General features: G+C 73.2%; 50 protein-coding genes and 2 tRNA genes (1 of these 52 only partly in view). 33 read left to right on the forward strand and 19 right to left on the reverse strand.

Annotated features, from left to right (window positions below; genetic code table 11):
- The 4 genes from ABLM29_RS13640 to ABLM29_RS13655 form a co-directional block, all read left to right on the forward strand.
- Positions 1–397 (forward strand): DUF3566 domain-containing protein (locus ABLM29_RS13640; RefSeq protein WP_349714668.1); only part of this gene is annotated, 397 nt, incomplete at its 5' end.
- A 290-nt stretch (positions 398–687) separates the two neighbouring features.
- Positions 688–761 (forward strand) — tRNA-Ile (locus ABLM29_RS13645).
- A gap of 48 nt (positions 762–809) precedes the next feature.
- Positions 810–935, forward strand: a complete 126-nt coding sequence (locus ABLM29_RS13650; protein ID WP_349714669.1) for a DLW-39 family protein — start codon at positions 810–812, stop codon at positions 933–935.
- A gap of 35 nt (positions 936–970) precedes the next feature.
- A tRNA-Ala gene (locus ABLM29_RS13655) sits at positions 971–1046 on the forward strand.
- A 53-nt stretch (positions 1047–1099) separates the two neighbouring features.
- On the opposite strand, the gene ABLM29_RS13660 is transcribed toward ABLM29_RS13655, so the two are convergent.
- Entirely contained in the window at positions 1100–1495 is a 396-nt protein-coding gene (locus tag ABLM29_RS13660) for a hypothetical protein (RefSeq protein WP_349714670.1), read from the reverse strand.
- A 154-nt stretch (positions 1496–1649) separates the two neighbouring features.
- Here ABLM29_RS13660 and ABLM29_RS13665 point away from each other — a divergent pair, with 154 nt between their 5' ends.
- The 3 genes from ABLM29_RS13665 to ABLM29_RS13675 all read left to right on the forward strand — a co-directional run bounded on the left by ABLM29_RS13665 (position 1650) and on the right by ABLM29_RS13675 (position 4535).
- Entirely contained in the window at positions 1650–2090 is a 441-nt protein-coding gene (locus ABLM29_RS13665; RefSeq protein WP_349714671.1) for a nitroreductase family deazaflavin-dependent oxidoreductase, read from the forward strand.
- A gap of 109 nt (positions 2091–2199) precedes the next feature.
- On the forward strand, positions 2200–3690 hold the full coding sequence (locus ABLM29_RS13670) for an amidohydrolase family protein (RefSeq protein ID WP_349714672.1): 1491 nt from the start codon (positions 2200–2202) through the stop codon (positions 3688–3690).
- 38 nt (positions 3691–3728) lie between these two features.
- Positions 3729–4535, forward strand: a complete 807-nt coding sequence (locus tag ABLM29_RS13675) for a uracil-DNA glycosylase family protein (protein WP_349714673.1) — start codon at positions 3729–3731, stop codon at positions 4533–4535.
- A gap of 7 nt (positions 4536–4542) precedes the next feature.
- On the opposite strand, the gene ABLM29_RS13680 is transcribed toward ABLM29_RS13675, so the two are convergent.
- Positions 4543–5172 (reverse strand): TetR/AcrR family transcriptional regulator, encoded by a 630-nt coding sequence (locus ABLM29_RS13680; RefSeq protein WP_349714674.1) that lies wholly within the window; start codon positions 5170–5172, stop codon positions 4543–4545.
- Between the two features lie 94 nt (positions 5173–5266).
- Between ABLM29_RS13680 and ABLM29_RS13685 the strand changes: the two genes are divergently transcribed.
- From ABLM29_RS13685 to ABLM29_RS13695, 3 genes are all read left to right on the forward strand, one after another.
- The gene (locus tag ABLM29_RS13685; RefSeq protein WP_349714675.1) at positions 5267–6298 is read left to right on the forward strand and encodes a Rieske 2Fe-2S domain-containing protein; all 1032 of its coding nucleotides are present in this window, start codon (positions 5267–5269) and stop codon (positions 6296–6298) included.
- 26 nt (positions 6299–6324) lie between these two features.
- The gene (locus ABLM29_RS13690) at positions 6325–7425 is read left to right on the forward strand and encodes an NAD(P)H-dependent amine dehydrogenase family protein (RefSeq protein WP_349714676.1); all 1101 of its coding nucleotides are present in this window, start codon (positions 6325–6327) and stop codon (positions 7423–7425) included.
- Between the two features lie 109 nt (positions 7426–7534).
- Complete coding sequence (locus ABLM29_RS13695; protein WP_349714677.1) at positions 7535–8875, forward strand: NAD(P)-binding domain-containing protein; 1341 nt, start codon at positions 7535–7537, stop codon at positions 8873–8875.
- A 69-nt stretch (positions 8876–8944) separates the two neighbouring features.
- On the opposite strand, the gene ABLM29_RS13700 is transcribed toward ABLM29_RS13695, so the two are convergent.
- From ABLM29_RS13700 to ABLM29_RS13715, 4 genes are all read right to left on the reverse strand, one after another.
- Positions 8945–9601 (reverse strand): arsenate reductase ArsC, encoded by a 657-nt coding sequence (locus ABLM29_RS13700; protein WP_349714678.1) that lies wholly within the window; start codon positions 9599–9601, stop codon positions 8945–8947.
- Between the two features lie 67 nt (positions 9602–9668).
- Positions 9669–10358 (reverse strand): arsenate reductase/protein-tyrosine-phosphatase family protein, encoded by a 690-nt coding sequence (locus tag ABLM29_RS13705; RefSeq protein WP_349714679.1) that lies wholly within the window; start codon positions 10356–10358, stop codon positions 9669–9671.
- Between the two features lie 202 nt (positions 10359–10560).
- The gene (locus ABLM29_RS13710; protein WP_349714680.1) at positions 10561–11373 is read right to left on the reverse strand and encodes an ABC transporter permease; all 813 of its coding nucleotides are present in this window, start codon (positions 11371–11373) and stop codon (positions 10561–10563) included.
- Positions 11370–12359, reverse strand: a complete 990-nt coding sequence (locus ABLM29_RS13715) for an ATP-binding cassette domain-containing protein (protein ID WP_349714681.1) — start codon at positions 12357–12359, stop codon at positions 11370–11372. Before ABLM29_RS13715 ends, ABLM29_RS13710 begins: the two co-directional genes overlap by 4 nt.
- Positions 12360–12558: 199 nt before the next feature.
- On the opposite strand from ABLM29_RS13715, the gene ABLM29_RS13720 reads away from it, so the two are divergent.
- The 3 genes from ABLM29_RS13720 to ABLM29_RS13730 are packed head-to-tail and all read left to right on the forward strand — an operon-like array spanning position 12559 to position 15919.
- On the forward strand, positions 12559–13929 hold the full coding sequence (locus ABLM29_RS13720) for a M20/M25/M40 family metallo-hydrolase (protein WP_349714682.1): 1371 nt from the start codon (positions 12559–12561) through the stop codon (positions 13927–13929).
- Complete coding sequence (locus tag ABLM29_RS13725; protein WP_349714683.1) at positions 13926–15395, forward strand: MFS transporter; 1470 nt, start codon at positions 13926–13928, stop codon at positions 15393–15395. The genes ABLM29_RS13720 and ABLM29_RS13725 overlap by 4 nt, the downstream gene beginning before the upstream one ends.
- Positions 15392–15919, forward strand: coding sequence for a mycothiol transferase (locus ABLM29_RS13730; protein WP_349714684.1), 528 nt, complete (start codon positions 15392–15394; stop codon positions 15917–15919). Before ABLM29_RS13725 ends, ABLM29_RS13730 begins: the two co-directional genes overlap by 4 nt.
- 80 nt (positions 15920–15999) lie before the next feature.
- Here ABLM29_RS13730 and ABLM29_RS13735 read toward each other — a convergent pair whose 3' ends face one another.
- Positions 16000–17292: an MFS transporter gene (locus tag ABLM29_RS13735; RefSeq protein WP_349714685.1), complete on the reverse strand. Its 1293-nt coding sequence runs from the start codon at positions 17290–17292 to the stop codon at positions 16000–16002.
- Between the two features lie 141 nt (positions 17293–17433).
- On the opposite strand from ABLM29_RS13735, the gene ABLM29_RS13740 reads away from it, so the two are divergent.
- The 4 genes from ABLM29_RS13740 (at position 17434) to ABLM29_RS13755 (ending at position 22190) form a co-directional block, all read left to right on the forward strand.
- The gene (locus ABLM29_RS13740) at positions 17434–17799 is read left to right on the forward strand and encodes a YciI family protein (RefSeq protein WP_349714686.1); all 366 of its coding nucleotides are present in this window, start codon (positions 17434–17436) and stop codon (positions 17797–17799) included.
- On the forward strand, positions 17792–19102 hold the full coding sequence (locus ABLM29_RS13745; protein ID WP_349714687.1) for an RNA polymerase sigma factor: 1311 nt from the start codon (positions 17792–17794) through the stop codon (positions 19100–19102). The genes ABLM29_RS13740 and ABLM29_RS13745 overlap by 8 nt, the downstream gene beginning before the upstream one ends.
- Before the next feature lie 62 nt (positions 19103–19164).
- On the forward strand, positions 19165–21126 hold the full coding sequence (locus tag ABLM29_RS13750; protein ID WP_349714688.1) for a M3 family metallopeptidase: 1962 nt from the start codon (positions 19165–19167) through the stop codon (positions 21124–21126).
- Between the two features lie 344 nt (positions 21127–21470).
- Entirely contained in the window at positions 21471–22190 is a 720-nt protein-coding gene (locus tag ABLM29_RS13755; RefSeq protein WP_349714689.1) for a PadR family transcriptional regulator, read from the forward strand.
- A 91-nt stretch (positions 22191–22281) separates the two neighbouring features.
- Here the strand turns inward: ABLM29_RS13755 and ABLM29_RS13760 are convergent, their stop codons facing one another.
- Both ABLM29_RS13760 and ABLM29_RS13765 read right to left on the reverse strand, forming a co-directional pair.
- Positions 22282–23235, reverse strand: a complete 954-nt coding sequence (locus ABLM29_RS13760) for a GNAT family N-acetyltransferase (RefSeq protein WP_349714690.1) — start codon at positions 23233–23235, stop codon at positions 22282–22284.
- Between the two features lie 215 nt (positions 23236–23450).
- The gene (locus ABLM29_RS13765; protein WP_349714691.1) at positions 23451–24017 is read right to left on the reverse strand and encodes a YceI family protein; all 567 of its coding nucleotides are present in this window, start codon (positions 24015–24017) and stop codon (positions 23451–23453) included.
- A 703-nt stretch (positions 24018–24720) separates the two neighbouring features.
- On the opposite strand from ABLM29_RS13765, the gene ABLM29_RS13770 reads away from it, so the two are divergent.
- The 6 genes from ABLM29_RS13770 to ABLM29_RS13795 all read left to right on the forward strand — a co-directional run bounded on the left by ABLM29_RS13770 (position 24721) and on the right by ABLM29_RS13795 (position 30766).
- Positions 24721–24984 (forward strand): hypothetical protein, encoded by a 264-nt coding sequence (locus ABLM29_RS13770; RefSeq protein WP_502889237.1) that lies wholly within the window; start codon positions 24721–24723, stop codon positions 24982–24984.
- 15 nt (positions 24985–24999) lie between these two features.
- The gene (gene glmS, locus ABLM29_RS13775) at positions 25000–26838 is read left to right on the forward strand and encodes a glutamine--fructose-6-phosphate transaminase (isomerizing) (protein WP_349714692.1); all 1839 of its coding nucleotides are present in this window, start codon (positions 25000–25002) and stop codon (positions 26836–26838) included.
- A 46-nt stretch (positions 26839–26884) separates the two neighbouring features.
- Positions 26885–27574: an alpha/beta hydrolase family protein gene (locus tag ABLM29_RS13780; protein WP_349714693.1), complete on the forward strand. Its 690-nt coding sequence runs from the start codon at positions 26885–26887 to the stop codon at positions 27572–27574.
- A gap of 90 nt (positions 27575–27664) precedes the next feature.
- A complete protein-coding gene (locus ABLM29_RS13785; protein ID WP_349714694.1) occupies positions 27665–29485 on the forward strand; it encodes a DEAD/DEAH box helicase in 1821 nt (606 codons plus the stop codon).
- Positions 29486–29501: 16 nt separating this feature from the next.
- Positions 29502–30188 carry an aggregation-promoting factor C-terminal-like domain-containing protein gene (locus ABLM29_RS13790; protein ID WP_349714695.1) on the forward strand — a complete coding sequence of 229 codons (687 nt, stop codon included), beginning with the start codon at positions 29502–29504 and terminating at the stop codon, positions 30186–30188.
- A gap of 86 nt (positions 30189–30274) precedes the next feature.
- The gene (locus tag ABLM29_RS13795; RefSeq protein WP_349714696.1) at positions 30275–30766 is read left to right on the forward strand and encodes a MerR family transcriptional regulator; all 492 of its coding nucleotides are present in this window, start codon (positions 30275–30277) and stop codon (positions 30764–30766) included.
- Here the strand turns inward: ABLM29_RS13795 and ABLM29_RS13800 are convergent.
- Positions 30760–32067: an endonuclease/exonuclease/phosphatase family protein gene (locus tag ABLM29_RS13800; RefSeq protein WP_349714697.1), complete on the reverse strand. Its 1308-nt coding sequence runs from the start codon at positions 32065–32067 to the stop codon at positions 30760–30762. The genes ABLM29_RS13795 and ABLM29_RS13800 overlap by 7 nt on opposite strands.
- 141 nt (positions 32068–32208) lie before the next feature.
- Between ABLM29_RS13800 and ABLM29_RS13805 the strand changes: the two genes are divergently transcribed.
- Together ABLM29_RS13805 and ABLM29_RS13810 are read left to right on the forward strand one after the other, a co-directional pair.
- Entirely contained in the window at positions 32209–34236 is a 2028-nt protein-coding gene (locus ABLM29_RS13805; RefSeq protein WP_349714698.1) for a penicillin-binding transpeptidase domain-containing protein, read from the forward strand.
- 509 nt (positions 34237–34745) lie between these two features.
- Positions 34746–36203 (forward strand): NAD-dependent succinate-semialdehyde dehydrogenase, encoded by a 1458-nt coding sequence (locus tag ABLM29_RS13810; RefSeq protein ID WP_349714699.1) that lies wholly within the window; start codon positions 34746–34748, stop codon positions 36201–36203.
- 20 nt (positions 36204–36223) lie between these two features.
- On the opposite strand, the gene ABLM29_RS13815 is transcribed toward ABLM29_RS13810, so the two are convergent.
- From ABLM29_RS13815 to ABLM29_RS13830, 4 genes are all read right to left on the reverse strand, one after another.
- Positions 36224–37462: a low temperature requirement protein A gene (locus tag ABLM29_RS13815; protein ID WP_349714700.1), complete on the reverse strand. Its 1239-nt coding sequence runs from the start codon at positions 37460–37462 to the stop codon at positions 36224–36226.
- Between the two features lie 48 nt (positions 37463–37510).
- Complete coding sequence (locus tag ABLM29_RS13820; protein WP_349714701.1) at positions 37511–38116, reverse strand: maleylpyruvate isomerase family mycothiol-dependent enzyme; 606 nt, start codon at positions 38114–38116, stop codon at positions 37511–37513.
- Complete coding sequence (locus ABLM29_RS13825) at positions 38113–39147, reverse strand: sigma-70 family RNA polymerase sigma factor (RefSeq protein WP_349714702.1); 1035 nt, start codon at positions 39145–39147, stop codon at positions 38113–38115. The genes ABLM29_RS13820 and ABLM29_RS13825 overlap by 4 nt, the downstream gene beginning before the upstream one ends.
- 275 nt (positions 39148–39422) lie before the next feature.
- Positions 39423–40118: a pirin family protein gene (locus ABLM29_RS13830; protein WP_349714703.1), complete on the reverse strand. Its 696-nt coding sequence runs from the start codon at positions 40116–40118 to the stop codon at positions 39423–39425.
- Between the two features lie 246 nt (positions 40119–40364).
- Between ABLM29_RS13830 and ABLM29_RS13835 the strand changes: the two genes are divergently transcribed.
- On the forward strand, positions 40365–41729 hold the full coding sequence (locus ABLM29_RS13835; RefSeq protein ID WP_349714704.1) for a GH1 family beta-glucosidase: 1365 nt from the start codon (positions 40365–40367) through the stop codon (positions 41727–41729).
- A 19-nt stretch (positions 41730–41748) separates the two neighbouring features.
- Here ABLM29_RS13835 and ABLM29_RS13840 read toward each other — a convergent pair whose 3' ends face one another.
- From ABLM29_RS13840 to ABLM29_RS13855, 4 genes are all read right to left on the reverse strand, one after another.
- The gene (locus ABLM29_RS13840) at positions 41749–43461 is read right to left on the reverse strand and encodes an alkaline phosphatase D family protein (RefSeq protein WP_349714705.1); all 1713 of its coding nucleotides are present in this window, start codon (positions 43459–43461) and stop codon (positions 41749–41751) included.
- 128 nt (positions 43462–43589) lie between these two features.
- On the reverse strand, positions 43590–44747 hold the full coding sequence (locus tag ABLM29_RS13845) for a MalY/PatB family protein (protein ID WP_349714706.1): 1158 nt from the start codon (positions 44745–44747) through the stop codon (positions 43590–43592).
- A gap of 251 nt (positions 44748–44998) precedes the next feature.
- Positions 44999–47059: an FAD-dependent oxidoreductase gene (locus ABLM29_RS13850; protein WP_349714707.1), complete on the reverse strand. Its 2061-nt coding sequence runs from the start codon at positions 47057–47059 to the stop codon at positions 44999–45001.
- Entirely contained in the window at positions 47056–47586 is a 531-nt protein-coding gene (locus tag ABLM29_RS13855; RefSeq protein WP_349714708.1) for a PadR family transcriptional regulator, read from the reverse strand. Before ABLM29_RS13855 ends, ABLM29_RS13850 begins: the two co-directional genes overlap by 4 nt.
- Before the next feature lie 137 nt (positions 47587–47723).
- Between ABLM29_RS13855 and ABLM29_RS13860 the strand changes: the two genes are divergently transcribed.
- The 4 genes from ABLM29_RS13860 to ABLM29_RS13875 all read left to right on the forward strand — a co-directional run bounded on the left by ABLM29_RS13860 (position 47724) and on the right by ABLM29_RS13875 (position 51976).
- Positions 47724–48701 (forward strand): NADPH:quinone oxidoreductase family protein, encoded by a 978-nt coding sequence (locus tag ABLM29_RS13860; RefSeq protein ID WP_349714709.1) that lies wholly within the window; start codon positions 47724–47726, stop codon positions 48699–48701.
- A 27-nt stretch (positions 48702–48728) separates the two neighbouring features.
- Positions 48729–49541 carry a 2-phosphosulfolactate phosphatase gene (locus ABLM29_RS13865; protein WP_349714710.1) on the forward strand — a complete coding sequence of 271 codons (813 nt, stop codon included), beginning with the start codon at positions 48729–48731 and terminating at the stop codon, positions 49539–49541.
- 153 nt (positions 49542–49694) lie between these two features.
- Positions 49695–51674 carry a M13 family metallopeptidase gene (locus tag ABLM29_RS13870; RefSeq protein ID WP_349714711.1) on the forward strand — a complete coding sequence of 660 codons (1980 nt, stop codon included), beginning with the start codon at positions 49695–49697 and terminating at the stop codon, positions 51672–51674.
- Positions 51671–51976 carry a DUF2470 domain-containing protein gene (locus ABLM29_RS13875; protein ID WP_349714712.1) on the forward strand — a complete coding sequence of 102 codons (306 nt, stop codon included), beginning with the start codon at positions 51671–51673 and terminating at the stop codon, positions 51974–51976. Before ABLM29_RS13870 ends, ABLM29_RS13875 begins: the two co-directional genes overlap by 4 nt.
- A 25-nt stretch (positions 51977–52001) precedes the next feature.
- On the opposite strand, the gene ABLM29_RS13880 is transcribed toward ABLM29_RS13875, so the two are convergent.
- Entirely contained in the window at positions 52002–52265 is a 264-nt protein-coding gene (locus ABLM29_RS13880) for a hypothetical protein (RefSeq protein WP_349714713.1), read from the reverse strand.
- Positions 52266–52335: 70 nt separating this feature from the next.
- Here ABLM29_RS13880 and ABLM29_RS13885 point away from each other — a divergent pair, with 70 nt between their 5' ends.
- The 3 genes from ABLM29_RS13885 to ABLM29_RS13895 form a co-directional block, all read left to right on the forward strand.
- Positions 52336–54531 (forward strand): RecQ family ATP-dependent DNA helicase, encoded by a 2196-nt coding sequence (locus ABLM29_RS13885; protein WP_349714714.1) that lies wholly within the window; start codon positions 52336–52338, stop codon positions 54529–54531.
- 96 nt (positions 54532–54627) lie between these two features.
- Positions 54628–55782, forward strand: coding sequence for a CDP-glycerol glycerophosphotransferase family protein (locus ABLM29_RS13890; protein ID WP_349714715.1), 1155 nt, complete (start codon positions 54628–54630; stop codon positions 55780–55782).
- Positions 55783–55863: 81 nt separating this feature from the next.
- Positions 55864–56925, forward strand: the 5' portion of a protein-coding gene (locus ABLM29_RS13895; RefSeq protein WP_349714716.1) for a hypothetical protein. The gene runs 297 nt beyond the window's last position; only the first 1062 of its 1359 coding nucleotides appear in the window; its start codon is at positions 55864–55866; its stop codon lies beyond the right edge, outside the window.

The raw sequence follows: 56925 nt of genomic DNA on the forward strand, positions 1-56925 counted from the left end.
GCTGGCCGCCGCCGCGCGGCCCCGCGGCCCGCGCCGTGCCCGGCTGCGGCTCACCCGCGTCGACCCCTGGTCGGTGATGAAGACGTCGTTCCTGCTCTCGATCGCCTTCGCCATCGTCACCGTCGTGTCGGTGGCCATGGTGTGGCAGGTCCTCGGCGCCGCCGGCGTGTGGGACTCGATCAACACCACGGTGCAGGAGAGCATCGGCGGCGAGGACGTCGCCGGGTTCAACATCGAGGACTTCCTCGGTACCTCCCGGATCCTCGGCTTCACCATGTTGGTGGCGGCCATCGACGTGGTCCTGCTGACCGCGGCGGCGACGCTCTCCGCGTTCCTCTACAACATGTCCGCGGCGCTGCTCGGCGGCGTCGAGGTCACCCTGGCCGAGGACCAGTGAGCCTGGTCCCCTTCGCCTGAGCCTCTGCCGGCGTCGACCCCCGTGGGGTCGGCGCCGGTTGCTCGTTGGTGGTCGGGAGCGTGGCTGCGGACTGCGCTGGGGGGCGGTCTGGGCGCGGTCGTGTGCCTGAGGCCCGCCTATGCCGGGTCTTCGGGCACACGACCGCCTGGCCGCGCCTCGACCATCCGATCCCCGCGGGCGGTCGCCGATTTCGCCCCGCCCGAGCGCTCAGGTAATGTTCCCTCTCGGCTTGGGGAGACGGGGCTTCCACCCAGATCTCCTTGCCACCCGGGCCTATAGCTCAGACGGTTAGAGCGCTTCCCTGATAAGGAAGAGGTCACAGGTTCAAGTCCTGTTAGGCCCACCGGAAACGGTCTGGTGACCGACCCGCACCGCACACGGAGGTCACAGCGTGAAGAAGCTCGTGCTCGTCGCACTCGCCGCCGCTGCCGCGCTGGTCGCGGGCAAGAAGCTCCAGGAGAGCAAGGCCGAGAAGGCCCTCTGGGCCGAGGCCACCGACAAGCTCCCGGAGTCCTGACACTCCACCTCCCGGGGCACCTCGGTGCCAGCCACGGGGCCTTGGCGCAATTGGTAGCGCACCTGCTTTGCAAGCAGGGGGTTAGGGGTTCGAGTCCCCTAGGCTCCACCAGATGAAGCCGCGGGCATCGCCTGCGGCTTCTGTCGTTCCCGGCGGATGGGCCGTCAGCCGACCCAGCGAGCGAGGTCGGTGCCCGTCTCGGGGTCGCCCTCCCCGTGCGCCCGCTGCAGCTCCAGCTCCCGCCGCAGGACGCTCACCTGCGTGACGGTCACCTCGTCGTGCCGCTGCATCATCGTCTTCCGCGTCGCCACGGTCTGCCACCCGCGGGCGGCGTACGACGGCGGGGGGCTGTGCCAGACCGGACCGGGCAGGGGGGCAGCGCCGGCGGGACGGGCCGCACCGGGGGCGGAGCGCCGCGGCGAGACGAGACCCTCGTAGGTGAGGGGGGAGGCCGGGGCGGGCTCGTCGGCGAGCGCCGCGGTCCCCGCACCGGAGCCGGTGAGGCTCACCAGGGAGGCGATGACGAGGCCGACGCACAGCAGGAGCAGCACGGTCTCCATCTCCACCCCTCCTCGTTCGGTCTCGTTCGGTCGCCGGACAGGGACACGAGGTTGGCGTACCGGACCAGACCACCAGGGGGTCGTGCCGCGGAGATCCTCGGTATTGGTGACGCGCGCCAGACTGGGCGTGAACCCGACTCGAAGGAGCTGACCCATGGCCGAGGTGACGGACTTCAACGCCCGGATCGTCGAGGAGTTCCGCAGCAACGACGGGAAGGTCGGTGGCCCGTTCGAGGGTGCGCCGATGGTGGTGGTGCACCACGTGGGCCGGAGGAGCGGGGAGCCACGGACCAACCCGATGATGTACCGGCCCGCCGACGACCCGGACGTCATCTACGTCTTCGCGTCGGCGGCCGGCGCCCCGAAGCACCCGGACTGGTACCACAACCTCGTCGCCGCCGGCCGCGCGTCGATCGAGCGCGGCCACCCCGCCGGTGGCGTCGACACCTACGACGTCACCGTCCACGAGCTGGCCGGGGACGAGCGCGACGCCGTCTACGCCGCCCAGGCGACCGACTACCCCGGGTTCGGCGAGTACGCCGAGAAGACCGCCGGCATCCGCACCATCCCGGTGCTCGCCCTGCGCCGCGCCTGACGCACCGGTCGGCCGCAACCCGATTGCACCGGTCGGCCCGGCAGGCGCATGCTGGACGGCAGACAGCCGCCGCGCTCCCCGGCAATCCCGCGCTCGCGAGGGGTGTGCAGTGGACGCATTCGACGAGGCCTACTCGGTCGGCGTGCCCGACACGCTGCCACGCCCCCGCCGTACCGAACGCGGTGGCACCGCCGGCCCGCGGAGTCGCGAGGACCGGGGCGCCGGCAGCCGGCCGACCCAGCCTCCGACGCCCCAGCCCCCGGCCCCCGAGCCGATGCGGGCCCTGCCCACGCTCGGCGAGCCCGTCGCCCTCGGCGGCTCGATCCTGCGCAGCGACGGCAGCCTGGCCCGCGGCTGGATCACGGTCGAGGGTGACCGGATCGCCGCGATCGAGTCGACCAAGCCCCGCCACGTCGAGCACGCGATCACCACCGGCGGCGTCATCGTGCCCGGCCTGATCGACCTGCACGGCCACCCCGAGTACAACGTCTTCGCCCCGTGGGAGCCGCCCAAGACGTTCATCAACCGCGGCCAGTGGCGCAACAGCGACGAGTACGCCGCGCTCGTCAGGGAGCCGTGGAGCCGGCTCACCTCCGGCGGCGCCGAGGAGTCGGTGAAGAAGGCGATGACCCGGTACGCCGAGGTGCGCGCCGCCGTCGGCGGGGTGACCGCCATCCAGGGCGCGTCCAAGGACTACCCCAACAAGGCGGAGGCGCTGGTCCGCAACGTCGACCTCCTCATCTTCGGCACCCAGGTCGCCCGCAGCACCGTCGACTTCGACCGGCTGCGCGACGACGACATCGAGTCGATCCGCAAGGGGATCTTCGACACCAAGACCGTCAAGGCGCACTACGTGCACCTCGCCGAGGGCCAGAAGACCAACGAGGCGTCGGTCCGCGAGTTCGAGCGGTTCGCCGCCTCCCCGCTGTTCAGCAGCGCGACGGTGATGATCCACGGCACCGCGCTCACCCGCGACCACTTCGACCAGCTCGCCGACAAGGGCGGCAGCCTCGTCTGGTCTCCCCAGTCCAACCTCCGCCTGTACGACGAGACGACCGACGTCGCGGCCGCGCTGGCCGCCGGGTTGCCGGTGGCGCTGGGGGCCGACTGGATGCCGTCGGGCAGCCCCAGCCTCCTGCACGAGCTCAAGATCGCCGCCGAGGTGGTCGCCCAGACGCCCGGCCTCGACCTCGAGCCGCCGGACCTGGTCCGGATGATCACCAGCGGCGCCGCCGAGATCGCCGCGCTCGGCGACCAGATCGGCACCCTCGACGTCGGCCGCACCGCGGACCTGACGGTCATCCAGAAGCGACGCGACGACCCGTACGAGAGCGTGGTGGCGGCGTACCCGTCGTGGGTGGACCTGGTGATGATCGGCGGCGACGTGATCTACGGCCGCCCCGACTGGGTCGCGGAGCTGACCGGTGCCGAGGGGGCCACCCAGTACGAGCAGGTGAGGGCGTGGGGCCGGCACCTGCTGCTCGACACCCGGTTCGGGTCGCCGGAGGAGGGGCCGCCGACCGGGCCGCCGCGGCGGCTGGCGGAGATGCGGGCGCAGCTGATCGCGCGCTACCCCGCCGTCGGCCCGATCTTCGCCTAGCGGCTGTCGGCCCACGAGGATCAGCGGAAGGAGCGACGATGCTCGACTTCGACCCCGGAGGGCCGCCCGTCCCGGCGTGGGACAAGGGACCGCCGATCGCGATCGCGCGCCACTTCGCGGCGCTGCCGCCGATCGCGGCCGAGCACCGTGAGCTCTTCTGGTACGACTGGGGCCCGGTCTTCTACCGCGGCCGGCTCAACGGGACCGCCCGCGTCCTCGGCATCGCCTCCGACCCCGGGCCGACCGAGCGCCTGGTCGGCCGCACGCTGGTCGGCGACGCCGGCCAGCGGGTCCAGGGGTTCCTCGCCAAGATCGGCCTGACCAGCACCTACGCGCTCGTCAACGCCTTCCCGTGGGCGGTCCACCCGAGCGACTCCAGCAAGGCGCGCAAGCTGTTGGAGGAGCCGGACCAGCTCGCCTGGCGCAACCGCTTCTACGACCTGGTCACCGACTCGCGGCTGGAGGCGATCGTCGCCTTCGGGCAGAACGCCCAGGCGGCGCTGGCGCTGTGGGAGAGGGCGCCGGACGTTCCGGTCGTGGAGATCCCCCACCCCTCCTCCCACGACGCCGCCGAGCTGGCCGCGCGGTGGGCCGAGGCGGTCACGACGCTCCGCGCGGTGGTCGCCCCGGACCCGGACGGCGACGCCACCGGCCCCAACTACGGCGCCGAGCTCGCCGAGGAGGACTACGCCCGGATCCCGCCGGGCGACCTGCCCTACGGCGTACCGGTCTGGATCGGGGACGACCGCTGGGGCCGCACCTCGACCCCGCGCCACCACAACCCGATCAAGCGGTCGACGGACGACGCCGACCACGCCATGGTGTGGCAGGCGCCGCAGGGCTGAGGGCGGCTCACTCGTCCGGCCCGACGAGCATCCACTCCACGCGCCGCAGCATCGCGGCGACCAGCTCCTCGGCGTCCTCGTGCCGCCCGCCCGCGACCCACTCGGCCAGCCACACCTGCAGGCTCGCGATGACCAGCCCCGCGGCGACCCGCGGCTCGAGCCCGCGGACCTCGCCGGCGTCGAGGGCGCTGCGCATTCCCGCGACCAGCGTCTCCTGACCCGCGCTCCACACGGTCCGCTGGACGCCGTACGCCGCCGGGCGGCTGCTCGCCCAGCCGGCGCCCGCCCACAGGCTCATGTCGAGGTAGGCGTCGTGCCGCGCGAGGTAGCGGGCCACGGCGCCGATGCCGGCCATGATCCGGGCCAGGGGCGAGGCCGTGGTGGCGCCGGCCTCCTCGACCTCGGCGAGCAGCTCGGCCATCCGGTCGGCGTGCAGTGCGTCCCAGATCTCCTCCTTGCCGGAGAAGTGCTTGTAGACGGTGGCGAGCGAGAGGTCGGCCGCCTTCGCGATCGCGGTCACCTTGGTGCCGGCGAACCCCGTGCGGCTGAACTCCGACTCCGCGGCGCCGAGGATCTGGGCGCGGTACATCGAGCGCCGTACGTCGTCGATCGGGCGCACGCCCGGATCGCTCACCATCAGACCTCCTCGGGGTCCCGACCATTGCGCCGACCGCGGGCTCAGACTAGTGTCCAGAACCATCATTCTGCACCACAGACCGATTGTTCTGTCCATGGGGGTACCGATGGCGAAGCCGCCGCTCAGCATGCGACCGACCGGGTGGTTCCAGGTCGCGTGGTCCGCCGAGGTGCCGCCCGGTGCCGTGCACCGGATGACCTACTTCGGCCGTGACCTGGTCGCGTGGCGCGGCCACTCCGGCGAGGTGACCGTGATGGACGCCTACTGCGAGCACCTCGGCGCCCACCTCGGCCACGGCGGCACCGTCGTCGGCGACGACATCCAGTGCCCGTTCCACGGGTGGCGGTGGAACAGCGCCGGCCGCAACGTCTGCATCCCCTACGAGGACCGCCCCAACATCGGCAAGAAGATCCGCACCTACCCGGTGACGGAGCGGAACGAGGCCGTCTACCTCTGGCACGACGTGGAGCGGCGGGCGCCGTACTTCGACGTACCGGACGTCTTCGGCGCCTGGGACGACGGCCGCACGGCCGACGACTACCACCGCAGCCACCCCGACCAGATCCTGTTCGACCCCGGCCTGGAGCTGCACCCGCAGTACGTCCTGGAGAACGGCGTCGACTTCGCGCACTTCAAGTACGTGCACAAGGTGCCGATCATCCCGCTCTTCACCCGCCAGGAGTTCGAGGAGCCGATCTCGTACGTCGACTTCACCATCGCGTTCGAGGGCGAGCCAGGGAGCATCGAGGAGGTCGACAGCTGGGTCGAGGCGATCAACTGCGGGCTCGGGCTGGCCGTCACCAAGAGCCACGGGATGATCGACAACCGCACCGCCACCGCGGTCACGCCCGTCGACGACCGCACCTGCGACGTCCGGTTCTCGGTCTGGATCGGACGCGACCCGAGCCTCGACGAGGAGACCTCGCGGGCCCGCGCCATCAAGCACGCGCGCGGCGTGATCGAGCAGTTCCAGGCCGACATCGTCATCTGGTCCCACCAGAAGTACGCCGACCCCGCCGCCCTGGCGCGCGGCGAGTACGCCGGATTCACGGCGCTGCGGAGGTGGGCCCAGCAGTTCTACCCGCCCGAGGACCGGATCGAGCACACCCAGGCCGCCCGCCAGTGAGCAGCCCACCAGTGAAAGGCACCGCCATGAGTACCACTGATCGCCCGACCGACCGACCGATCAGGGTCTTCCAGGTCGCCACCGGCAACGTCGGCACCGAGATGATCCGCCGCATCGGCCCCCACCCGGACCTCGAGCTGGTCGGCGTCCACTGCTACACCCCGGACAAGGTGGGACGCGACGTCGGCGAGCTCGCCGGGATCGGTCCGATCGGGGTCGCGGCCACCGGCAGCGTCGACGAGATCCTGGCGGCCGCGCCGGACGTGGTCACCTTCCACGGCGTCTTCCCCGACGAGGAGCTCTACCTGCGGGTGCTGGAGGCGGGGATCGACATCGTCACCACCGCCGACTGGATCACCGGCCACCACCGCAACGCCAACCACCCGCACCCCTCCGGCCGGCCGTGGACCGAGATCCTCGACGAGGCGGCGAGGCGCGGCGGCGCCACGTTCTACGGCACCGGGATGAACCCGGGGCTCAACCAGATCCTCGCCGTCGCGGCCTCCGCCGACGTCAGCGAGATCGAGAACGTCACCTGCATCGAGTCCGTCGACGTCTCCTGCCACCACTCGGCCGCGACGTGGCGGGAGGTCGGCTACGGCCGTCCGGTCGACGACCCCGAGCTGCCCGGGATGCTGCGCACCTACACCGAGGTCTTCGCCGACTCCGTGTGGATGATGGCCGACTGCTTCGGCGTCGAGCTCGACGAGGTGGCGTTCGAGTACGAGCTCGGCGCGTGCACCAAGGACGTCGACCTGGGTTGGTACCGGCTGCCGGCCGGCTCGCTGGGCGGCAGCTACGTCAAGTACGTCGGCAAGCGGGCCGGCGTACCGCTGGTGGAGACCCACATCGAGTGGCAGATGACGCCGCACACGTCGCCGTCGTGGGACATCAAGGGCTGCTACATCACCCAGATCAAGGGCGACCCCTACGTCTACAACAAGCACATGATCTTCCCGAAGCCCGGCGTCGACCTCTCCGACCCGGAGAGCTTCGCCTCGATCGGGATGACCGTGACCGGGCTCCCGGCGCTGAACTCGATCCGGTCCGTGGTGGCCGCTCCCCCGGGCGTGCTGACCAGCGCGGACGTCCCGCTGCGCGGGTTCGCCGGGCGGTTCAAGGCCTGATTCCGGTGCCGCGTCGGCAGAAGCTCGCTGCCGACGCGGCGCTTACATTGACATTCGTCGATATCCGGCGCATCCTCTATATCGACAGCCGTCGATGTAAGGAGTCGTGATGTCCGTACTGCCCGTCGTGGTGATCGGTGCCGGCCCGCAGGGGCTGGCGGCCGCCGCCCACCTGCTGGAGCGCGGCCTGGAGCCGCTGGTCCTCGAGTCGGGGTCCGGCCCCGCGTCGGCGATCGCGGAGTGGGGCCACGTGCGGCTCTTCTCCGCCTGGCCCGAGCTGGTTGACGCCGCCTCGGTACGACTGCTGGAGCCGACGGGGTGGATCGCGCCGACCGAGGGCTACCCCACCGGGGCGGAGTGGATCGAGCGCTACCTGGCCCCGCTGGCCGCGGTCCTCGGTGACCGGGTCCGGTACGACGCCCGGGTCACCGGGGTCTCCCGCAAGGGCCGCGACCGGCTGGTCGACGCCGACCGCGCGGCGCAGCCGTTCACCGTCCACCTGATCAGCGCCGACGGCCGGGAGGAGCGGGTCGAGGCGCGCGCGGTGATCGACGCGTCCGGCACGTGGCGCGGGCCGAGCCCCGCCGGCGCCGACGGCATCCCCGCCCTCGGCGAGCGCGCCGCGGCCGACCTGATCGCCTACCAGGTGCCCGACCGCGCCCACCCGGAGCGGTACGCCGGCAGGCACACCGTCGTGGTCGGGGCCGGCGACTCCGCCTTCAACGCCGTCCACGAGCTGGTCCGGATCGCCGCGGACCACCCGGGCACCCGGATCACCTGGGCGATCCGTCGTGCGGTCGGCGCCGACACGTTCGGCGGTGGCGCCGCGGACCAGCTGCCCGAGCGTGGCGCGCTGGGCCAGCGGGCCCGGGCCGCGGTCGACTCCGGCGCGGTCGACCTGGTCACCGGCTTCCGGACCGCCGAGATCCGCCGCGAGGGCTCCGGGGCGGGAGCGCGGGCGGTGCTGGTCGGCGAGGACGGCCGCACCCTCCCGCTCGCCGACACCGTCGTCGTGCTGACCGGCTTCCGCCCGGACCTCTCCTTCCTCTCCGAGCTGCGGCTGGACCTCGACCCGACGCTGGAGGCGCCGCGCCGCGTGGCCGCCGAGGTCGACCCCAACGTCCACTCCTGCGGATCGGTGCAGGCGACGGGTGCCGCGGACCTCGCGCAGCCCGAGCCCGACCTGTACCTGGTCGGCATGAAGTCCTACGGGCGGGCGCCGACGTTCCTGGCGCTCACCGGCTACGAGCAGGTCCGCAGCGTCGTGGCCGCGCTGGCGGGCGACCACGAGGCCGCCGCGCGCGTGGAGCTGCAGCTGCCCGACACCGGGGTCTGTGGCGGCGCCGGGCTCTACGACGACCCCGACGGTGCCGGTGGCGGCTGCTGCGCGCCGGCGCCCGAGGTGCTGACCATCGGGTCGTCCATCGGCCGCGCGCCGCTCAACGCCTGAGGCCGCGAGCCGGCAGAAGCTCACGCCCCGAGGCGCGAGTCGGCAGAGACTTTCTGCCGACTCGCGCCGTCAGCGCCGGGCGGCCACCCCGAGGTCGTCGAGGAGCGCGAGCACGCGCCGCTCGACCTCGTCCCGGATCGGCCGCACGTCGTCGACCTCGAGCCCGGCCGGGTCGTCGAGCGCCCAGTCCTCGTAGCGCTTCCCGGGGAAGTACGGGCAGGCGTCGCCGCAGCCCATGGTGACCACGACGTCCGCGGCGCGGACGACCTCGTCGGTCCAGGGCTTCGGGTACTCCTGGGCGATGTCGATCTCCCTCTCGGCCATCGCCGCGACCGCCGCCTCGTTGACCCGGTCCCCGGGCTCGGAGCCGCCGGACCAGCCGATCGCGGCGTCGCCCGCGTAGTGCTGCAGGAACCCGAGGGCCATCTGCGAGCGCCCCGCGTTGTGCACGCAGAGGAAGAGGACCACCGGGCGGCCGTCGGTCTCGTGCCCCTCGATCCGTGCCATCGCGTGCAGCCGCTGCCGGGCGAACCGCTCGGCCAGCAGCGGGACGAAGTTGAGGGTGGTCGCCTTCCCGGCGAACTGGTCGTACGACTCGTGGAGGAACCGCTCGATCGTCTGCTGGTTGAACCTGCCCTCGTACTCGGTCGCGAGGCGGGTCGCGGCCATCCGCAGGGCGACCTGCTGGTCGAGGGTGATGCCGTCGTGGTCGGTGTGCGTGCTCATCGTCGAGCCTCCTGGGATGGGGTGCGGTTGCCGCCCGGCGTCGGGGTGGGGTGCGGGCCGGGTGCGGTCAGGACGCCGCGTGCAGCAGCGGCGTGAGCAGGCGAACCCGCGTGGCGAGCTCGTCGTAGGCGCGGTCGAAGGAGTCGCGGGTCCCCGCGGGGACCGGGTCGGGGACGGACCAGTGCACCGCCGGGGTCGAGCCGAGCTCCTCGTGGGCCCGGTCGCAGACCGTCACCACCAGGTCGTGCTCGCCCGCCGCCTCGCCGATCACCTCGGCGAGCGGGCGCGGGGTGGCGCCGGCCAGGTCGAGGCCGTGGCGGCGCGCGGCGTCGACGGTGCCCGGGTCGAGCCGGGGCGCCGGGTGGGTGCCCGCCGAGGTGGCCGGGATCGGGCTGGCCTCCCGCCACAGCGCGGCGGCCAGCGGCGAGCGGGCGCTGTTGCCGGTGCAGACGAAGACCACCCGCGCCGGCGCGATCCGAGCCGGTGCGGCGAGCGCGGCGAACGCGTCGGGGACCAGCCGCCAGTACGCGCGGCGGCCGTCCCCCTCGGAGCGCCGGCGCTCGATCACGCCGGCCCCGGCGAGGATCCCGAGGTGGTGGGCGAGCAGGTTGGACGGCGTACCGAGCCGGGCGGAGAGCTCCGAGGCCGCGGCGTCGCCGACGGTCAGCAGGTCGACGACCCGCACCCGCGTGGGATCCGCGAGCGCGCCGTGCACCGCCGCCCGCCGTTCCGCCGTGTCGTTCCACTCAGTGTTCATTGACTCAATAGTCGCTGACTGATCGGCCGAGCGCAAGGGCCGGCGCGGGATCGGGTCGTGTGCCTGAGGCACCCGGATTCCGGGTTCTCAGGCACACGACCGTGCGCTCGCACCCGCCCCGAGCCCCGGTTCGGCGTGCCCCGAGCCCCGGTTGGGCGTGCCCTGAGCCCCGGTTCGGCGTGCCCGGAGCCCCGGTTCGGCGTCAGCGGGCGGTGGTGCGCCGGTACTGCCGGACCGAGAGCGGGACGAACGCGACCAGGATCAGCACCACCCAGATCAGCACGTAGGCCTCGGGGTGCTGCATCGGCCACACGTCGGACGGCGGCACGCCGCCCGTGTTGCCGAACTGCTCGCGCGACGCCTGGGTCAGCGCCGAGACGGGGTTCCACTCCACGATCGTCTGCAGCACGCCGCTGAAGGACGAGGTCGGCACGAACGCGTTGGAGACGAACGTCAGCGGCATGATCACGATGAACGAGGCGTTGTTGATGACGTCGACGCTGGGCACCAGCAGGCCGACATAGGCCATCACCCAGCTGATCGCGTAGGCGAAGAGCAGCAGCAGCGCGAAGCCGATCAGCGCGTGCATCGCGCCCTCCCGGATCCGCCAGCCGACCAGCAGGCCCGTCAACGCCATGATCGCCAGGGAGAGCACGTTGTAGACGACGTCGGACGTGGTGCGGCCGACCAGGACCGCGGAGTGCGACATCGGCAGCGAGCGGAACCGGTCGATGATCCCCTTCTGCATGTCCTCGGCCAGCCCCGCGCCGGTGAAGGTGGCGCCGAAGACGACCGTCTGGGCGAAGATGCCCGCGATCAGCCACTCCTTGTAGTTGACCGCGCCGCCGGGGTTGATCGCCCCGCCGAAGACGTAGGCGAAGAGCAGCACGAACATGATCGGGCTGATCAGGACGAAGACCAGGATCTCCGGCACCCGCTTGATCTTGATCAGGTTGCGCTGCGCGACCACCCAGCCGTCGGCGAGGGCCTGCGCGGTCGCCTGCGTGGCGCTCATCGGGACACCTCCGCGGCCTCGCGGTCCTCGCCGGACGTCTCCTCGGCCGCGTGGCCGGTCAACGACAGGAAGACGTCGTCCATCGTCGGTCGGCGCAGGCCGACGTCGAGCACCGTCACGGTGCGCTCCTCGAAGCCGTGCAGCACCCGCAGCAGGTCGCCGGTGCCGGAGCCGCGGACCGCGGCGGTCAGCTCGCGGCCGTTGTCCCCGACGACCACGTCGCCCGCCGCCACCTCGGCCAGCACCGCCCGGGCGGCGTCGCGGTCCTCGGCGTCGGCCAGGACCACCTCGATCCGCTCCCCGCCGGTGCGCGCCTTCAGCTCGTCGGCGGTGCCGCGGGCGATCTCGCGGCCGTGGTCGATGACCAGGATCTCGTCGGCCAGCTTGTCCGCCTCCTCCAGGTACTGCGTCGTCAGCAGCAGCGTCGCGCCGCCGGCGACCAGCTCGCGGATCACGTCCCACATCTGCTGGCGGCTGCGCACGTCCAGCCCGGTGGTCGGCTCGTCGAGCACCAGGACCGGCGGCTCCGCGACCAGCGCGCCCGCCAGGTCCAGGCGTCGGCGCATGCCGCCGGAGTAGGTCTTCGACGGCCGGTGCGCGGCGTCGGCGAGGTCGAACCGCTCCAGCAGCTCGGTGGCCCGCTGCCGGGCGCGGACCTTCCCGAGGTGGTAGAGCCGGCCCACCATCACCAGGTTCTCGTAGCCGGTCAGGTGCTCGTCGACGGCGGCGTACTGCCCGGAGAGGCCGATGTTGGCCCGCACCGAGTTCGGCTCGCGCCGCACGTCGAAGCCGGCCACCTCCGCCTCGCCGGCGTCGGGGACCAGCAGCGTGGTCAGGCAGCGCACCGCCGTGGTCTTCCCGGCCCCGTTCGGGCCGAGCAGGGCCAACACCCGGCCCTGCGGCACGTCCAGGTCGAGGCCGCGCAGGGCCTCCACGTCGCCGTACCGCTTCGTCAAGCCGCGGGCGCTGATCATCGTCGCCGTCATCGTTCGCCTGCCTTCGCTGGTGGATCTCCCGAAGAACTTCGAGACTAGGGACCGGCGCCGACACTCCGACTCATCGGTGGTTTCGAGGCTCGCTCCGCTCGCACCTCAACCACCGGGACGGCTCGCTCCGCTCGCACCTCAACCCGCTGACGTCGGGGTCCCGGGATCTGTGAGACCCGTCACTGCCTAGAGTGCCGCCATGCCCCAGCGAGTCGACTCCCCCAGCGACCGGGCCGTGGAGAAGCTGCAGACGCTCGTCCGGATCCCGACGGTCTCCGACCGCGACCCCGCGAACGTCGACACAGCGGCGTTCGACGCCTTCGTCGACGCGCTGCTCGAGCAGTTCCCGGTCCTGCACGAGCACCTGGAGCTCACCCGGATCGACACCCACGGGCTGCTCTTCCGCTGGCCCGGCGAGTCCGCCGCGCGGCCGGTGGTGCTGATGGCCCACCTCGACGTCGTCCCGGTCGGCGACGCGGCCGGCTGGCGCTTCCCGCCGTTCGGCGCCGAGATCCACGACGGCGCGATCTGGGGCCGCGGCACCCTCGACGACAAGGGCGCGCTGGTCGCCATCTGCGAGGCCGTCGAGTCGCTGGTCGAGGCCGACTTCATCCCGGCGCAGGACATCTGGCTCTCCTTCGGCTGCAACGAGGAGGTCTCCGGCAGCGCCGCGACGCTGGCGGTGGAGGAGCTGAAGCGCCGCGGCGTGCGGCCCTGGTTCGTGCTCGACGAGGGCGGCGCGATCGCCGCCGAGGCGTTCCCCGGTGTCTCCGCCCCGGTCGGCGTCGTCGGCGTCACCGAGAAGGGCGTCACCTCCCTGGAGCTGGTCGCCACCGGCGACGGCGGCCACGCCTCGACCCCGGCGAAGAACGCCCCGACCGTCCGCATCGCGCGCGCCCTCACCCGGCTCGACGCCGCGCCGATGGCCCCCCAGCTCACCGACGTCACCCTCGAGCTGTTCCGCCGGATGAGCCCGAAGGCGGTCCGCCCGCTGCGGCCGGTGCTGCGCCGGGTCCTCGACGCCGAGCGGCTGCGCCCCCTGGTCACCCGCGCGCTGCTCGCCGCCGGCCCCGAGGCCGCGGCGATGGCCCGCACCACGTTCGCGCTGACCACGCTGTCGGGCTCGCCCGCGCTCAACGTGATCGCCTCCACGGCCAAGGCCGGCGTCAACATCCGGATCATGGTCGGCGACTCCGTCGCGGACGTGATCGCGCACGTGAAGACGGTCATCAACGACGACAGCATCCGCGTCGACGTGGTCGAGGCGAACGAGCCCAGCCCCGTCTCGCCGTACGACGACGAGGCGTTCGCGCTCATCGAGCGGATGATCACCGACTGCTTCCCGGACGCCGTCGCGGCGCCGTACGTGATGATGGCGGCCACCGACGCCCGCTACTTCACGCCCCTCTGCCCGCGGGTCTACCGGTTCACCCCGTTCCGGATGTCCAAGGCGCAGCGCGAGTCGATCCACACGTTCGACGAGCACCTCGGCGTCCAGGCCTTCCTGGACGGCATCGACTGGTACCGGCGCCTGATCCTCGCGCTGCCGGAAGGAACGGACCCCGCATGAGCGTCACCTCCCCCACGCTGACCCCGGCCCGCGGCCTGGTCGCGATCGTCGGCTTCCTCGTCTTCGTCGAGTTCGCCAGCGGCATCCTGCAGGGCTACTACACGCCGATCTTCTCCGACATCGCCGACCACCTCTCGATCAGCGACGCCGACGTCAACTGGTTCGAGGCCGCGCAGCTGATCGTCTCCGCGCTGGTGGTGCCGCCGCTGGCGCGCCTCGGCGACCTGGCCGGCCACAAGTCCGTGCTGCTGTGGGCGACCGCCGCCACCGCCATCGGCTCCTGGGTGATGGCGTTCGCCCCCGGCTTCACCACCTTCCTGGTCGGCGTCGCCCTCCAGGGCGCGTACGTCGTCTGGCTGCCGCTCGAGGTCGCGATCGTCTACCGGCGGACGGCCGGCAACCCGCGCCAGCACCAGCTCACCCGGCGCTCCGCGGCGATCCTGGTCGGCGCGCTGCAGCTCTCGGTGATCGTCGGCGCCCTGACCAGCGGCGCGCTGGTCGGCTCGGTCTCGATGACCACCCTGCTGATGCTGCCGGCGATCGCCGTCACCGCCTGCTTCGTGGTCATCTGGTTCGGCATCGAGGACGTCCCGGGCACCGCCGCCGGCCGCGCCTCCCTGGCCGCGATGGACCTGCGCGGCCTCGCGCTGCTGACCGCCGGGCTCGGCCTGGTCATGGCCGGCCTCATCGCGATCCGGCTCCAGGGCCCCGGCTCGCCGCTGCCGTGGCTGCTGCTGCTCGCCGGCGCCGCGACGATGGTGGTCTTCGTCCGCGCCGAGCTCGCCTGCGCCGAGCCGCTGGTCGACGTCCGGCTGCTCGCCTCGGGTGGGCAGTGGCAGGTCCAGCTGTGCGCCTTCCTGTTCGGCATGTCGGTGCTCGGCGCCCAGATCCCGCTCTCCACCTTCGCGCGCACCGACCCGGACGCCGTCGGCTACGGACTCGGCGCCAGCGCCGCCTTCGTCTCCACGCTGGTCGGCGTCTACGTCATCTTCATGGCCGTCGGCGCGTTCAGCCTGCCGCTCACCTCGCGGCTGTTCGGCGAGCGCGGCGCGCTCGTGGTCTCGGCGGTGCTGGCCGGCACCGGCTACGCGCTGTGGCTGCCGCTGCACGGCAGCACCGGCCAGGCGCTGGTCAACATGATGATCATCGGCGTCGGCTCCGGCGCGCTGGTCGCGGCCCTGCCGGCGGTCGCCGCCGCGGCCGCGCCGCCCGAGCGCACCGGCTTCGCGACCGGCATGACCAACGGCATCAAGACCGTCGGCGGCGCCATCGCGTCGGCGATCTTCGCGATCGCGCTCTCGGCCACCGGGTCGCTGGACGCGGCCGGCGAGGGCCACGCGCCGCTGTCGGGCTACCTGACCGTCTGGGCCGTCTGCGCCGTCTCCGCGTACGCCGCGGCCGTCGCGCTGGCGTTCCTGCCGCGCCGTACCGCCGAGGCCGGAAGCGACGTACTGTCGGCGGTATGACGCCCGCCGCCGCCCTGCTGGCCGACGCGCTCGGCCGGGTGCGGGAGGACGTGGCCGGCGTGCTCGACGGCCTCGACGAGGCGCAGCTGAGCGCCCGCGTCGGCGCCGGGTCGAACCCGATCGGCTGGCTGGTCTGGCACCTCACCCGCGTCCAGGACGACCACGTCGCCGGGGTGGCCGGTGCCTCGCAGGTGTGGGTCGACGAGGGGTACGTCGACCGGTTCGGCCTGCCGCTGGACGCCGCCGACCTCGGCTACGGCCACACCGCCGAGCAGGTGACCGCCGTGCGGGGCTTCCCCGCGGCGCTGCTGGGCGACTACCACGAGGCGACCTACCGGCGCAGCGTCGCGTACCTGGGGACGATCTCCGACGCGGACCTGGACCGGGTCGTCGACACCCGCTGGGACCCGCCGGTGACGCTCGGCGTGCGGCTGGTCAGCGTGGCGAACGACTGCGCCCAGCACGTCGGCCAGGCGGCGTTCGTGCGGGGCCTGCTGACGGGGTGGACTCCGGCATCGGGGTGACCTGAAGTCGCGTCGTCACAACCAGATTGGCCCCGAAATCGCTGGAAACGGGGCCAATCTGGTTGTGACGACGCGCAACCTCACGCCGCGACCGGCGCCGCCCGCGTCACCCGGTAGCGCACGAACGACGGCACCGCGATCGCGGCGACCACGGTCCCGACCACCACCAGTACGCCGCCGCCGGCCGCGGCCGCCGCCGTGCCGACCACCGCCGCGCTGGCCCCGTGGGCGACGTCGGCCAGCCGCGGCCCGCCCGCGACGACCACGATGAAGATGCCCTGGAGCCGCCCGCGCACGGCGTCGGAGGCGGCGGACTGCAGCATGCTCATCCGGAACGCCGCCGACGCCATGTCGGCGGCGCCGCCGATGACCAGCATCAGCACCGCGACGGTGAGCCACCCGGCCGCCGTACCGTCCTGGCGGGTGGCGGCGCCGACGGCCAGGCCGAAGCCGACCATGCTCAGGCCCCAGCCGACGATGCACCAGACCACGGCCAGGCCCTGGCGGCTGATCCGGGAGACCCAGCCGGAGAGCACGCCGCCGAGCACGGCGCCGGCGGGGATGCCGGCGAAGAGGAGCGCGAAGACCAGGCCGCCCTCCTCGGGGCCGGCGAAGCTCTCGTGCGCGATCTGCGGGAACAGCGCCCGCGGCATCCCGAACAGCATCGCGATGATGTCGACGACGAACGACATCATCAGCACGGGCTGGGTGCGCAGGTAGGCGAAGCCCTCCGCGACCGAGCGCAGCCCCGGTGCCCCGGTCGGCGCATCGAGCACCGGCAGCCGCGGCAGCCGGACCACCGCGCTCAGGGTGGCGAGCAGGAAGATCGCGTCGAGCAGGTACAGCAACGAGAAGCCGGTGACCGGGATCAGCATGCCCGCCACCAGCGGGCCGGCGATCGCGCCGGCCTGCATCACCGTCATGTTGAGCGAGTTCGCCGAGGGCAGCAGCTCGGCGGAGAGCAGCCGCGGCAGCACCGACGAGCGGGTCGGCTGGTTGACGGCGAAGAACGCCTGCTGCACCGCGAACAGGGTCAGCAGCAGCCACACGTTCGTCGACCCGGCGGCGGCCTGCAGCCAGAACAGCACGCTGGTGCCGATCAGGCCGGCCGTGGTGACCACCAGCAGCGTGCGGCGGTCGAAGTGGTCGGCGAGGGCGCCGCCCCACAGCCCGAAGACGATCAGCGGGACGAGCCCGAAGACGCCGGTCAGGCCGACGTACGCCGAGGAGCCGGTGTCGGCGTAGATCTGGGCCGGGACCGCGACCACCGTCAGCTGGGCGCCGACGACGGTGATGATGTTGGCGAGCCAGAGGCGCCGGAAGTGCGGGTTCCGCAACGGGCGCGTGTCGGCCAGGATCCCGCGGAGACTCACCGGTGGATCCTAGGTCGGACCGGCCCGGGCATCGCCGCGTGGGGCCCGATCGGGGTGCGCCTGTCGGATCCGGGTGGCACCGTTCGTGGAAGGGGTGACGGCGGCCGCGCGGGCCGCCGACGGACCCAGGAGGAGATCCCGATGACCCAGTACCTGCTCTCGGTGCACGACGACCCCGAGGCGATGGCCGCGCTGACCCCCGAGGTCATGCAGGAGATGTTCGCGGCCGTCGACACGTTCAACGAGAAGCTGATGGCCGAAGGGGCCTGGGTCTTCGCCGGCGGGCTCCAGCCGGCCGGGACGGCGTCGGTCGTGGACGGCGGCGGCGACCGGCCGGTGGTCACCGACGGCCCGTACCTGGAGGCCAAGGAGTACCTCGGTGGCTTCTGGATCATCGAGGCGCCCGACCTCGACGCCGCGCTCGCCTGGGCCGCCGCCGGGTCGCGGGCGTGCCGCGGCAAGGTCGAGGTGCGCCCGTTCCAGGAAGAGCCGCCGCCGGGTGACTGAGCCTGACGACGCCCCCGGGCCCGGGAGCGCCGCCGCCGAGGTCGAGCGGGTCTACCGGGCCGAGTACGGCCGCCTGATCGCCGCGCTGGTCCGCCGGTTCGGCGACATCGACCTCGCCGAGGACGCCGCCGCCGAGGCGCTGGTCACGGCGCTGGAGAAGTGGCCCGCCGGCGGCGTACCGCCGAACCCGGCCGCCTGGCTGACCACCACCGCCGCGAACCGCGCGATCGACCGGATCCGGCGCGAGGGCAAGCGGGACGCGAAGCAGAGGGCCGCCGCGATGGCGTACGACGACACCCCGCACGAGCCGGTCGGGCCGGTCTCGGACGACCGGCTGCGGCTGATCTTCACCTGCTGCCACCCCGCGCTCGCGCCCGAGGCCCGGGTGGCGCTGACGCTGCGGCTGCTGGGCGGGCTCACCGTGCCCGAGATCGCCCGGGCGTTCCTCGTCGCCGAGACCACGATGGCGCAGCGGATCACCCGGGCGAAGCGGAAGATCGCGGCCGCCAAGGTCCCCTACCGGGTGCCGGCGGCCGAGGACCTCCCCGAGCGCCTGGACGCGGTGCTGACGGTCCTGTTCCTCGTCTTCAACGAGGGCTACCTGGCCAGCGGTGCCGGCACCGCCGGCACCGCCGGCGGCTCCGGCGCCTCGGGGGAGGCCGCCGAGCCGGTGCGGGCCGACCTCACGGCCGAGGCGATCCGGCTGGCCCGGGCGCTGCACGAGCTGCTGCCCGAACCCGAGACCGCGGGGCTGCTCGCGCTGCTGCTGCTCACCGAGGCGCGGCGGGAGGCCCGGGTGCGGGACGGGGTGCTCGTCACCCTCGCCGACCAGGACCGCGGCGGCTGGGACCGGGAGCTGATCGCGGAGGGCCACGCGCTCGTGCGGGAGTGCCTGCGGATCAACCGGCCGGGTCGGTTCCAGCTGCTCGCGGCGATCAACGCCGTCCACACGGACGCCCCCGCCGCCGCGGACACCGACTGGGGCCAGGTGGTCGCGCTCTACGACCGGCTCGCGCGGCTCGACCCGTCGCCGATCGTGGCGCTCAACCGCGCGATCGCGGTCGCCGAGGTCGACGGTCCCGCGGTCGGGCTGGCGCTGGTCGACGGCCTGCCCGGCCTCGAGGGGTACCACCCGTGGCACGCGACGCGGGCCGACCTGCTGCGCCGGCTGGGCCGAGGCGCGGAGGCGGCGGCGGCGTACGACCGCGCCATCCAGGGCACCGCGAACCCCGCCGAGCGGGCCTACCTGACCCGTCGCCGCGGTGAGCTGGTCGCGCCACCGGGGGACGCCCCGGAGGCGTGACGGAGGCCCCGCCCGGCGAGAAACCCGGGGCCCGTGGCGGTCCGCGCGCCTAGGCTGACCCGGTGACCGACGCCGCTCTCCTCCCCCTCTCCCTGCCGTCCTCCGACGAGGTGGTCGACTGGGCCGCCTGGGTGCGCGAGCGCGCCGTCGTCGAGCTGCACGCCGCACGGAGCCTGGTCGACCGGGTCAGGACCGCGGACGTCGCGGACCCGCGCGCGGTGCTGGTGCTGTGGGACCGCGCGGCCGGCCACCTCGGCAACGCCGCAGCGATGGGCTCGCTGCTGGGCAACGTGCACCCCGACGCGGAGGTGCGGGACCTCGCCGACACCGCCGAGCAGGACGCGCAGCGGCTGGCCACCGAGTGGAGCCTGGACCGGGGCCTGTACGACGTCTTCGCCGCCCTCGACGAGGCGGCGCTCGCCGGCGACCCGCTCGCCACGCGGCTGCTCGCCAAGGTGCGCCAGGACTTCCGGCGCTCCGGCGTCGACCGCGACGACGCCACGCGGGCGCGGATCGCCGAGGTCAAGGAGCGGATCACCGAGCTCGACCAGGAGTTCGGCAAGGCGGTCCGCGACGACGTGCGCACGATCCGCGTGGCGCCCGAGCGGCTCGCCGGGCTGCCGGAGGACTGGCTGGACGCGCACCCCGCCGACGAGGACGGCCTGGTCACCGTCACCACCGACTACCCCGACGCGGTGCCGACCCGGATGTTCGCCCGCGACCAGGGCGTGCGGCGCGACATCTCGACCGCGTTCCTCCAGCGCGGCTGGCCGACCACCGAGCCGCTGCTCACGGAGATCTTTGCGCTGCGCCACGAGCTGGCCACCACCGTGGGCTTCGAGGACTGGCCGAGCTACGACGCGGACGTGAAGATGATCGGCACCGGTGACGCGATCCCGGCGTTCATCGACAAGATCGCGGACGCCGCGCAGGGGCCGTTGGAGCGCGACCTCGCCGTGCTGCTGGAGCGCTACCGCGCCGACTTCCCCGACGCGGGGACGATCGAGCCCTACGACGCGATCCACTACCAGGAGCTGGTCCGCGCGGAGCGCTACGACGTGGACTCCCAGAAGGTCCGGACCTACTTCGACTTCGCCAAGGTCCGGCAGGGGCTGCTGGAGGTGACCGGGCGCCTGTTCGGGCTGGAGTACCGCCCGGTCGAGGTGCCGGTGTGGCACCCGGAGGTGGCGGCGTACGACGTCGTGGCCGACGGCCGCGAGCTCGGCCGCATCTACCTCGACCTGCACCCCCGGGAGGGCAAGTACAAGCACGCCGCGCAGTTCACGCTGACCGACGGCGTGGCCGGGGAGCAGCTGCCGGAGGGCGTCCTGGTCTGCAACTTCTCGCGCGGGCTGATGGAGCACGACCACGTCACCACGCTCTTCCACGAGTTCGGACACCTGCTGCACCACCTGCTCGGCGGGCACGGCGCCTGGTACCGGTTCGCCGGCGTGGCCACCGAGTGGGACTTCGTCGAGGCGCCGAGCCAGATGCTGGAGGAGTGGGCCTGGGACGCGGACGTGCTGGGCTCCTTCGCCACCGACGTGGGCGGCGAGGCGATCCCGGCCGACCTGGTGGCGCGGATGAAGGCGGCCGACGACTACGGCAAGGGCATCTACGCGCGCACCCAGATGTTCTACGCGGCGATGTCGTACTGGTTCCACCGCGACCCGGCCGACGCCGCCGCGGCGGGCACGACGCCGCCGGACCTCACCGAGCGGATGATCGAGCTGCAGGGCACGTACGCCGCCCTCCCCTACCTGCCCGGCACCCACATGTTCGCCAGCTTCGGCCACCTGGGCGGCTACAGCTCGGCGTACTACACCTACATGTGGTCGCTGGTGATCGCGAAGGACCTGTTCAGCGCCTTCTCCGCCGACGACCTGTTCGACCCGGAGGTGGCCGGCCGGTACCGGGACCGCGTCCTGGCCCGGGGCGGCGAGGACGACGCGGCGAACCTGGTCGCGGACTTCCTCGGCCGGCCGTACTCGTTCGACTCGTACGCCGCCTGGCTGGCCCGCTGACCGCGCGAGTCGGCAGAAGCTGACGAGCAGCGCCCGCCGAGTCGGCAGAAACTCACCTCCCCCGCTGCGCTCCTCCGGTCAGTTTCTGCCGACTCGGCTACCCGGTCGTGCTCGCTGCGCTCGCTTGCCCGGCCTCGGGTCGATCTTGTCGGGACGCTTGATCGTGGGTGGTCTTCGGCGTACTCTCGCGATATATCGCGACATGACGACGTAGTGACGCCGAGCGATCGGCGCCCGTCGCCGCGATATCCCGATACCGAATCCAGCGCCCCGGACGCCGGGGCCGAGCACGAGGAGGTCCCACCATGGGACGCCGAGACTTCGGGGGATGCTTCCCCTTCGACATGTCAGGTCAGGGCCACCGCGGAGGTGGCGCCTACGAACGCTACGAGGACACCGAGCCCCGCCGGCACCAGCGCGGCGGCCCCTGGGGTTCCTGGGGCTCCTGGGGTGACGCCACCTGGGGTGGCCACCCGCGGCCGGGCGGCCCGGGCATGCAGGGCCCGCCGCCGTGGCTGGTCGGGCTCTTCGGCGGTGGCCGCCCCGAGGGCGGACGCGGGCCGCGGGTACGCCGCGGCGACGTCCGCGTCGCGATCCTCGACGTGCTGCGCGCCGCGAGCGAGCGCGAGGAGTCGCCCAACGGCTACCAGGTGATCCAGCAGATCGCCGAGCGCACCGAGGGCGCCTGGCGCCCCAGCCCCGGCTCCGTCTACCCGACCCTCCAGCAGCTGGAGGACGAGGGCCTGATCGAGCTCGACGAGGAGCGCGGCCGCCGCGCCCTGCGGCTCTCCGCTGCCGGGGCCCGCTACTGCGAGGAGAACGCCGAGGAGCTCGCCGCCGTGTGGGCGCCGTTCGAGCGCCCGTCCGAGGAGCCGGGGAGCGCCGACCACGCCGACCTGCGCGCCGAGATCCCGCAGGTGATGAGCGCGGTGTGGCAGATCGCCACGAACGGCTCGCCCGCCCAGCGACAGGCCGCCGTGGAGGTGCTCGTCGAGGCGCGGCGCCGGCTCTACGGGATCCTCGCCGACGGCCCCGAGCAGGAGGAGCCGGCCGGGGACGAGTGAGGCGCTAGGCCGGGTCGTGTGCCTGAGACCCGCGCATAGCGGGGTGTCGGGCACACGACCCCGGGTCCGGCGGCGTCACAGTCCGGCGGCGTCAGTCCAGCGTCACCGCGCGGTTGAGCCAGGTCGACATCGGCTTCATCCCGACCTTCTCGTACAGCGAGAGTGCCCCGGTCCGGGAGTCGGTGGCCAGTGACGACGTCACGGCGCCCCGCTCCCGGCCGGCGGCGAACGCGGCGACGAGCAGCGCCTGGGCCAGGCCCCGGTTGCGGTGGTCCCCGGCCACGGCGAGGCGGTCGACGTAGGTGTCGACCTCCCCGCCCTCGCCGGTGTTCCAGGCGACCGCCACCCCGACGACGCGCTCGCCCGTCCCGCCTCCGCCGTCGCCGCCGTCGCCGCCGCCGGTGGTGACCACCTGCAGGTGCCACGGCTCGAAGCCGGGTCGCCCCCACACCCCGGCGGCGACGTCGCCGATGCTCGCCCGCGGCCGGTCCGACCACTCCAGGAACGCGTCCTCCAGGACCGTGTAGACCTGCTCGTGGTCGTCCTCGGTGGCGGTGCGCAGCCGGTACCCCGGCGGCAGCGGGCGCTCCGCGACCTGCTCGCCGGGCCCGAGCCGCAGCACCCAGCTGGTCCAGCGCACGCGGTAGCCGAGCGCGGCCAGCAGCCGGTCGCCGTCCGACCCCTCGGGCACGGCCATGCCGAGCTCACGCTCCCCGCGGGCGCGGCCCAGGTCGCGCGCCCAGGCGGCCAGCCAGGTGCCGATGCCACGGCCGCGGTACGACGGCAGCACGGCGGCGTCGAAGCGCGTGGGGCCGACCAGCTCGGCGTACCCGGCCATCCGGTCGCCGTCGAGCACCGCGACCGAGCTGGTCGTGACGTCGTGGGACGGGCGCTGCCAGTCGGAGAGGATGTCCGCCTCCTCGATCTCGACCGACCCGACGTCGTGCTGCTCGCACGCGGCCATCAGCTCGAAGACGGCGCGCGAGTCGGCGGCCGTGAGCGGGCGCGTGGTGAGCCCGGAGGGAAGGGCGGGTGCGTCGGTCACCCGGTGAGTGTGCCCCGCGGTGCGGGTGGGACGCACTGCGATTTCCGTGCGGCCGGGTGTCGGGATCACCGGTCGACCGGTGATTCCCGCACTGGACAGGCGTTGCAATGCCTGTCAAGTGAATGAATCACCGGTCAACCGGTGATTCGTGGGGCAGGTGTGACGAAGGGCCAACCCCGGGTGGGGTCGGCCCTTCGGCGCTGCCGCTCGCGGGATCAGGCGTTGCGGATCGCGGAGACGTCGAACTCGAGCTTGATCTTCTCCGAGACGAGCAGGCCGCCGGTCTCCAGGGCGGCGTTCCAGGTGAGGCCCCAGTCCTTGCGGTTGATGGTGGTCGAGCCCTCGAAGCCGACGCGGAGGTTGCCGAACGGGTCCTTGGCGGAGCCGCCCTCCTCGAACTCGATGGTGAGCGGACGGGTGACGCCCTTGACGGTGAAGTCGCCGGTGATGGCCCACACGTCGCCGTCGCGGGCGACCGCGGTCGAGACGAAGGTGAGCTCGGGGTACGTCTCGGCGTCGAAGAAGTCGCCGGAGGCGAGGTGGCCGTCGCGGTCGGCGACACCGGTGTCGATGCTCGCGGCCTGGATGGTCAGCGAGACCGAGGACGCGGCCGGGTTCGCGGTGTCGATGTGCGCGGTGCCGCTGAAGTCCTTGAAGGCGCCGCCGACCTTGGTGACCATCGCGTGCCGGGCGACGAACCCGAGGCGGGTGTGGGTGGCGTCGATGGTGTAGTCGCCGGAGATGTCGGCGAGGGCGGCGGTGGTGTCGACGGTCTCGGTCATGGTGAGCTCCCGTGGGGTTGGTTGGTTGAAGTCTCAACTACCCGAACAGGGCGACCTCCCGGACTATTCCGGCCCGGCGGAAAATTGTTGAAAGTTGGATCGCATGCCGTGGATCGCACGCCGAGCGGGGCGGAGGTTTCCGCCGGCCGGCGACCGGGCAGGAATGGTCCGGTTCGGGGAATGCGAACGGCCGCGACCCACCCGGAGGTGGATCGCGGCCGTGTCAGATGTCGGCGGAGGCGATCAGGCTGCGTGGTCGTCCGGACGCTTGGCGCGCGCGGCGGCCCGGGTCCAGCGTGCCTCCATGTGCCGACGACCGTCTGTGCCGATCACTGAGACCCAGCGCATCTTGAGCTGAGAAGACTTCTTCGAGTCGTGCATGGGACACCTCCTGTTCACTCGTTGTTCACCAATGTACCACAGCCCCCACCTCGATGCCCGATTTGTGGTCCCGGCGCGGCCTGTCGCTCCACCCGGACACCCCCGGGGGGCCCTGGCCGCACTCCACGCTCCACCGGGCGAGATCGGGCCTGGGACCGGGTCCCGGCCGGCGTTCCCGTGGGGGTCCGGGCCGGAGGTCCCGTCGCCCTCGATGGCGACCGTGAAGCACCCCCAGCGGTCGCGAAGTGACGATTTCTGCCCGTTTTCGGGCAGATTTGAGTGGGAACTTGACCGGTAGGGCCCATCGGCGCAGTCTTGTCGCGTGCCGATCGACCCCCACCTGCTGCAGCGCGTGGTGGCCAGTACCGGGCTGACCGAGACCGAGGCGGCGCGGTTGATCGGCGATGTCATCGCCTACCACCAGGAGCCGGTGGCGGAGTTCGTGCGCCGCCGGCACGCGGAACTCCAGGACACCGGCGCGCGCAACGCCGAGATCTTCCCCCGGCTGCGCGACGAGCTCGCCGAGCGCGTCGTCGCGGCTCCCGACCTCAGCGAGCGGCAGCTGCGCCGCCTCGTCTACGGATAACCCCCAGGAGCGCACATGTGCGGCATCGTCGGATACATCGGGACCCAGCAGGCGGCCCCGCTTCTCATCGAGGGCCTGTCCCGGCTCGAGCACCGCGGCTACGACTCCGCGGGTGTCGCGGTCGGCGGCGCCACGGGTCTCCGGGTCGCCAAGAAGGCCGGCCGCGTCCGCGACCTCGGTGAGGGACTGCCGAAGCGGTTCTCCGGCAAGGCCGGCATCGGGCACACCCGGTGGGCCACCCACGGCCCGGCGAACGACGTCAACGCCCACCCGCACACCGACGGCAAGGGCCTGGTGGCGGTCGTCCACAACGGCATCATCGACAACGCGGCGGCGCTGCGCGCCGCCCTCAGTGCCGACGGGGTCGAGCTGGCCTCCGACACCGACACCGAGGTGCTCGCGCACATGGTGGCCGCGTCCGAGCAGGAGTCCCTCGAGGACAAGGTGGCCGAGGTGCTGTCCCGGATCGAGGGCACGTACGGCGTCGCGTTCCTGCACGCCGACTTCCCGGACCGGATCGTGGTGGCCCGCAACGGCAGCCCGCTGCTCGTCGGCGTCGGCGAGAAGGAGATGTTCGTCGCCTCCGACCTCGCCGCAGTGGTCCGCTACACCACCACCATCGCGCACCTCGACGACGGCGAGATGGCCACCGTCACCGCCGGCGGGTTCACCACCTACCGCCTCGACGCCACCGGACCCGCGGCCATCGAGCGCCGCGCGCAGTCCGTCGACATCGACCCCGACGCCTACGAGGCCGGGGAGCACGAGTCGTTCATGCTCAAGGAGATGTACGAGCAGCCGGCGGGGGCCGAGAGCGTGCTGCGCGGCCGCCTCGACGAGCGCTTCGGCACCTCCCACCTCGGCGGACTCGGCCTCGACGCGCGCGACCTGCGCGAGATCAAGCGGGTCAAGCTGCTCGGCTGCGGGTCGGCGTACTACGTCGGCCAGATGGGTGCCGCGCTGATCGAGGAGCTGGCGCGGGTGCCCGCGGACGCGGAGGCGGCCTCGGAGTTCCGCTACCGCAACCCGATCATCGAGCCCGACACCCTCTACGTCGCGGTCAGCCAGTCCGGCGAGACCGTGGACACCCTCCTGGCCGTGCAGGAGATCAAGCGCAAGGGCGGCCGCGCGATCGGCGTCGTCAACGTCGTCGGCTCCGCGATCGCCCGCGAGGCGGGTCGTGGGATCTACCTGCACGCCGGGCCCGAGGTGGCCGTCGCCTCCACCAAGGCGCTCACCAACATGTTCCTCGCCTTCGCGCTGCTCGCCCTCCAGCTCGGCCGCGTGCGCGACCTCTCCCTCGCCCAGGGCAAGGAGCTGATCGCCGCCCTCAACGAGCTGCCCGGCCAGATCCAGCAGATCCTCGACACCGCGGACGCGATCGAGCCGATCGCGCAGCGGATCGCCGCCGCGGAGAGCCTCTTCTTCATCGGCCGCGTGCGCGGCTTCCCGGTCGCCCGCGAGGGTGCGCAGAAGCTGAAGGAGATCAGCTACCGGCACGCCGAGGCCTACCAGACCTCCGAGCTCAAGCACGGCCCGCTCGCGCTGATCACGCCCGAGCTGCCGACCGTCGCGATCGTCCCCGACGACGAGCTCGTCGAGCGCAACGTCGCCGCGCTGCACGAGATCGCCGCCCGCGGGGGCCCGCTCGTCGTCGTCACCCACCCCGGCGTCGACCTCGGCGAGCTGGAGGAGGGCGACTGCTCGCGGATCGAGGTGCCGCGGAGCCTGCGGGCGCTCGACCCGATCCTGCTCACCATCCCGCTGCAGATCCTGGCGTACCAGGCCGCGCAGGCGCTCGGGCTGGACATCGACAAGCCGCGCAACCTGGCCAAGTCCGTCACGGTCGAGTAGCAGCAGCCCTTCCGGGCGCGGGAGGCGTTCGGGAACAATCGTCGCGGTGCACACCATGACCGTCAGCGACGGTGCGGAAGCGTTCGACGTCACGGTCCTGGGTGACCCACGGTCCTCCCGGACGGTCCTCTTCTCCGTCGGGAGCGGCGGCGATCCGGGTCGGCACCTGCCACTCCTGACCGCGCTCGCCGAGGGCGGTCTCGTCGTCGCCCCGCACTTCGAGCGGCTCGCCACGCCGAGACCGTCGGCGGACCAGCTCACGCTGCGGGCTCGGCGGCTCAGCCTCGCGGTCGAGGCCGTCGGGGCTGAGGACGGCCCCGTCGCGGGGATCGGACACTCGATCGGCGCGACCGTGCTGCTCGCGCTCGCCGGCGCCCGGATGTGGCTGGGACCGGCGACGTCGTTGGACGTCGTGCCGATCCAGCGGCTGCGCCGCGTCGCCCTGCTCGCCCCCGCCGCTGGATACTTCCTCGCCCCCGGCGCGGTCGACGCCGTACGGGCTCCGGTGCTTGCCTGGATCGGCTCGGAGGACCCGGTCACGCCCCCGTCCCAGCTGGAGCTGCTCGCTGACGGCCTCCGCGACCTGACCGAGGTCGACCTGCGCGTGGCCGCCGGCGGGGGGCACTTCTCGTTCCTCCATGAGCCTCCGCCCGGCGTGCCCGAGCCGCTCGGCGATCGGGAGGCGTTCCTCGCCGAGATGTGCGCCGACCTGGTGCGCTTCGTCAGCGAGAACTGACGTGCGGCGCGGTACGACGGGGGTACACGTGAGCCAGCGCACCGCGACGACGAATCACCGGGGACTAGACGCCGCGACTACCGTGGGAAGGTGACTTCTTCCGACGTACCGGTCGACGGCCCCAACGACGAGACCGACGCCCCGGTGGCGACCGCGGAGGTCGACGCCCCGATCGAGGCGTCCGAGGGCGCCGAGGATACCCCGGCCCCGGGCTTCGCCGAGCTCGGCCTCGGCAAGAAGGTGCTCAAGGCGCTGGCCGACGTGGGCTACGAGAGCCCCTCGGCGATCCAGGCCGAGACCATCCCGCACCTGCTCGAGGGCCGCGACGTCCTCGGCCTGGCGCAGACCGGCACGGGCAAGACCGCCGCGTTCGCGCTGCCGATCCTGGACCAGCTCGACCTGCACCAGAAGACCCCGCAGGCCCTCGTGCTGGCGCCGACCCGCGAGCTGGCGCTCCAGGTCTGCGAGGCGTTCGAGAAGTACGCCGCGCACACCAAGGGCATCCGCCTGCTGCCGGTGTACGGCGGCCAGGGCTACGGCGTCCAGCTCTCGGCGCTGCGCCGCGGCGTGCACGTCGTGGTCGGCACCCCCGGCCGGATCATGGACCACCTGGACAAGGGCACGCTCGACCTCTCCGAGCTGCGCTTCCTGGTCCTCGACGAGGCCGACGAGATGCTCAACATGGGCTTCGCCGAGGACGTCGAGACGATCCTCGCCGACACCCCGGACACCAAGCAGGTCGCGCTCTTCTCCGCGACGATGCCGCGCCAGATCCGCGCGCTCTCGGGCACCTACCTCAAGGACCCGGTCGAGGTCACGATCGAGCGGAAGACCCGGACCGCGGAGAACATCAAGCAGCGGTACCTGATCGTCAGCTACCCGCAGAAGGTCGACGCGATCACCCGGATCCTCGAGGTCGAGAACTGGGAAGCCACGATCGTCTTCGTCCGCACCAAGAACGAGACCGAGCTGCTCGCCGAGAAGCTCCGCGCCCGCGGCCTCAGCGCCGCCGCGATCAACGGCGACATCCCGCAGCAGGCCCGCGAGCGCACCGTCAACCAGCTCAAGGACGGCAAGCTCGACATCCTGGTCGCCACCGACGTCGCGGCCCGCGGCCTCGACGTGGAGCGGATCAGCCACGTCATCAACTACGACATCCCGACCGACACCGAGGCCTACGTGCACCGGATCGGCCGCACCGGTCGCGCCGGCCGCAGCGGCGACGCGATCTCGTTCGTCACCCCGCGCGAGCGCTACCTGCTCAAGCACATCGAGCGGGCCACCCGCTCGACGCTCGAGCAGATGCAGCTGCCCAGCGTCGAGGCCGTCAACGAGACGCGGCTGAACCGGTTCGACGACAAGATCAACGTGGCGCTGCAGGACAAGAACCTCGGCTTCTTCCGCGACGTGGTGGGTCACTACGTCAAGGAGTACGACGTCCCCGAGGCCGACGTGGCCGCGGCGCTGGCGATCGTGATGCAGGGCGACACCCCGCTGCTGATGGAGCCCGAGCCGGAGCCCGAGCGCCGGCCGCGCCGCGACTTCGACCGCGACCGGGGCGACCGGGGCGACCGGGGCGGTCGGTGGGACCGCGACGACCGCGGGCCGCGCGACCGGGGGGACCGTGGCGAGCGCAAGCCGCGCAGCGGCGCCCCGATGCAGGCCTACAAGATCCAGGTCGGCAAGCGGCACCGGGTCGAGCCCCGCCAGATCGTCGGCGCGATCGCCAACGAGGGCGGGCTGGACCGGCGCGACTTCGGCCGGATCACGATCCGCGGCGACTACTCGATCGTCGAGCTGCCGGCCCGGCTGCCCGACGGCGCCTGGGACAAGCTCAAGGAGACGCGGATCAGCGGCAAGCTGATCGAGCTGTCCAAGGACTACGGCCCGCCGAAGCGCAGCCGCGACTGATCGGCGAGGGCTGGTCGTGCGCGGGCCGGGGGGACTGCGCGCCGTCGTACCGCTGCTGGCGGCGTCGGCGCTGACCGCCGGCGGCTGCACCGTCGACGTCGAGCCGCTGGACACCAGCACGATCGGCCCGTCCGCCGGCGCCTCCGCCGGTCCGTCCGCCGGCTCGGCGACGGAGTCATCCACCGGCTCCAGCGGCACCGCCACGGCCGGCTCGTCGACCGGGGCCACCGCCCGGACCGAGGGCTCCCGGGCCCGGGATGGCCAGCGCAAGGAACGGCGCACCGGCGCCGCGGGCAAGGTCCCGGACGCCGTGATCCTCGAGGAGCTGCGTCGTACGGCGGAGCGGATCGCCCAGCGGCTCCCGTCGGCCACGCCCACGGTGCTGCCCACCGACGTCGACGCCTCCACGAACCGCGGTCTCGGCTACCGGCTGATGCTGGACTTCGGCTTCGAGGAGGCGCAGTGGCGCTACCTCGACGCGCTGTGGCGCCGCGAGTCCGGGTGGAACCACCTCGCCGAGAACCCGCGCTCGGGCGCCTACGGCATCCCGCAGTCCCTGCCCGCGACGAAGATGGCCGTCGTCGGGGACGACTGGCGCACCAACCCCGAGACGCAGATCAGGTGGGGACTGGCCTACATCGCGGCCCGGTACGGCAGCCCGCAAGCCGCCTGGGCGCACTCCGAGCGCACGGGCTGGTACTGACCTCGCGGCCGCGCCCCGACGCGGCCTCCGCGACGGCGCGGTTCGCCGGGCTTGCGCAGGTCAGCGGCATGTGGGTTCATGTTGAGATGAAGCCAACCGCGACGATCCGCTGGTCGATCGGCGAGCTCGCCGAGCGGTTCGACCTGCCCACCAACGTGCTGCGGCACTGGGAGGAGAAGGGGTTGCTGCACCCCGCGCGCGACGCCGCCGGCCGCCGCCACTACGTCGAGGACGACGCCTACCGGGTCGCGGTGATCCTCTCCAGCAAGGCCGCCGGGATGAGCCTCGACCAGATCGCCGGGCTGGTCGACGGCACCGCGGCCGGGCGCCACCGGCTGCTGACCGAGCACCTCGCCGACCTCGACCGGCGTGAGGAGGAGATCGCGAGGTCGCGGCACCTGACCACGCACGCGCTCGAGTGCCGGGCGCACGACATCTCCGCCTGCCCGAACTTCAAGGCGCACGTGGCGGACATCGTCAGCGGGGTGACGACCGGCTTCCCGATCCGCGACCACCGGCACCACGCCGACGCCCATGCCGGCCGGCCGGTGGGTGGGGCCGTGGCGGACCCTCAGTAGCGCACGTCCACCCAGACCTCGCGGTGGTCCGACGTCGGTACCCCGGTGCCCGGCCACTGCACCGGGTCGTAGTCGCCGGTCAGGTAGTAGAGCGGGTCGTCGTCGGTCGGCCAGAAGACGCCGGACCCGCGCACCTTCGTGCCGCGCGAGGGCAGCACGTAGTCGACGCGCAGGTTGCCCGGTGCGAAGTCGGCGAAGTCGGCGGTGTCGAGCGCCGGGTCGCCGAGGTGGCTGTCGTTGGCGCCGCCCTGGTCGGCCGCCTCGGCGCCGCCGTCCGAGCGCGGCTCGGCGTCCACGACCCGCGGGTGGTCGAGCAGCTGGAGGATCGCGTCGTCGGTGGAGTCGCCGTCGAGCGGGTCGGCGTTCATGTCGCCGGCGATCACGAAGCGGGAGCCGGGTCGGAGGCCGCCGTACCGGCCCTCGTCGTCGTAGATGTAGGACGACGTCCGCCGGTCGCCCACGTAGTCGGCCCAGAACCGGATCTCGTCGTGGTTGCGCGTGCCGTTGCGGTCCTCGGCGCCGTCGAAGGTCGGCGGCGTGGGGTGGGAGACGAGGAAGTGGACGGTGCGCCGCCCGATGCGGATCGGGACGTCCCAGTGCGACTTGGAGGAGAGGCGGAGGTCGGCGAGCTCCTCGGGCGAGTACCAGTCCGCGGGGGCGTCGGTGGCGGGGTCGTCGGGGAGCAGCGCGCCGGGCATGTCGGCCCAGCGGAAGAACTGGAAGGTGCGCACCGCGTCGGTGTCGATCGGGTACTTCGAGAGGACGAGCATCCCGTACTGGCCCTCGAACAGGCCGAAGCCGAACGCGTCGTTGCCGCCGCCGATCGTGCCGTCGTTGTCGAGGTCGTGGCCGCTGGGGACGCCGGTGTTCGACGGGGCGATGTAGGCGTAGGGGTAGTGGATCGGCGCGGCGCCGTGGTGGGCCACTGCGAGGTAGTTCTCGCGGAACAGGTCGACCGCCGCGGGGTCGTAGTCGAACTCGTTGACCAGCAGCACGTCGGGCCGCACCCGCTGGATGGTCTCGGCGACGTTGGCGGCCTGCGCGTTGTCGGGCGTGGCGAGGTCGGCGGCGAGCTGGCCGGCGGCCGAGCGGTTGAGCGACGCGTTGAACGTGGAGAACCGGACGGTGCGGTGGTGCTTCCCGCCCTTGGTGGCACCGGCCTTGCCGGCCTTGGCGGCGCCGGTGCGGTGGTGGTCGGTGGGGCCGGCCGTCGCGGGTGGGGCCGAGAGCGCGGCGGTGGCGACCAGGGCGGTGGCCAGGCCGGCGGCGAGGGCGGGCGCTGTACGGCGGGCGGGATGCATGCGGACCTCCGAGTCGGTGTGCCTTCCACGGCCCACCGTAGACAGGGGGCGGACCCTTCGCACCGGCCACGGGCGACCGGTCGATGAACTCCGAGGGACCCGCGGCGCGATCACGTCGGGCCCCGCTGGTAGGAACGGGGCATGCGGCGACTTCCGGCGGCCCTGAGCACGAGCCTGCTCCTCGTTCCCCTGCTGGCGGGCTGCAGCGGGGACGACGGCGGCGACTCCGCCCCGAGCGAGGCCGCCGCCGGCGCCCTCGCCGAGGAGCTCGCCGCCGCGCTGGTGCTGGCCGCCACGCCGGAGGAGGCGGACCCGGAGGAGACCGCGACCGCGACGGACGGGACCGGGTCGGACGGGACCGGGTCGGCGGGGTCGTCGGACTCGTCGGCGCCCGGTCTCGCGGAGCTGCCGTTCGCCGACGCGGTCGGCACCGCGGTCGCCGAGGAGTACGCCACGGTCGTGGACGGCATGGACGGCGCGGTGCCGGCGGTCGAGGTCGACGGCGTCGGCGAGGCCGAGGAGGACCCCGAGGCCGCGGAGACCGTGCGGGTCGCGACGCTCGCCTGGACCTGGCCGGTCACCGACGAGGACGACTGGACCTACACCTCGGACGCCGAGCTGGTCGCCGTCGACGGCGGCGACGGCTGGGCGGTGCGGTGGGAGCGCACCGTGGTCGAGCCGACGCTGCGCAAGCGCGAGGTGCTCGACGCCGCCACGGAGGAGGCCGACCGCGGCGACATCACCGGCGCCGGCGGTGCGGTGCTGGTCACCGAGCGCCCCGTACTGCGCTACGGCATCGACAAGACCAAGGTCGCCGGGAAGCAGGCGGCCGACTCCGCCCGCACGCTGGCCCGGCTCGTCGGGATCGACGTGGCCTCCTACGTGAAGCAGGTGCGCGCCGCCGGTGACAGCGCGTACGTCGAGGCGATCACCTACCGCAAGGGACAGGTGCCCGCCGAGGTCGACCTCGGCGCGGACCGGATCGAGGGCGTCCTGGTCGTGCCCGACCGGATCGCGCTGGCGCCGACCCGGGAGTTCGCGGCACCGATCCTGGGACGCGTCGGTCCCGTGACCGCCGAGATGGTCGCCGAGGACCCCGAGGTCTACCGCGCGGGCGACATCGCGGGCACCTCCGGCCTGCAGGCCCGGTACGACGAGCAGCTGCGCGGCACCCCCGGCCGCGCGGTCGCGGCCGTCCGGGAGAACGGGCGGCGGCGCGCGCTCTTCACGGTCGACGCCGTCGACGGCACGCCGCTGGCCACCACGCTCGACCCGCGCCTGCAGAACCGCGCGGAGGAGCTGCTCGCCGACGTCGGTCCCGCGAGCGCGCTGGTCGCCATCCGGCCCAGCGACGGCTCGATCCTGGTGGCGGCCAACGGGCCGGGCACGGGCGGCCAGAACTACGCCACCTACGGCCAGGCCGCGCCGGGGTCGACCTTCAAGATCGTCTCCAGCCTCGCCCTGCTCCGGGACGGGCTCAACCCGGACAGCCCGGTGGACTGCCCGGCCACGGTCACCGTCGACGGGAAGGCGTTCGAGAACTACGACGACTACCCGTCGGCGTACCTCGGTCGGATCCCGCTCCGGACGGCGGTCGCCCAGTCCTGCAACACCGCCTTCACCGGCCAGCACGGCCGGATCGGCAAGGGCGACCTGGCCGAGGCCGCCGGCAGCCTCGGCCTGGGCATCGACCACGACCTCGGGTTCCCCGCGTACTTCGGCCAGGTGCCCGACCCCGCCTCGCAGACGGAGGCCGCCGCCGACCTGATCGGCCAGGGCCGGATCCTCGCCTCACCGATGGTGATGGCGACCGTGATCGGCAGCGTCCAGGCCGGCGAGACCGTCGTACCGACCCTGCTGCCCGACTACGACGCCACCGCGGAGGGCCGGGCGACGCGCCTGACCGCCCGGGAGGCCGATCAGCTCAGGTCGATGCTGCGCGAGGTGGTCACCTCCGGCAGCGGGCGCGGGCTGGCCGACCTGCCGGCCCCCGCCGCGATCGCGAAGACGGGCACCGCCGAGTTCAGCGCGGACGGCAAGTCCGGCCTGCACGCGTGGATGGTCGCGGCGCACGGCGACCTGGCGGTCGCGGTCTACGTCGACCGCGGCGAGTCGGGCAGCCGTACCGCCGGCCCCATCCTGGAGGCCTTCCTCCGCGCCGCCGGCTGAGACGCGGCCGCTACGGCCGAATGACGAAACAGGCGCCCGCGACGTGGACCGCGACGGTGGGTACCGGCATCCCTCGCGCCCTCGACTCAAGGAGTGACGGCTGCGATCGCGGGGAACGCGGAGCAAGCGGTCCGGAGGGAGCGACGAAGGAGCGACCGGAGGCCGCGAGCGAGGCTTCCCCGCGTGCAGCCGCGGTGAGACGCCGGCGGCGCTGGACCACCGGATCGCCCGACTGCGAGTGCGGCAGCGTGGCGCGAGCGAAGCGAGCGACATCGCTCGCACCATCAAAAAGAGTGAGCCCCTCGTCGCATGGGGTCAACGAGGGGCTCATGTCGCCTTTCGGTGCTCCCTCCGATTAACGACAATCCAAACTTTAGCGATCTCGGCGCAGATTGCTAGGGGGAATCGGTAGAAAGTTGCATCGGTGACCTGCACAAGCCTGCCTGGTCTGCTGCACAGGAAGGGCTCGGACGCTCCCGTCGCGACCCCCTGAGTGCCAGAGTGGGGGCATGAGCGACTTCGACCTGCTGCCCGAGGACAGGCGCCGACTCTTCATCGGCGGGACGTGGCGGGAGTCCTCCTCCGGGGCCCGCCTGGACGTGATCGACCCGGCCGACGGCGGCGTGCTCACGGACGTCGCGGACGGGACGCTGGAGGACGCCGGCGCCGCCCTCGACGCGGCGGTCGCCGCGCAGGCGGACTGGGCCGCGACGCCGCCGCGGGATCGCGGCGAGATCCTGCGCCGCGCCTTCGAGGCGCTCGTCGAGCGCGGTGACGACTTCGCCCGGCTGATGAGCCTGGAGATGGGCAAGCCGGTGGCCGAGGCGCGCGGCGAGGTGACCTACGGGGCCGAGTTCTTCCGCTGGTTCTCCGAGGAGGCGGTGCGGATCCACGGCCGGTGGATGGACGCCCCGGCGGGGACGAGCCGGCTGCTGACGATGCGCAAGCCGGTCGGGCCGTGCCTGTTCATCACGCCGTGGAACTTCCCGCTGGCGATGGGCACCCGCAAGATCGGGCCGGCGGTCGCGGCCGGCTGCACGATGGTGGTCAAGCCCGCCTCGCAGACGCCGCTGACGATGCTGGCGCTCGCCGACGTGCTCGCCGAGGCGGGGCTGCCCGACGGCGTGCTCAACGTCGTCACCACCTCCCGCTCGGGTGCGTTCAGCGAGACGCTGCAGGCCGATCCGCGGCTGCGGAAGGTCAGCTTCACCGGCTCGACCGGTATCGGCAAGGTGCTGGTCCGCCAGTCCGCCGACCAGCTGCAGCGGGTCAGCATGGAGCTCGGCGGGAACGCGCCGTTCATCGTCTTCGCCGACGCCGACATCGACGCCGCCGTGGACGGCGCGATGCTGGCCAAGATGCGCAACATGGGCGAGGCCTGCACCTCCGCCAACCGCTTCCTGGTCGAGGAGTCGGTCGCCGAGGAGTTCGGGTCCAAGATGGCGATCCGGATGGGGGCGCTGACGGTCGGCCGTGGCCAGGACGACGGCGTCGACGTCGGCCCGCTGATCGACGAGAAGGCGGTGGCCTCGGTCTCCGCGCTCGTCGGCGACGCGGTCGACCGCGGCGCCCGGGCGCTCGTCGGTGGGGAGGAGCCCGGCGGCGAGGGGTTCTTCTACCCGCCGACGGTCCTGGTCGACGTACCGGCGGACGCCGACGTGGTCACCAACGAGATCTTCGGCCCGGTCGCCCCGATCACCACCTTCACGAGCGAGGACGAGGCGATCGCGCACGCGAACAACACCGAGTACGGGCTCGCCGCCTACGCCTACACCCGCGACCTGGCCCGCACGATCCGGCTCGGGGAGCGTCTGGAGTACGGGATGCTCGGCATCAACACCGGCCTGGTCTCCAACCCGGCGGCCCCGTTCGGCGGGATGAAGGCGTCCGGCTTCGGCCGCGAGGGCGGGTTCGAGGGGATCGAGGAGTACCTGGAGACGACGTACCTGGCGATCCCGGCGCCCTGAGCGGGGCCCCGGGCCTCGGCTCAGCCGCGCAACGCGGCCAGCACCTCGGCGTTGTGCCGGTGCCCGCGGGTCTCGTAGCCGACGACGGTCACCCACGGCACCAGCGCCAGCACCAGGAGGCAGGCGACGAGGTCGACGTCGGCGGCGGCCATCGCGACCGGGGCGGCCAGCAGCGCCACGCTGATCGCGCCGAGGAGCAGGTGGAACGGGTCGAGCGAGCGGCTGAACACGGCGTACAGGATGTAGAAGACGAGCAGGTACGTCGCCAGCGGCACCGCCACCGACAGCACGGTCCCGACCCGGCCGAGCTCGCTGTGGTGCTCGATGTAGTACGCGGCCACGTGCAGCCCGGCACCGACCGCGGCGATCGATCCGAACAGCGGGATGTGACCGTAGCCCCAGCCGAACGAGCGTTCGCGGCGCAGCTCGAGGATCTCGCCGTGCGGCACCACGAAGTAGGTCCACCACATGCCGAACGTCATGGCGGTGCCCGCCGCGGCGAGCAGCACCACCTCGGCGTTGAGGTCGCCGATCGCGGTCAGGCTGGCCATCGTGCCGATCAGGCCCTCGCCGAGGACGATGATCGCCATCAGTCCGTAGCGCTCCGCGATGTGGCCGGCGTGCCACGGCGTACCGCCGAAGCGCCGCTCGGCGATGATCGGGCCGGTGACCTCGATCGCCAGCGGGACGCACATCGCGAGGAAGGTTGCGCCCACGCTGAGGTCGACGATTGCCAGCCAGCACCAGATCACCTGCGCCGCCAGGATGGTGGTGATGTAGGTCCGGTGGGCGGCGCGGCGTGCCGGGTCGTGCCGCGAGGCGCGCCACCACTGCGCGACCATCGCGACCCGCATCACCACGTAGCCCCAGACCAGGACGTCGTTGTCGAGCGTCTCGCCGTCGTGGATGGACGCGAACACCGCCGGCAGGCCGAGCGCGAAGACGAGGACGCCCATCATCTGCACCATCGTCAGCAGCCGGAACAGCCAGTCGTCGGTGTCGTAGGCCGATGCGAACCAGGTGAAGTTGATCCAGGCCCAGGCGATCCCGAAGGTGACGAAGGTGAAGCCGACGATGCCGGCGGCCACGTGGTCCTCGGTCAGGCTGTGGGCGAGCTCGTTGGACGCGGTCCCGAACGCGATCACGAAGGTCAGGTCGAAGAGGAGCTCGAGCGGCGTCGCGGCGCGATGGGTCTCGTCCGGGTCGCGGCCCGTCATCCGCAGGGTCCGGTGCTGGAGCTGGAGCGGGTGCTCGGCCATGCTCGGGATCCTAGGGACGACGGCTCCGCTGCGGCAGGGTTCGCGCGCTCAGACCGCTCGGCCGAGTCGGCCCAGCAGGGCGCGCCCCGGGTCCGGCACCGGCAGCGTCGGCAGTGGGCGGGCGAAGGCGTCGGCGCCGGGCTCGGCGTCGGCCGCGGCGCGGAGCAGGTCGGCCCACGGCAGCAGGTCCGCGGCGAGCGCCGACGGCAGCGGCGCCCCCTCGCCGGTCGCGCGGCCGACGTCCCAGCCGTGCACGGCGACCTCGACGGCGGCGAGGGCGGCGACCACGGCGACGGGGGCCGGTACGCCGCACACGCCCACGTCGCCCGCCGCCCCCTCGGCCTCCAGCCGGGCGGTCCAGGCGCCGAGCAGGCCCGTGGCCTTCCGGCGCAGCGCCGCCAGCCGGAGCTCGGGGTGCGTCGGGGCGGCGCTGTGCGGGCTGACCGCCCCGCCGGCGCCCTCGGCGAAGGCGTCCAGGGAGTCCTCCATGTGCGCGAGGAGGTCCGCCAGCCGCCACCGCTCGCACGGGGTGGCCCGGCCGAACGCGCCCGGCGTGACGGTGGCCAGGGTGCCGCAGGTGTAGCCGATCGCCCGCTCGAGCAGCTCCACCGAGGTGTGCGGCGGCACGCCGGCCGCCGCCGGCGACGCGGTCATCCCGTCGTACGGGCCGTGCCGGCCGGTGTCGCGGCGGGTTCCTCGGGCCGGTAGTCCGCCGGGAGGCTGGCGGGGAGCCCGAACCGCTCGAAGAGGCGGTGGTCGAAGAACGCCGTGACGTGCCGGACCCGGTCGCCGTCGAGCTGCAGCACCTGGAACTGGAACGGCGTGAAGGTGCCGTCGGGCTGGCGCATGTAGAGCCCGAACGCGGGCTGGCCGTTGGCGGAGGTGCGCAGCATCGGCATGTCGTGGACGCCGCCGGGGCACTTGGTGCCGATCAGGTCGCCGATGGCGTCGGCGCCGCGGTACCAGTTGAGGAACGGTGGCATGTCCCACGTGGCGTCGTAGGTGAGCAGCCCGACGATGGTGTCGACGTCCTTGGCCCAGAACGCCTGCAGGTAGGCGTCGAGCATCCGCTGCTGGTCGGCGTCGAGGTGGGGCTCGACGGTGTCGGGCGACAGGTGCCGGTCGGCGAGCTGGGCGTGGGCGCGCTGCAGCGCGGAGTTCACCGCGGCGGTGGTGGTGTCCAGCGCGGTCGCGGTCTCGGCGGCGGTCCAGCGCAGCACGTCGCGCAGGATCAGCACCGCCCGCTGACGGGCCGGCAGGTGCTGGAGCGCGGCGACGAACGCCAGCCGGATCGTGTCCCGCTGCTCGACCTCGACCGCCGCGTCCGGCACCGGCTCCAGCCACGGCACCTCGTGGTCCTCGGCGAGCGCCTCGTTGACGGTCGAGTCCGCGGTGCCCAGCCCGGCGGGGAGCGGCCGGCGGGGGCGGCCCTCCAGGTTGGTGAGGCAGACGTTCGTGGCGATCCGGTAGAGCCAGGTGCGGACCGAGGAGCGGCCCTGGAAGCCCGCCGACGCCTTCCACGCCCGCAGGAACGTCTCCTGCACCAGGTCCTCGGCCTCGTGCAGCGAGCCACTCATCCGGTAGCAGTGCGCCATCAGCTCGCGCTGGTAGCGGCTGGTGAGCGCGTCGAAGTCGGCCAGCTCGTCGGTGGCTGCTGTCGTCGTATCGGTGGTCTGCTCGGTCACGCGGGGTCCCATCGTCGGCTCCCTGCCGGAGTTCTCAGTCTGCCTCAGGGGTCGACCCGTGGCGATGGGGAAAGTCATCGGGCGGTGCCGACCGAGCCGCTTGAGTGGCCGGCGGGTGGGGTCGGTCGTGTGCCTCCGGATGGGGCGGGTCGTGTGCCTCAGGCTGCACATGCGTCACACCGGACAGGGAGTTCGGTCACTTGTCGGCCGTTGCAACGCCTGTCATGTGTGGGAATCACCGGTCGACCGGTGATTCCAACCGCGGCCGCCACGCCTCAGCCGAACGACCACACCAACAGCTCGGTCGGCACACCCGCGGTCACCTCGTGCGCCGGCTCGTCGGTCAGCAGGAACGCGTCGCCCGCCTGGAGCGGCTCGGCGAGCGAGGAGCGCAGCAGCGCGCCGGTGACGACGAAGGCGTGCACGCGCGGCGCGGCGGGCAGGGTCACGGTCTCGTTGGGCCCGAGCCGGACGAGGTCGTACGACGCCCCGTCGACCCCGATCGCGAGCGGCCCGCCGTCGCCGACCAGCCTGACCGGGTCGTCGCCGGGCGCGTGCGGCCCCGGGGCGGCGCTGGTGCGGGCGTAGGCGGGCTCGGCTTCGGGGTCGGCGGCGAGCCAGGTCTGGACGAAGCGGACGGCGCCGTCGGTGGTGGCCAGCTCGGTGTGCCGGACGCCGGCGCCCGCGCGGAGCACGCCGCACTCGCCGGGGCCGAGCTCGGCCTCGTTGCCGAGCGAGTCACGGTGACTCAGTCGGCCGGACACGACCCAGGTGACGATCTCGACCGCGGAGTGCGGGTGCTCCTCGAAGCCCTGGCCGGCGCCGAGCAGGTGGTCGTCGTGGCACACCAGCGGGCCGTAGGAGACCCGCGCAGGGTCGTAGTGCGGACCGAACGAGAACGCGTGCCGGGTCAACCGCCCCGGCACCCGGTCGATGAACCTGCTGGACCCGCGGCTGATCTCGACGCTCACGCCCCGATTGTGCCCCGCGGCGTCGCCGGCACGCCGGGGTGGGGCCACCGGTGGGGCCACCGGCTCGGCCGGGAGTCGTGTGCCCCAGAACTACCCCTGGGTGGGTCTCAGGCACACGACCCCGCCCCGGCGGGTGCACAGAAGCCCCGCCCGCCCCACCCGACACACCGGCATCGCCGCACCCCCCGGCGGGGGCGGATCCGAGAACACCCTCCGCGCCGCGCGACCTCGTGCGACGCTGTCGGGATGAAGCACCCCGACCTGTCGGAGCGGCTGCCGGCCGACTTCCGGTTCGGTACCAGCACCGCGGCCTACCAGATCGAGGGCGCGGTCGACGAGGACGGGCGCGGCCCCAGCATCTGGGACACGTTCTGCGCCGAGCCGGGGCGGATCGCGGACGGGTCGAGCGGCGCCGTGGCGTGCGACCACTACCACCGCACCGAGGAGGACGTCGCGCTGATGGCGCGGCTGGGCACCGGGGGCTACCGGTTCTCGATCGCCTGGCCGCGGATCCAGCCGACCGGCCGCGGGCCGGTCAACGCGGCCGGCCTCGACTTCTACGACCGGCTCGTCGACCAGCTGCTCGAGGCGGACCAGCAGCCGATGGTCACCCTCTACCACTGGGACCTGCCGCAGGCGCTCGAGGACGACGGCGGCTGGCTGAACCGGGACACGATCGACCACTTCGCCGAGTACGCCGCGATCGTCGGCGAGCGGCTCGCCGACCGCGTCGAGCACTGGGTGCCGGTCAACGAGCCCAACGTGGCCAGCATGCAGGGCTACGGCGTCGGGGAGCACGCGCCCGGCAAGAGCCTGGTCTTCGACTCCCTCGTGGTGGCGCACCACCTGCTGCTCGCCCACGGGCGCGCGGCGATCGCGCTCCGCGCGGCGGGTGCGACCAGCATCGGCTGCGCCAACAACCACGCGCCGATCTGGCCGGCCTCCGACGACCCGGCCGACGTCGGCGCCTCCAAGCTGTTCGACACGCTGTGGAACGGACAGTTCGCCGAGCCGATGCTGCTGGGCCGCTACCCGGCCGACCTCGCGCCGTTGATGGAGGACGTGGTCCGCGACGGCGACCTGGCCACCATCCGCCAGCCCCTCGACTTCTACGGGATCAACTACTACAACCCGCTGCGGGTCGCGGCCGCGCCGGACGGCGCCGACGTGCCGTTCGAGTTCCGCGAGATCCTCGGCCACCCGCTCACCGACCTGGGCTGGCCGGTGGTGCCCGACGCGCTGCGGGAGTGGCTGATCCTGTTCCGCGCGCGGTTCCGCGCCGCCGTACCGCCGCTGATGATCACCGAGTCCGGCTGCGCCTACAACGTCGGACCCGACGAGAACGGCGTGGTCGACGACCACCAGCGCATCGACTACCTCCAGGCGCACCTGACCGCGGTCGCCGAGGCGATCGAGCGGGGCGTGGACATCCAGGGCTTCTACACCTGGTCGCTGATGGACAACTTCGAGTGGGCCGACGGCTACGTGCCCAGGTTCGGTCTGGTGCACGTCGACTACGAGACGCAGGAGCGCACCCCGAAGCGCTCCTACAGCTGGTACGCCGACCTGATCACCGCCCACGCGCGGGTGCACGCCGGGCAGGCGGACTGACGGTCCGCCCCGGGCGGGCTCAGCTCACCGGCCGGTAGACCTGCTGGAGCCGCCGGCTGCCCGCGGTCGTCTGGTAGGACCGCACCCACGTCGACGAGTCGTCGGACCCCTTGCGGTCGGCGGTCACGTACCAGTCCATCTGGGCGCGGCCGCTGGTCACGTCGAGCACCGAGTAGCCGTGGTTGTCGAGGTCGACGAACCGGATGTGCGGGTTGGCGGCCCGCAGCGCCGTCGCCGCGAACGGCGTCAGCGCGGTGGTGCCGAGCATGTCCTTGAAGTTGTTGGACGTGATCGAGGTGCAGACCATCTCCACCCCGACGGTGCGCCGGTCGGCGAAGGGATAGGCGCCGGCGTCCAGGGGCAGGTCGCAGGCCCAGGCGGAGTGGATGTCGCCGGTCAGGAAGACCACGTCGGAGATGTCGTTGTCGTGGAGGTAGCGGTAGAGGTCGCGGCGGTCCCGGACGTAGCCGTCCCACTGGTCCAGGTTGTAGGGCAGGCCCTCGGAGCCGACGGCGTCGCCCACCATCTCGGCGATCGCGTCGGCCGAGCGCTGCGGGAGCTGGCCGAAGCTGACCGGCGCGATCATCACCGGGTTGCCGACCAGCTTCCAGCGGGCGGAGCTGTCCCTGAGCCCCGTGGTCAGCCAGCGCATCTGGGCGGCGCCGGCGATCTCCTGCTCGCCGCCGGTCATGCTGGCGGAGTCGATCTCCTCGGTGCGGTAGCTGCGCAGGTCGAGCATCGACAGCTCCAGCAGCCGGCCGAACCGCAGCCGGCGGTAGATCTTCCGGCCGTCCCGGACCTCCGCGGTCCCGGACAGCCGCACGGGCATCCACTCGTCGTACGCCCGGAAGGCGGCGCGGCGCCGCGCCCGCCAGCTGCCCTCGGTCTCGGGGTCGTGGTTCTCCGCGCCGCCCTTCCACGCGTTGTCGGCGAACTCGTGGTCGTCCCAGGTCGCGATGAACGGCAGCCGCAGGTGCAGCGCGGCCAGGTCCGCGTCCCGCTTGTACTGCGCGTGGCGGCGCCGGTAGTCGCGCAGCGACACCATCTCGTGCGCCGGGACGTGGCGGCGCACGTCGACGTCGTCCTTGCCGTAGCCGTACTCACCCGGGCCGTACTCGTAGAGGTAGTCGCCCAGGTGGACCACCGCGTGCAGGTCGTCGCGCCGCGCCAGCGCCCGGTAGGCGTGGAAGTAGCCCGCCTGCAGGTTGGCGCAGGAGACGACCCCGAAGCGCAGGTGGTCGGGCGAGTCGTCGTACGACGGCGCTGTGCGGGTGCGGCCGACCGGGCTGGTGGTGCCGCCGACGCGGAACCGGTACCAGTACCAGGTCGAGGGCCGCAGGCCGCCCGCGTCGACCTTGACGGTGTGGTCGCGGCGCCGGCTCGTGCGGGTGGTGCCGCTGCTCACGACGGTGCGGAACCCCTCGTCGGCCGCGACCTCCCAGGTCACGTCGACCGCCGGGCCCCTGCCCGAGCCCGGGGTGGCCTCCGGCGTCGGCGTCACCCGGGTCCAGAGCACCACCGCGTCGGGCAGCGGGTCGCCGGAGGCGACGCCGTGCCGGAAGAGAGGCGTGGCGGCGTCGGCGGCGCCGCTCAGCGCCACCGCGGCGACCCCGGAGGCTGCCGCCGCGCCGGCCACGGCGGTACCGGCGATCACCTGGCGGCGGGAGATCGGCGAGGCCGGGGTGAGGTGGTCCGCGGTCGGGGTCGGCTCGACGGGGGCAGGCGTGTCCACGCATCACCAACGGTGATCTACGCCACAGGTCATGGGTCGGCGCCGGTTTCACCAACGGTGGGGACGGGCTCGGCCGCGGACGGCCGGTTCGGGCGTCGAGGGCAGGGGTCAGGTGGCGAGGGCAGGGTTCAGGTGGCGAGGGCCGCGGCCATCCGCTCGACGATCGCCGTCAGCCGCTCGGGGCTGGTCGCGAAGTTGAGCCGGACGTGCCCGGTCAGCCCGGGCTGGTACATGTCGCCGGGCGCGAGCCGGACCCGCCCGTTCGCGAGCACCTCGGCGGCGGGGTCGTCCTCGCCGTACGCGCGCAGGTCGATCCACGCCAGGTACGTCGCCTCCACGGGCCGCATCCGGGCCGCGGGCAGGTGCCGGGCGAGCAGGTGGGCGAGCAGGTCGCGCTGCTCCCCGAGCCGGGCGACCAGCGTCGCGAGCCAGGGGTCGCCGTCGGTGTAGGCCGCGACGCTCGCGACCGCGCCGAGGGTCGACCAGGACTCGTTGACGCCGGGGCCGACGCCTCGCAGCCGGTCCCGGGTGGCGTCGTCGCCGGCCACGATCTGGGCGCAGCGCAGGCCGGGGGTGTTGAACGCCTTCGACGCCGAGACGACGGCGACGGCGTGGTCGGCGGTGCCGTCCAGGGAGAGGTACGGCGTGTGGGCCGGTGCCCCGGGCAGGACCAAGGGCGCGTGGATCTCGTCGGCGACCACCCGCGCGCCGTGGCGCACCACGACGTCGCGGATCCCCTCCAGCTCGGCCTGCGTGAAGACGCGGCCCAGGGGGTTGTGGGGGTTCGTGAGGACCAGCGTCCGCGCGCCGCCGCCGGCGGGGTCGAGCAGGTGGTCGAGCTGGTCGAGGTCGATCTCGGCGCGCTCCGCGTCCGGGTCGAGCACCAGGTCGAGGCGCTTGCGGCCGGTGGCCTCGATGATGTTCATGACGGGCGGGTACCCGGGCACGGTCATCACCACCGGCGCGTCCGCGGAGAGCGCGTTGAGCGCGAACCGGACGCCGGCGGTGACGTCGACGGTCGGCACCACCCAGGTGGGGTCGACGTGCTGGCCGAAGTGGCGCCTGGCGAAGCCGGCGTACGCCTCGCCGAGCGGCCCGCCACCCGGCGAGAAGTCCGGGTAGCCGACGACGTTGTGCGCGACCGCGTCGGCCAGCGCCAAGGCGATCGGCGGCGCCAGCGCGTAGTCCATCTCCGCGACCCAGGCCGGGATCACGTCCGCGTCCACCTGGCCCCACTTGCACGGCATCGCACGCCGGGCCTCGGCGTCGGTCAGGTCGCGGATCACGGCGTCGAGCCTAGCCAGCGGGACCGCGCGCCGAGCCGGGGGTTGGGGCGCGCCGAGTCGGGGGTTGGGGCGGGCCGAGCCGGGGGTTGGGGCGCGCCGAACCGGGGGTTGGGGCGGGGTGGAGGGCTTCACCCGGGCCCCAGGCGTCACACCGGACAGGCAATTCGGCCGCTGGACAGGCGTTGCACTGCCTGTCCAGCGACCGAATCCCCGGTCGACCGGTGATTCCGACGCCGGCCAGCCAACCGGCCTCAGAGCCCCGCCGCCACCTCGGTCCCCTGCCGGATCGCGCGCTTCGCGTCGAGCTCGGCGGCCACGTCGGCGCCGCCGATCACGGTCCGCCCGTCGGCGACGAGGTCGCGCACGGACTCCTGGCCGGCGCAGAGCACCACGTGGTGCACGTCGAGCGACTGCGCGACACCGTCGACCGTGATCTCCAGGCGCACCAGGTCGTCACGTCCCGGCACCGACGAGATCCGGTCGTACGACGCCCCGCTCACCTGGCGCACGCCCGCCTGCTTCAGCACGGCCCGGTGGGCCCAGCCCGACGTCTTGCCGAGGCCGATGCCGATCGGCGTGGTCTTGCGCTGCAGCAGCGTCACCTCGCGCACCGCGGGCCGGGGCTTCGGCTCGGTGAGCCCGCCGGGGTGGAGGGTCGGGTCGCCGACGCCCCAGTAGGACATCCAGGTGTCCAGCTCGTCGTCGCCCTCGGCGTGGGTGAGCCAGTGGCAGACGTCGACGCCGATGCCGCCGGCGCCGATCACGGCCACCTTCTCGCCCGGTACGACGGCGCCGGAGAGCACCTCGTCGTACCGGACCACACGCGGGTGCTCGGCGCCCGGGATCGCCGGCACGCGCGGGCGCACGCCGGTGGCGAGGATGACGTGGTCGAAGCCGGCCAGCGCGGCGTCGTCCGCCTCGGTCCCGAGGCGCACGTCGACGCCGAGCACCTCGAGGCGCCGCGTGTAGTAGCGCAGCGTCTCGGTGAAGTCCTCCTTGCCGGGCACGGCCATCGCGAGGCGGAACTGGCCGCCGAGGGAGCCGGAGCGCTCGAAGAGGGTGACCTTGAGGCCGCGCTCGGCGGCGGAGACGGCGGCCGAGAGGCCGGCCGGGCCGGCGCCGACGACCGCCACCGTCGAGGCGACCCGCGTGGGCGCGAGCACCAGGGTGGTCTCGCGGCCGGCGCGCGGGTTGACCAGGCAGGAGGCCTTCTTGCCCGCGAAGGTGTGGTCCAGGCAGGCCTGGTTGCAGGCGATGCAGGTGTTGATCTCGTCGGCGCGGCCGGCGGCGGCCTTCGCCACGAGCTCGGGGTCGGCCAGCAGCGGCCGGGCCATGGAGACCAGGTCGGCCTCGCCGTTGGCCAGGATCGACTCGGCCAGCTCGGGGGTGTTGATCCGGTTCGACGCCGAGACCGGCACGGAGACGGCGGCCTTGAGCCGCGCGGTGTAGGAGCGCCACGCGCCGCGCGGGACCTGCGTGATGATCGTGGGCACCCGCGCCTCGTGCCAGCCGATGCCGGTGTTGAACGAGGTCACGCCGGCCTCCTCGAGCCGGTGCGCGAGCTCGACGACCTCGTCCCAGGTCTGGCCGCCCTCGACCAGGTCGACGAGCGAGATCCGGTAGATGATCGGGAAGTCGGGGCCGACCAGCGCGCGGGCGCGGCTCACGATCTCGACCGGGAACCGCATCCGCTTGTCGGCGCTGCCGCCCCACTCGTCGGTGCGGTCGTTGGTGCGCTCGGCGAGGAACTGGTTGATCAGGTACCCCTCGGAGCCCATGATCTCGACGGCGTCGTACCCGGCCTTGCGGGCGAGCACGACGGAACGGGCGAAGTCGGAGGCCGTCCGGTCGACGGCGCGGGAGGAGAGCCGCGACGGCTTGAACGGGGTGATCGGCGACTGCTTGTCCGAGGCGCCGGCGTTGAGCGGGGAGTAGCCGTAGCGGCCGGCGTGCAGGATCTGGAGCGCGATCGCGCCGCCCTCCGCGTGCACGGCGTCGGTGACCTGGCGGTGCCGGGCCGCCTGCAGGCGGGTCGACATCTGCGAGCCGAACGGAGTGAGCCAGCCGCGCACGTTCGGCGCGTAGCCGCCGGTCACGATGAGGCCGACGCCGCCGCGGGCGCGCTCGGCGTAGAACGCGGCCAGCTTGGGCAGGTCGCGCACCCGGTCGTCGAGGCCGACGTGCATGCTGCCCATGACCACGCGGTTGCGCAGGGTCATCGAGCCCAGGGTGATGGGCTCCAGCAGGTGCGGGTACGCCGTCTGCCCGGCCGTGTCGCCGAGCCCGGGGAGCGGGGTGTCGATGTCGTTCATGCCTGTGCCTCCAGGTACTCGGTCAGCCACGCCACCTGGCTCTCCTCGAGCAGGATGCCGCCGCGCAGGACGAGGTAGTGGTCGAGATCGGCGCCGGTCAGCGCCGAGGGTTCGGGGTAGTCGCGCTTCATCAGGGCCCGGTAGTGGTCGAGCCGCGTGACGTGGTCGGCCAGATGGGCGCGCACGGAGTCGAGCACGGTGGCGCGATCGCCGAAGGAGGCGCCGCGCATCTTCACCGCCAGGTCGGAGCGCAACGGGCTGTGCCTGGCCGGGGTGGCCAGCCAGTCGGCGAGGGCGGTCGCCCCGAGCGGCGTCACGTCGTACACCTTCTTGGCTGGCCGGTCGGCCTGCTCCACCACCGTGACGCGCACCCAGCCGTCGCCCTCCATCCGGCCCAGCACCTTGTAGATCTGCTGGTGGGTGGCGGACCAGAAGAAGCCGATCGAGCGGCCGAACCGCTTGGTCAGCTCCAGCCCGGACGCGGGCTGCTCGCTGAGTGCGACGAGGAGCGCGTGTTCCAGGGCCATGCCCCGAGTTTGGACCATGTATGCAACGAATTGCAAGTGCAACGAGTTGCATATCGGTCCGGGGTGGGCGGAGTGCACAACGACGTCTGTGGCGAGACGAAGGTGACCGGCACCACGCGGTCGCTAGGGTCGCCACCATGCGCGCAGTACAGGTCCACACGCTCACCGGTCCCGACGACATCCAGGTCACCGAGCTGCCCGAGCCCACCGCCGGCCCCGGTCAGGTGCTGGTCGAGGTCCACAGCGTCGGCGTCTCCTTCCCCGACCTGCTGCTGAGCCGCGGCCAGTACCAGCTCAAGCCCGAGCCGCCGTTCACGCTCGGCGTCGACTACGCCGGCGTCGTCGCCGGGCTGGGTGAGGGCGTCGAGGGCCTCGAGGTCGGCCAGCGCGTCGTCGGCTTCGGCTCCCACGGCGGCGCCGCCGAGCTGGCCGTCGCGCCGGTCGAGATGGTCTTCCCGCTCCCCGACGAGCTCTCGTACGACGAGGGCTCGGCGCTCCCCATGAACTACCTCACCGCGCTCTTCGCGCTCGAGGAGCGCGGTGGCCTGCGCGAGGGCGAGACGGTGCTCATCCACGGCGCCGCCGGCGGCGTCGGCACCGCCACCATCCAGGTCGCCAAGGCGCTCGGCGCCCGCACGATCGCCGTGTGCAGCACCGAGGAGAAGGCCGCGTTCGCGAAGTCGGCCGGCGCCGACGAGGCGATCCTCATCGACGGCTTCAAGGACGCGGTCAAGGAGCTGACCGGCGGCCGCGGCGTCGACGTGGTCCTCGACGTGGTCGGCGGTGACGTCTTCACCGACTCGCTGCGCTCGCTGGCGCCGCAGGGCCGGCTGCTGGTGGTCGGCTTCGCGGCCGGCCAGGGCATCCCGGAGGTCAAGGTCAACCGGCTGCTGCTCAACAACATCGACGTGCGCGGCGTCGGCTGGGGCGCCTTCGTCTTCGGTCGCCCCGACTACCTCGAGGCGCAGTGGGAGCGACTGGTCCCGATGATCACCTCCGGCGTGGTCAAGCCCCCGATCGGCCAGGTCTACCCGATGGAGCAGTTCGCCCAGGCGCTGCACGACATGGACAACCGGGCCGCGCTCGGCAAGCTGGTCGTCACGATCCGCGGCTGAGCCGGCCCCGGCCACAGGGAGCCCCGGATGCCGGAGGACCCCGCCGCTCACGGCCAGCGGGCCTACGACGTCCGCTGCGACTGGGGCCCCACCGGCGGCGCGGCCCTGGTGGCCGACCTCGGGCCGGACGACGTCGCCGTGGTGGTGGACGTGCTCTCGTTCACCACCACGCTGTCGATCGCGGTGGCCCGCGGCACCCGCGTCCACCCGTTCCGGTGGCGCGACGAGCGCGCGGTCTCGTACGCCGCCGAGCGCGGCGCCGCGCTGGCCGTCGGCCGCCTGGAGGCCCGCGACCTCGCGGACCGGCCCGGCGGGCCGCCGCCCAGCCTGTCGCCGGCCCTGCTGCTGGCCGCCGAGCCGCTGCCGGCGATCGTGCTGCCCTCGCCCAACGGCTCCACGATCTGCGCCGCCCTCGGCGCCGGCGGCGTGCCGGTGGTGGGCGGCGCGCTGCGCAACGCGTCCGCGGTCGCCGCGCACTGCGCGGACCGGGTCGCGGGTGGCGCCCGGGTCGCGGTCGTGGCCGCCGGGGAGCGCTGGCCCGACGGCACCCTGCGGCCCGCGGTGGAGGACCTGTGGGGCGCGGGCGCGGTGCTCGCCGCGCTGCGCCGGCAGCTGCCCGGTGGTGAGCGGACCGCGTTGAGCCCCGAGGCCGAGGCGGCGCTCGCGGCGTACGAGCGGGTCGCGGCGGACCTCCCCGCGCTCCTGCCGACCGTCGCCGGCGGGCGCGAGCTCGACGACGCGGGCTTCGGGGCCGACGTCGCGGCCGCCGCGGACCGCGACGCCGAGGACGTGGTGCCGGTGCTGACCGGTGACGGCTTCGTCGACGCGCCTACGGCGTGAGTCGGGTCGTGTGCCCCACGCATCGCCATAGCGGGTTCTCAGGCACACGACCCCGCCCTCGCGCCCGAACCCCGCACCCGCACCCGCCCCGCCCCGCACGCGCCCGGCCCCGGCCCCTGACCATCGTCGGGCGGTCCGGCTAGTCTCGGACCCGTGACGATCCTGGACGACGCCCGCGAGGGCATGGACCTGACCATCCGCCCGCAGGACGACCTCTTCGGGCACGTCAACGGCACCTGGCTGACCGAGTGCGAGATCCCCGCGGACCGCTCCAGCTGGGGTCCGTTCGTGCAGCTGGCCGACCAGGCCGAGGAGCAGGTGCGCGAGATCATCACCGACCTCGCCGCCGGGGCCGACGCCGCGGCGGAGGGCGGACAGGGTGGCGAGGACGCCCGCAAGATCGGCGACCTCTTCAACTCCTTCATGGACACCGAGCGCATCGCCGAGGTCGGCACCGCGCCGCTGGAGCCGATGATCGCCGCGGTCAGGGGCCTGCGCGACGTCCGCGACCTGGCCGCGTTCCTCGGCGAGTTCGAGCGGATCGGCGGCTACGGGCTGTTCGGCTCCTACGTCGACACCGACGACCGCGACTCCGACCGCTACCTGTTCCACCTGGTCCAGGGCGGCCTCGGGCTGCCGGACGAGTCGTACTACCGGGACGAGAAGTTCGCCGAGATCCGCGAGAAGTACGTCGCCTACCTGGAGCGGCTGCTGACCCTCGGCGGCCACGCGGACCCGGCCGGCGCCGCGCAGCGGATCCTCGAGCTCGACACCGAGCTGGCCAAGGGCCACTGGGAGCGCGCCGAGACCCGCGACGTCCAGAAGACCTACAACCTGACCACCGAGGACGAGCTGAAGGCGCTCTGCCCGGCCTTCGACTGGGACGCCTACATCACCAACCTCGGCGGCCACCCCGACGCCGAGCACACGATCCTGCACGAGGTCGTGGTCCGCCAGCCGTCGTACTTCGAGCACCTCTCCGGCGTCCTGGAGTCCACGCCGCTGGAGGTCTGGCAGGACTGGCTGTTCAGCCACGTGGTCCGCTCGGCCGCGCCGTACCTGACCGACGACTTCGTCGAGACCAACTTCGACTTCTACGGCCGCACCCTCAACGGCACCCCCGAGCTGCGGGCCCGCTGGAAGCGCGCCGTCGCCTTCGTCGAGGGCGCGATCGGCGAGGCGGTCGGCAAGGAGTACGTCGCCCGCCACTTCCCGCCGACCTCGAAGGCGCTGATGGACGACCTGGTCGCCAACCTGCTGGCGGCGTACCGGGTCTCCATCGAGGCGCTGGACTGGATGACCGAGGAGACCAAGGAGCGCGCCTACGAGAAGCTGGCGACGTTCCGGCCCAAGATCGGCTACCCGGAGAAGTTCCGCGACTACTCCGCGCTCACCGTCTCCGCCGACGACCTGATCGGCAACGCGGCCGCGGCCTCGGCGTTCGAGACCGACCGCCAGCTGGCCAAGATCGGCTCCCCGGTCGACCGCGACGAGTGGTTCATGCTGCCGCAGACGGTCAACGCCTACTACAACCCGGGCACCAACGAGATCTGCTTCCCCGCGGGCATCCTGCAGAAGCCGTTCTTCTCGCCCGACGCCGAGGCGGCCGAGAACTACGGCGGCATCGGCGCCGTGATCGGTCACGAGATCGGCCACGGCTTCGACGACCAGGGGGCGCAGTACGACGGCGCCGGCAACCTCAACGACTGGTGGACCCCGGACGACAAGTCCGCCTTCGAGGTGAAGTCGAAGACGCTGGTGGAGCAGTACGACGACTTCGAGCCGCGCAACCTGCCCGGCGAGAAGGTCAACGGCGCGCTCACCGTCGGCGAGAACATCGGCGACCTCGGCGGCCTCACCATCGGCCACAAGGCCTACGTGATCTCCCGCGAGGCCGAGGGCGAGGACGCGACCGAGGACGACCGCAAGAAGGTCTTCCTCAACTGGGCCTACGTGTGGCGCACCAAGCGCCGCACCGAGCAGGAGCGCCAGTACCTGACGATCGACCCGCACTCCCCGCCGGAGTTCCGCGCCAACATCGTGCGCAACCTCGACGAGTTCCACGAGGTGTTCGGCACCCAGGAGGGCGACGGCCTGTGGCTGGACCCCGCCGACCGGGTCCGGATCTGGTGACGACCACGTTCGACGCCGCGGTGGTCGCCGCGGTCACCGGCCACATGAACGGCGACCACCCCGAGGACAACCTGCTGATCGTCCGCGCCCACGGGGCCCCCGAGGCCAGCGGCGCGGCGATGATCGGGGTCGACGGCGAGGCCGGCACCTGGGAGGTCGTCGGCCCCGAGGGGCCGATGGGCGAGGTGCGGGTGCCGTGGCCCGCCGGCGCGATCACCGAGCGCGCCGAGATCCGCCGCGAGGTGGTGGCGCTGTACGACGCCTCCTGCGCCGCCCTGGGAGTGGAGCCGCGCGCGCACTGAGGCGGCCTCGGTCCGCGTGCGGGCCTCAGGCCAGCGGATCCTCGGGCAGGTCGCCCGGCTGGACCTGGTCGGCATCGAGCCACTGGTGGGCGGGTACGCCGGCGGGCGAGACGAACGTGTGCAGGTAGCCGCAGCGGGTGCACGCCGCGCCCTCGACGGCCGGGTACGGGCCCTCCCGGTCGAACAGCGAGAACCCCCCGGACAGCTTCACCTCGCGCCGCTCGAACGACGCGCCGCCGCACACCTGGCAGGGGAGGAAGCGTTGGGTCGGGCGGATGTAGACGTGCACGCGGGGCTCCTCGCTCGTCGGACGGGTGCCGCGATCGTAGGCGTCGGGGGTCGCTGGTAGACACGGAGGCATGACCACCGCTCCCACCGCCGCCGACACCCGCGCCCGCGCCGAGGAGCACCTGCGTGCCCTGGTCGGCCGCGACGACGTCGCGCTGCACGAGGACCAGTGGGCGGCGATCTCGGCGCTGGTCGTCGACCGCCGCCGCGCGCTGGTCGTCCAGCGCACCGGCTGGGGCAAGTCGGCCGTCTACTTCATCGCCACCCTGCTGCTGCGCGAGCAGGGGGCCGGCCCGACGGTGATCATCTCGCCGCTGCTGGCGCTGATGCGCAACCAGATCGCCGCCGCCGAGCGCGCCGGCATCCGGGCCGTGACGGTGAACTCGACCAACATCGAGCAGTGGGACGAGGTCCACGCCGCGATCAACGCCGGCGAGGTCGACGTGCTGCTGGTCAGCCCCGAGCGCCTCAACAACCCGGGCTTCCGCGACGAGGTGCTGCCGCGCCTTGCCGCCACCTGCGGCCTGCTGGTGGTCGACGAGGCGCACTGCATCTCCGACTGGGGCCACGACTTCCGCCCGGACTACCGCCGGATCCGCACGCTGCTGGCCGAGCTGCCGACCGGGATCCCGGTGCTGGCGACGACCGCCACCGCCAACCAGCGGGTCACCGACGACGTCGCCGAGCAGCTGGAGCCGGTGGTTGACCCGTCAGAGGTTTCGAGGCTCGCTCCGCTCGCACCTCAACCACCGACGGCCCCCGGCTCCGTCCTCGTCCTCCGCGGCAGCCTGGACCGGGCCTCGCTGCGCCTCGGCGTGGTCCGCCTGACGACCGCCGAGCAGCGGCTGGCCTGGCTCGCCGACCACCTCGCCGAGCAGCCGGGCAGCGGAATCGTCTACTGCCTGACCGTGGCGGCCACCCAGGAGGTCGCGGACTACCTGCGCTCGCGGGGGCACCGGGTGGCGGCGTACTCGGGGCAGACCGAGCAGACCGAGCGGCTCGCGCTGGAGCAGGCGCTGATCGACGGCGAGGTGAAGGCCCTGGTCGCCACCAGCGCCCTCGGCATGGGCTTCGACGCCAGCCTCGGGTTCGTGGTCAACCTCGGGGCCCCGGACAGCCCGGTCGCCTACTACCAGCAGGTCGGCCGTGCCGGCCGCGGCGCGATCGACGAGGCGTCGGTGGTGCTGCTGCCCGCGATCGAGGACCGGGACATCTGGGCCTACTTCGCGTCGTTGGCGTTCCCCCGGGAGCCGGTCGTCCGAGAGACCCTGGCGGTGCTCGCCGAGGAGGGCCGGCCCATGAGCACCGCCGCGCTGGAGCCGCGGGTCGACCTCTCCCGCAACCGCCTGGAGACGATGCTCAAGGTCCTCGACGTCGACGGCGCGGTCCGCCGGGTCAAGGGCGGCTGGGAGTCGACGGGGCGGGAGTGGGCCTACGAGGAGGAGCGGTACCGGCGGGTCTCCGAGGCCCGCGCCGCCGAGCAGCGCGCCATGCTCGACTACCTCTCCTCCGGCGAGTGCCGGATGGCCTACCTGCGCCGCCAGCTCGACGACCCGGCGGTGCTCGCCGACCCCGCGTGGACCTGTGGCCGCTGCGACAACTGCGGCGGGCTCGCCCTCGACGCCGGCGTCTCCGAGCAGGCCGTCAGCGAGGCCGCGGACCGGCTGGCCCGGCCCGGCGTACCGATCGAGCCGCGCAAGCTGTGGCCCACCGGCCTGCCCGCCGTCGGCGTGGAGCTGAAGGGGCGGATCAACCCCGCACTGGAGGAGGGCCGGGCGATCGCCCGGCTCACCGACCTCGGCCACGGCGCCGCGCTGCGCGGACTCTTCGCCCCCGGGCCCGACGGCGCTCCCGTCGACGGCCCGGTGCCCGACGGCCTGGCCCGGGCGATGGTCACGATGCTGCAGGACTGGCGGCCGCAGGTCGACGCGATCGTCGTCGTCGACTCCGTCCGCCGGCCGACGCTGGTCGGCGACCTGGCCTCGGGTCTCTCCCGCTACCTGCGCAAGCCCGTGGTCGGCTCCTGGTCCGTGCTCGACCCGTCCGTCCCGCCCGAGAAGGGCGCCACGAACTCCGCCCAGCGCGTCTCCGCGGTCTCCCGGCGGGCCGGCCTCCGCCTCGCCGAACCGGGCGCGGTCCGGGGCGCGAAGGTGCTGCTGGTGGACGACCTGTGGGCCACCGGATGGACCCTCACGCTGGCCGGATCGGCCCTCTACGAGGCCGGCGCCGAGGGCGTCCTCCCGCTGGTCCTGGCCACGCAGGGCTGAGGCGCCCGCGGGGGGCGAGAAACCCCAGGTCAGCGCGTGTAAATTGTTGATTGCGCGGATGGTGGGAATGGGGGGTCCCGGCCCCATACTTCGGGAGTGAACCAGGTTGCCGTCATCGCCTACTTCGCGGACGACCCGTCCCGCACCTACCAGCTCGTCCAGTGGCTCCCCGTCCTGGAGCTCCTCGACCACGAGCATCCGGTCGGCCTGGTGCTGCGCAACCATGATTCGGCAGCCATCGTCCGGCAGCGCACCAGCCTGCCGGTCGAGGTGCTGCCGGAGTTCTCCGCGCTGACCGAGCGCTACGCCGACCTCGACGCCAAGGTCGTGCTCTACTGCAACAACTCCATGTACAACTTCCAGTCGCTGCTGGACACCCGCAAGCTCCACGTGCACATCAACCACGGCGAGAGCGACAAGCAGAGCATGGCGAGCAACAACGCCAAGGCCTACGACCGCGTCTTCGTCGCCGGCGAGGCCGCCGTGCAGCGGCTCGACGCCGGCCTGATGGCCTTCGACCTCGGCAAGGTGGTGCGGATCGGTCGCCCGCAGCTCGACCTGCGGCCGGCCCCGCTGATCCCGCCGACCACCCGCCGTACCGTCCTCTACGCGCCCACCTGGGAGGGGGACGCGGACTACAACGACTACACGTCGGTGGACACGATGGGGCCCGAGGTGATCGAGGCGATCCTCGCGGTCCCCGACACCCGGGTCGTCTACAAGCCCCACCCCAAGGTGACCACCAGCCAGACCCAGGCGATCCGGGACGGGCACCGCCGCATCCTCGAGCTGGTCGCCCGGGCCGCGGCCGAGGAGCCGGACGCCGGGCACGTCGCGGTGATCAGCGGCGACATCCTGGCCGTGATGCCCGACTGCGACGCGATGGTCAGCGACGTCTCCTCGGTGGGCCTGGACTGGCTCTACCTGAGGACCGAGCGGCCGATCTTCGTCACCGACCGGCACCACGACCCCGAGCGCCTGCGGCAGGAGGTGCCGGTCAGCCGGTGCGCCGACGTCGTCGACGCCGAGGGCGGCCTCGACGTGGCAGGGCTGACCGCGCTGCTCGCCTCGCGCCTCGAGCACGACGAGCACCACCTGGCCCGGGTCGCGATGCGCCACCACTACTTCGACGACAACCAGATCGGCGACAGCACCCAGCGGTTCATCGCCGAGGTGGGCGCGCTCGTGGTGCTGCGCGACGTGCTCCTGGGCGAGGCCGATCCGCTGGCCGGCGCGGCGATCACCGCGTGATCCGGAGCCCCGGCGTACCGCTGGTGCGCCGGGGCTCCGATGTCCCCGGATTCCGGGGTGCGCGGCCCTAGGCTGCCGGGCATGACCGACGCTCCCAGCTCCGGATCCGAGGGCACGCCCCGCGACGACTCCGACGCCGTCGACCCCGACGCGGTCGAGCCCGACACGGACCAGTCCGCCGCTGCGGGGGCGTCGTCCGCCGACGGACCGGCGGAGGGGGCGGCTCCCGCCGAACCGCTGTCGCCGCCGACCGTGACCTACCCGGACACCGGTGGCTCCTCGACGACGCCGCCGCCGCCTCCGCCGGGGCCGGGTGGCGCGCAGACCGTCATGGTGCCGACGGCCGCCGACGGTCAGCCCGAGCCCCCCGTCGGTCCCGGGACCGCCGGCGGCCCCGATGGCCCCGATGCTCCTGGCGGCGAGGCCGCGGCACCGCCCGCCCCGCCGGAGAGGGCCGGCATCACCGCGGCGCTGGCCGCGATCGGCGCCGGCCTGCTCGGCGCGGCCGTGGTCGTCTCCGCGGTCCGCTCCCGCGCCGACGGCGACCTCGACTGGTCGGTCTACGGCACCGGGCTGGCCGCCGTCGTCGCGCTGCTGGCGATCTCGCTGGTCGGGGCGCTCCTCGCGCGCCGTACCGCCGGCGCCGGCGCCCGCTCGGACCTGGTCACCTGGCCCGGCGTGGTCGGCATCGCCGGCCTCGGCGTGCTGCTGCCCGTCGGGCTGCAGGACACCGGTGTCGCGGACCACCTCGCCTACCTGGTCGGTGGGGTCGTCGCCGCGCTCGGCGTGGTGGGGTACCTGCTCGCCAGGCGCCCGGCCTTCGCCGTGGTCACCGTCCTGGGTCTCGGCCTGGTCTACGCGGAGGCGTTCGGCGACATCTTCGGCGACAGCATCGACTCCGAGGACGCCGCCGTCTGGTTCGCGATCGCGGTGACGGCGTTCGTCGCGATCATCACCGTGGTCGGTTGGCTGCTGCCGAGCCGGGTGATCACCTCCGTCACGGTCGGCGTGATCGGCATCGTCGGCATCGCGGGCAGCCTGGCCGCGATGCTCGTCATGCGGCTCCTCGGCTCCGCGCTCGGGCAGGTGATGTCCGAGTTCGGGATGAGCGACGACACGGGCGGCATGACGTCGCAGGTCTTC

Source organism: Nocardioides sp. YIM 152588 (assembly GCF_040191335.1).
In the GTDB taxonomy this organism is placed as follows: domain Bacteria; phylum Actinomycetota; class Actinomycetes; order Propionibacteriales; family Nocardioidaceae; genus Nocardioides.

Coding starts and splice junctions, on each gene's coding strand:
- ABLM29_RS13730 (WP_349714684.1), top strand. CDS start 15,392: ATGACGCCCGCCGCCGCCCTGCTGGCCGACGCGCTCGGCCGGGTGCGG.
- ABLM29_RS13720 (WP_349714682.1), top strand. CDS start 12,559: ATGCCCCAGCGAGTCGACTCCCCCAGCGACCGGGCCGTGGAGAAGCTG.
- ABLM29_RS13715 (WP_349714681.1), bottom strand. CDS start 12,359: ATGACGGCGACGATGATCAGCGCCCGCGGCTTGACGAAGCGGTACGGC.
- ABLM29_RS13725 (WP_349714683.1), top strand. CDS start 13,926: ATGAGCGTCACCTCCCCCACGCTGACCCCGGCCCGCGGCCTGGTCGCG.
- ABLM29_RS13795 (WP_349714696.1), top strand. CDS start 30,275: ATGAAGCCAACCGCGACGATCCGCTGGTCGATCGGCGAGCTCGCCGAG.
- ABLM29_RS13820 (WP_349714701.1), bottom strand. CDS start 38,116: ATGACCGCGTCGCCGGCGGCGGCCGGCGTGCCGCCGCACACCTCGGTG.
- ABLM29_RS13695 (WP_349714677.1), top strand. CDS start 7,535: ATGTCCGTACTGCCCGTCGTGGTGATCGGTGCCGGCCCGCAGGGGCTG.
- ABLM29_RS13665 (WP_349714671.1), top strand. CDS start 1,650: ATGGCCGAGGTGACGGACTTCAACGCCCGGATCGTCGAGGAGTTCCGC.
- ABLM29_RS13885 (WP_349714714.1), top strand. CDS start 52,336: ATGACCACCGCTCCCACCGCCGCCGACACCCGCGCCCGCGCCGAGGAG.
- ABLM29_RS13865 (WP_349714710.1), top strand. CDS start 48,729: ATGCCGGAGGACCCCGCCGCTCACGGCCAGCGGGCCTACGACGTCCGC.
- glmS (WP_349714692.1), top strand. CDS start 25,000: ATGTGCGGCATCGTCGGATACATCGGGACCCAGCAGGCGGCCCCGCTT.
- ABLM29_RS13705 (WP_349714679.1), bottom strand. CDS start 10,358: ATGAACACTGAGTGGAACGACACGGCGGAACGGCGGGCGGCGGTGCAC.
- ABLM29_RS13765 (WP_349714691.1), bottom strand. CDS start 24,017: ATGACCGAGACCGTCGACACCACCGCCGCCCTCGCCGACATCTCCGGC.
- ABLM29_RS13685 (WP_349714675.1), top strand. CDS start 5,267: ATGGGGGTACCGATGGCGAAGCCGCCGCTCAGCATGCGACCGACCGGG.
- ABLM29_RS13710 (WP_349714680.1), bottom strand. CDS start 11,373: ATGAGCGCCACGCAGGCGACCGCGCAGGCCCTCGCCGACGGCTGGGTG.
- ABLM29_RS13835 (WP_349714704.1), top strand. CDS start 40,365: ATGAAGCACCCCGACCTGTCGGAGCGGCTGCCGGCCGACTTCCGGTTC.
- ABLM29_RS13660 (WP_349714670.1), bottom strand. CDS start 1,495: ATGGAGACCGTGCTGCTCCTGCTGTGCGTCGGCCTCGTCATCGCCTCC.
- ABLM29_RS13805 (WP_349714698.1), top strand. CDS start 32,209: ATGCGGCGACTTCCGGCGGCCCTGAGCACGAGCCTGCTCCTCGTTCCC.
- ABLM29_RS13800 (WP_349714697.1), bottom strand. CDS start 32,067: ATGCATCCCGCCCGCCGTACAGCGCCCGCCCTCGCCGCCGGCCTGGCC.
- ABLM29_RS13815 (WP_349714700.1), bottom strand. CDS start 37,462: ATGGCCGAGCACCCGCTCCAGCTCCAGCACCGGACCCTGCGGATGACG.
- ABLM29_RS13755 (WP_349714689.1), top strand. CDS start 21,471: ATGTCAGGTCAGGGCCACCGCGGAGGTGGCGCCTACGAACGCTACGAG.
- ABLM29_RS13700 (WP_349714678.1), bottom strand. CDS start 9,601: ATGAGCACGCACACCGACCACGACGGCATCACCCTCGACCAGCAGGTC.
- ABLM29_RS13740 (WP_349714686.1), top strand. CDS start 17,434: ATGACCCAGTACCTGCTCTCGGTGCACGACGACCCCGAGGCGATGGCC.
- ABLM29_RS13850 (WP_349714707.1), bottom strand. CDS start 47,059: ATGAACGACATCGACACCCCGCTCCCCGGGCTCGGCGACACGGCCGGG.
- ABLM29_RS13690 (WP_349714676.1), top strand. CDS start 6,325: ATGAGTACCACTGATCGCCCGACCGACCGACCGATCAGGGTCTTCCAG.
- ABLM29_RS13810 (WP_349714699.1), top strand. CDS start 34,746: ATGAGCGACTTCGACCTGCTGCCCGAGGACAGGCGCCGACTCTTCATC.
- ABLM29_RS13680 (WP_349714674.1), bottom strand. CDS start 5,172: ATGGTGAGCGATCCGGGCGTGCGCCCGATCGACGACGTACGGCGCTCG.
- ABLM29_RS13855 (WP_349714708.1), bottom strand. CDS start 47,586: ATGGCCCTGGAACACGCGCTCCTCGTCGCACTCAGCGAGCAGCCCGCG.
- ABLM29_RS13860 (WP_349714709.1), top strand. CDS start 47,724: ATGCGCGCAGTACAGGTCCACACGCTCACCGGTCCCGACGACATCCAG.
- ABLM29_RS13675 (WP_349714673.1), top strand. CDS start 3,729: ATGCTCGACTTCGACCCCGGAGGGCCGCCCGTCCCGGCGTGGGACAAG.